Here is a 57,671-nt window from a genome sequence, read left to right as displayed (position 1 = left end):
CTTATTGTTACTCTCCCGTCAGCTACAATGGCTATATCATCCCAAATTAGCTCACTTAATTTTAACGGGGGGCATGATGATTTTAGCCATTCCGACGATTGTCTTAGCAGTTGGCTTATTCCTTTGGTTGCAAGATATTGATTTTTCAGCAGGGCATTTGTTTGTTGTGGTATCTGTTTGTAACGCCTTGGCTGCCTTGCCATTTGTTATCAAAATTCTCAATACACCAATGAATCAATCGATGCAATATTATGAAAAACTCTGTTTATCGCTGAATATTACAGGCTGGCAGCGTTTTCGTTTAATTGAATATCCGCTACTAAAAGCACCGTTGAAATATGCCTTGGCGCTTGCGACAACTTTATCACTCGGCGATTTTACAGCGATAGCCTTATTTGGTAGCCCTGATTTTACTTCTTTGCCTCATTTGCTTTATCAACAAATCGGGCAATATCGAAGCCAAGAAGCGGCAGTGACGGCATTGATTTTATTGGGCTTATGTTTAGGTTTATTTATGTTCATTGAAGGGCAGAAGGAACAACATGATTAAATTAAATAATGTAGTCTTCAATTATCAATCCATGCCAATGGTATTTGATTTACATATTCAAGCCCAGGAAAAAATCGCCATCATTGGTGAAAGTGGTGCAGGAAAAAGTACCTTGCTGAATTTAATTGCCGGCTTTGAATATGCTGATAGTGGCGAGATTTGGCTCAGTGGTGAAAACCATACTAAAACGGCACCTTTTGAACGCCCTGTTTCCATGCTATTTCAGGAAAATAATCTCTTTACTCATCTTTCCGTAGAAGATAATGTCGCCTTAGGTTTAAAACCGAATTTAGCCTTAAATGCAGAAGAAAAAGCACTTGTAGAACAAGCTGCTAGAGCAGTTAATTTACAGGATTTTTTAACGAGAAAACCGACCGCACTTTCAGGTGGACAAAAACAGCGAGTGGCATTAGCGCGCTGTTTGCTACGAGATAAACCCATTTTATTATTGGATGAGCCTTTTTCCGCACTTGATCCTAAATTACGCATTGAAATGCAGGATTTAATGGATCAATTATGTGAAGAGAAAAAACTCACCATGTTACTGGTGACACATCAACCCAAAGAAATTGAACGGCATATTGATCGAGTGATTGAAATTCATCAAGGAAAAGTGATCTGATCTCTTTTTATCATATTGCAGAGTAATATGCTCAACTTAATAAAAGCTATATAGCTTAAACGAGGAAAATATAATGACCACAACAAATGTAGTACAGCTTTCATCTATTACGCCCCATCCCTCAGTAGAGTATTGGTCTGTTTGTAAAGTAGAAGCGTTATTTGAAACACCTTTTTTAGAATTAGTCTATCGTGCGGCTCAAGTGCATCGAGAGCATTTTAACCCAGGTGCGATACAGTTATCGACGTTGATGTCGATTAAAACGGGTGGATGCCCTGAAGACTGTGGTTATTGCCCACAATCTGCCCGTTATCAAACAGGCGTACAAAATCAGCAGATCTTGGATATTGATGAAATTGTCGAAAAAGCCAAAATTGCTAAAGCACGTGGTGCAGGACGTTTTTGTATGGGCGCGGCATGGCGTGGTCCTAAGCCTAAAGATATGGAAAAAGTCACGGCGATTATTCGTGCGGTAAAAGATATTGGCTTAGAAACTTGCGGTACTTTTGGCTTACTACAAGATGGTATGGCGGAAGAGTTAAAAGATGCAGGATTGGATTATTACAATCACAATCTAGATACTGCTCCAGAGAATTATCACAATGTCATTGGTACACGCCGTTTTGATGATCGTTTAAGTACATTAGGAAAAGTGCGTCATGCCGGTTTAAAAGTTTGCTGTGGTGGTATTGTGGGTATGAATGAAACCCGTAAAGAGCGAGCAGGCCTTATTGCAAGTTTGGCAAATCTTGATCCTCAGCCTGAGTCAGTGCCGATTAACCAATTAGTGAAAGTAGAAGGCACACCAATGGCAGAGGCGGCTGATTTAGATTGGACAGAGTTTGTTCGCACCATTGCGGTTGCGCGTATTACCATGCCGAAAAGTTATGTTCGCCTTTCTGCAGGTCGTCAAGGCATGAGTGAAGAAATGCAAGCGATGTGCTTTATGGCTGGAGCAAATTCCATTTTCTATGGTGATAAGTTATTAGTGACAGGCAACCCAGAAGAAGATGGCGATCAACTTCTTATGGCAAAATTGGATCTAGAGCCAGAAACAGAAGAAAACAGAAAACCACTCGACAGAAATTAGTCATAAAAAAGTGCGGTGAAATCTACCGCACTTTTTGTTAAGGCTTACTTAACTTGTTCGGTTAAGCAAGGTTGAATTTTATTTAGCATTTCTTTTAAAATACGTGCTGGTGCAGCCACGATATTGCCTGAGCGTAAATAGCCGTGACCCGCATTGAAATCACATACTAAACCGCCCGCTTCACGCACGATTAAATCACCCGCTGCGCAATCCCAAGGTTTTAAGCCCATTTCGAAATAACCGTCAACGCGACCAGAAGCCACATAGCAAAGGTCTAATGCGGCAGAACCTGTACGACGGAAATCTGCTGCTTCATCAATTAAGTTATTCATGATGGCAAATTGAGTTGGCATCAAGCTTGGTTGTTTGAATGGGAAACCGGTGGCTAAAATCGCCCCGTTAAGTTCATTTTGACTATCTACACGTAAACGCACTTCATTTAATTTTGCGCCTTCACCACGCACGGCCGTGAATAATTCATTACGAATAGGATCGTAAACCACACCCACTTCGGTACGGTTTTTTACACGGATAGCAATAGAAACGGAGAAATGTGGCAAACCTTTTACGAAGTTGGTTGTGCCATCTAGTGGATCAATTACCCATTGAATATCACTGTCTTTGCCTTCTAATGCACCACGTTCTTCACTGATAATTGTGTGATCAGGATAAGATTTTTGAATGATTTCAATGATCTCAGCTTCAGCGGCTTTATCGACGCTGGTCACATAATCATTAATACCTTTTTTACTTGTTTGGATGTCATCACGGCGCTCATAGTTTTTAGCAATTACGTTGCCCGCTCTTCGTGCCGCACGAATAGCGATATTTAACATTGGATTCATATTTCCACCAGATTTTAAAGAACAGATAAATAGGTCGCCTATTATAAGGGAGTTTTAGTAAATAGCCAGTTGAAAATGTTTAATTCACGGTTTTTCCCGTTTTTTAAAGGAAATTTGCGATCAGTATCGCAAAAATAAAGTAGCAAATTTGGCTTTCTTCTAAAGGACTTTTAAAGTGCGGTCAAAAAGAAGGCATTTTATGTATAAAGGGATAACTTTATTAGAAACCTTGATTGTATTATTTATTTTAAGCTTAACGTTGGCGTTTACATTGCCTAAATGGCAGAAAAACGATCCCAAATATTTTCTCGAAAAAGAGCAACAACGGCTTTATTTTTTCTTACGCAATATTCAAGCGAGGGCAGAAAATTCATCAGCGATTTGGTTTATTTTGGCTAATCAAGATAGAGCGAATCAACGTTGGTGTATTACTGCTCAAGTAAAAAACGATCATTTTTGTGATTGTTTTCATCCCCAGAATTGTCCTAAAAACCTTTATGCGCATTTTTACTATCCTTATTTTGAAGGAAAAACGATGCTGATAGGCCCTAAATTATATCCGTCAGAAGTGGCGGTGAAATTTAATGGGGCCAGAAATACCATGGAAACAAATTGTTTTATGTTACAGGCGGAAGAACATCGTACATTGTTTTCTTTTTTCAACGTGGGCAGTATCAAATTAAAGCCTGATCAAGCGGCGAGTGCATGTACAAGATGAAACCATTAAAAGGCGAAACATTGGTGAGTTTGTTGATTTCACTTGGCTTATCCGCTTTATTATTGCTATTGGTTGCACAATTTTATGCCCAAACTCAACAGCAAAATCAGCGTTTAATGTTACAACTCAAACTACAAACGGAATTACAACGTACAATTCAACTCATCGGGAAAGATCTGCGTCGCGTAGGTTTTCGAGCCGCAAACCAAAAACTCATCGAGGATAATCTGGCTTTATTTGAATTGGATGAAAACGGCACTGCAATAACCATTGCTCAAGCTGATAATGCTCCATCAAATAGCTGTGTTTTATTTTTTTATGATTTGAATAGTAATGGCTGTATTGGTGAAAAATACACAAAAAACACTTGCGTAAATGGCGTTAAAAATGTGGCAAAAAATATCGAAAAAGAGCTATTTGGTTACAAACTTAACGACAAAATGATCGAAACTAAACAAACCTATAAAAATTCGGTAAATGCAGATTGTCGCTCAGAAGAGTGTCAGAGAGCCTTAGCACAATCTACTTGTAACGCTGGTGGTGGATGGACTGATTTATTGGATGAAAAAGAGTTTGAGATTTCTCAATTACGTTTTGATTGGTTAAAGGCAGGGAAAGGGATTGAAATCAAACTCGCGGGAAATCTTGCAACACATAAGCATATTCAATATGAAACTTCGCTTGTGGTGCCTTTATTAAATCAAGAAGAATGATCATGAAAAAAGGGATGGTGACACTGACGGCACTGATTTTACTTTCAGGCTTATTGGCGCTGATCTTATTATTTGATGAACAGATCTTTGCATTTTTTCGAGCTCAAATGAGTCAGCGAAAATATTATGTAGAACAAGGCCTGGCGTTACAGAAAATCAGTCAGCAGCAACAAAAACATATTTGCCAAAACTTGCCTTTAAATGGTGCTGAAAAAGTGAAACAAGTCTTTTTCGAGTCTAATGGGGCAGAGGATAAAGTGGCCTATTCTGTTTGGTGTAAACGAGCAGAGTTATTTAAGAAATCGCCGACAAAAGGCATGAATGAAAATATGCTGCGAGATTTTATTTCCAGCGAAAAACAAGCTGATTTTCAACCGCACTTTGTGAAAGTAGATACTACTTTAACTGCTCAAAAAACACTACAAGTGTATTGGATAACGCAAAACCAATTAGAGGTTAAAGGGAATGTGAGTGGCATTTTGTTAGCAGAAGGGGATTTAACTTTAACCGGCAAAGGGCGAATAAGTGGTGCAGTGATTACAGGTGGTTCGCTTAAGTTAGAGGAGGGCGTGACGGTGGCTTACGGTAAAGCCGTGGTGACCAAACTCGTACAAGAATATAGCCAATGGCGTTTGGTGGATAAAAGTTGGAGTGATTTAAGTGCGCAAGATCAAAGTGAATAAAGGCATGTCGTTAATGTCACTTTTATTAGCATTATCGATTTTCAGCGGGTTATTTTTGATCTTTAACCGATGGACGAGTGAGCAACGGAAAAGTGCGGTCAGAATTTTTCAAGAATTTCAGGCAATTCAAATTGCTGAGAATCAGGCTCAACGTCAGTTTTTAGGCTTGTCTTGTGAAAATAGCGTACAACAAAATGGCATTCAATTTGCAATTCAATGCAGTCATCATCAAGTGAATATACGCTATCCTCAAGGTGAATTTTTATTGAAAACCGAGTAAAATAACGCATTGTTTTTGCTTTCAAAAGGGCGTTACTTTGTTCGTTACTTATTATTCAAACCAACCGGAAATTCAAAAGGATATTTTAGTTTCGCTGTTGGAAAATTTACCTCAACATGATCCGTTTCAATCTGACATTGTGTTAGTGCAAAGCCCTGGTATGGCACAATGGTTACAAATGGAAATTGCTAAAAAACGCGGCGTTGCAGCGAATTTCCAATTCCCCATGCCTTCCAGTTTTATTTGGAAACTTTACGCTGATAATTTGCCGAATGTTTCCACGCAAAACCCTTTTGAAAAAGATTCAACGTTATGGCGATTAATGCGATTAATCCCTACTTTTTTACAGCAAAAAGAATTTGAACCATTAAAAAAATATTTAGCGTCCTCACCGGCATCAGAACAGCAAAAACTTTATCAATTAAGCCTAAAAGTTGCCGATTTATTTGACCAATACCTCGTCTATCGTCCCGAATGGATTGCCGCATGGGAAGAAAATAACGATGAAAAAATCTTGGCTCAAATTAATCAGCAAAAGCAGGGCCTTTCGGCGTTAAATCCTACCTTTCTTTCTCAAATTAAAGGCAATATTCATTGGCAAGGGATTTTATGGCGAGCATTGGTGGATGATGTCCAACGTGATTTCGGTGGAAAAGCAAAGCATCGTGCTGCACTCAATCAACAATTTTTAGAGCTATGTCGTGATCCAAATGCGACACTCAACTTGCCGGAACGTATTTTTATTTTTGGTATTCCAGCATTGCCAACGGTTTATCTCAATATTTTCCAAGGTATTTCAGCTAAAACAGATGTACATTTATTCTTCAATAATCCATGTCAAGAATATTGGGGGGACTTGCGAGAACTGAGTAAATCCTATTTATTAGAAAGACAGCGTTTCGTGCAAGAAAGCAATGATGTGAAGCCTTTAATTTCAGCCGAGCAAGTGTCATGGGAACCTGCTGATCTTGATTACACCAATCAACAAGAAGAATTGTTCAGCGGGAATCCGCTTTTAGCCTCTTGGGGAAAAATGGGGCGGGATTTTCTCTATCAATTAGTGCGTGATGAAGAAAATATTCAAGCCATTTCCTGTGATTACTATGCAGAACTTTCCGAAAAAACATTGTTAGGGCAGATCCAAAATCAAATTTTGACGTTGAGTCATGGTACATTAAATGTTGCGAAAAATGACCGCTCTTTGGTGATGAAATCTTGTCATAGCGCGATGCGCGAAGTTGAAGTGCTACATGATTATTTGTTGGATTTATTCAATCAGAATCAGCATAAACCAAAAGAAGAACAGATTACACCAAAAGATGTGGTGGTCATGGTTGCCGATGTTAACCAATACACACCTTATATTCAGGCTGTCTTTGGTGCGAATAGTGCGGATGCACCCGTTATTCCGTTCTCAATTTCTGACAGTAAATTGTCTGAAAGTGATGTGATCGTGTCGAGCTATCTTTCCCTGTTAAATTTAAAAGAAAGCCAGTTTGGTGCGGAAGAAGTACTTGCTTTATTGGATATTCCGGCTATCCGTGAGCGTTTTAATATTGCGCTTGCCGATCTCGAGCAAATCCGTGAATGGGTGAAAGAGTCGGGCATTCGCTTTGGTTTGGAAAAATTGCAGAATACACTGAATTTTAACGCGTGGCAGGCAGGGCTTGAACGTATGACCTTAGGCTATGCGATGCGTGAAGAACAAGGTGTTTGGCAAGACAGTCTTGGACTTGATAGTAGCTATGGATTGAAAGGGCAGTTAGTCGGTGCGGTAAATCAATTTTTTACGGCCTTAAATAAATGGCATCAAGATTTGCAAAAGGCACACAATATTGAAAAATGGCGTGAAAAATTGACCGCACTTTTGACGGATTTCTTTGTGCAAAATGAAGAAACGGTGGATACTTTATTTTATATTCAAGATTGTATCAATGCCTTTGCCGATGATTTGCAGGCCGTCAATTTTGAAGAAACCTTGCAAGCGGATGTGATTGCGGAAGTGATGTCTGCGCGTTTAGAAGAAACACCAAATAGCCTTCGTTTCTTAGCGGGAAAAGTGAATTTCTGTACGCTTTTACCAATGCGTTCTATTCCTTTTAAAGTGGTGTGTTTGCTCGGAATGAATGAAGCGGATTACCCACGCAGTCATACCCCAAATAGTTTTGACTTAATGCAATATCATCATCAAAAAGGCGATCGTGTTCGTCGAGATGATGACCGTTACTTATTCCTTGAGGCTTTGCTCGCCGCAAGATCCCATTTTTATGTGAGTTATGTGGGCTGTTCGATTATTGATAATCAACCCAAAGAGCCTTCAGTATTGGTGAGCCAGTTGCTTGATTATATTAATCATTATTCAGACGATGGCTTAAGAATTGAACAGCATCCAATGACGGCGTTTAGTCCAAACAATTTCCAAAATGAAGGAAAAATTAACCGCTCTTTTGCGAAAAAATGGCTGCCGATTGCCCAATTCCAAGAAAGAAAATGTCATGAGTTTGTTGTGCCGATGGGGGAAAATCAAGCGCCAATAACGGAAATTGAGCTCGATCGGTTTGTGAGTTTTGTTGAAAATCCAGTGAAATTCTTTTTTGAAAAGCAGCTTGGTGTGTATTTCCGAGATGACGATGATCGCATTGAAGAAAGTGAAAACTTCACGTTAAATGGTTTGGAGCATCATCGCATTAGTAATGAATTATTGCATTTAGAGGAAGCGCAATTTAACGATTATTTCGCCAAACAGCGAGTGAAAGGCATCATGCCACGTGGCGAGTTTGCGGAAGTCTGTGCGCAATCCATTCGTGCTGATGTATTGGCTTTTAAAGAGAAAATTAAGGACTATTCTTCACCACATAGTGAGAGTGTCGATTTTGTGGTGGAAACGGCACAAGGCAATATTCGCTTGTTTGGCTATATGGAGCCATTATTTGGTGATGAAAATCAGATAATCGAATGGCGATTTGCAAAATATAAAGATCGTTATCGTATTCGCCCATGGCTTTATTATCTCATTCAACTGGTGACAAAAGAGAATGCACTGCCACCACGTATTATCGCTAAGGATAAGGATTTAACATTAAAAACAATAGAAAAATCGACCGCACTTGAGAAACTGAAAATGTATGTCGAGGCTTATTTACAAAGCCAGCAACAAATTCAGCTTATTCCAACGGAAAATATAGCGAAGTTTATTGAAAAAGATGAAAGTGCGGTCAATTTTGACAATGTTTTAACGAATATCGAATCTCTTGCGAAAGACGATAACTATAGTTATAGAAAAGCCGAGCCTTATTGGGCGAGGGTATTGGGTCAAACAGAACAATTTAAATCGCAGGATGGTCTTTTGCAGTTGGTGAAAGAAACCACATCCTGGTTTGGAGAAATGTTGTCTTAAAGCGGATCTTCAGATCGAAAAGATCCTGGATTTTTGATAAGATACTGACTTAAGAATCATTTTGAAAAGGAGCTAAAATGCGTTGTCCGTTTTGTTCAACTGAAGAAACTAAGGTGATTGACAGCCGTTTGGTTTCTGATGGGTATCAAGTGCGTCGTCGTCGGGAATGCGGGAATTGTCATGAACGCTTTACCACCTTTGAAACGGCCGAATTAGTGGTGCCAAAAATTATTAAAAATGATGGGTCACGCGAGCCGTTTAATGAAGATAAATTGCGTAGCGGTATTCAACATGCGTTAGAAAAACGCCCTGTAAGTTCGGATGATGTGGAAAAAGCCATTAGCCATATTATTATCCAATTACGTGCTACGGGGGAGCGCGAAGTGCCAAGTCATCTCGTGGGTAAATTAGCCATGAATGAGCTGAAAGAATTAGATAAAGTGGCGTATATCCGTTTTGCATCCGTTTACCTGAGCTTTGATAATATCAATGAATTCACCAAAGAAATTGAAAGCTTAAAGGATTAATATGAGTGACACCTTTTCCCCTGATGACGTGAAATTTATGCAACTGGCTCTTGAGCTTGCGGCAAAAGGGCAGTACACCACTACGCCGAATCCATCCGTAGGATGTGTGTTAGTTAAGAACGGTGAAATTGTCGGGAAAGGGTTTCATTTTAAAGCCGGTCAGCCTCATGCTGAACGTGTAGCGTTGGCAGATGCCGGTGAGAAGGCGAAAGGCGCAACTGCTTATGTGACACTTGAGCCTTGTTCTCATTATGGACGCACACCGCCTTGTGCATTAGGGTTAATTGAAGCGGGTGTCAGTCGAGTTGTCGCAGCTATGGCGGATCCTAATCCGCAAGTAGCAGGCAAGGGCCTGAAAATGCTAGCCGATGCAGGCATTCCAAGTGCGGTCAATTTATTGAATGAACAAGCAGAAGCCTTAAATAAAGGTTTTCTCAAACGTATGCGAACCGGCAAGCCTTATGTGCAGGTGAAATTAGCCATGAGTTTAGATGGACGAACAGCCATGGCGAGCGGTGAAAGCAAATGGATTACAGGTGATGCAGCTCGTGCGGATGTACAAAAAATGCGAGCCAAAGCGACCGCACTTTTATCAACAAGTGCTACGGTGTTAGCCGATGATCCAAGCTTGAACGTGCGTTGGAATCAATTTCCCGATGATTTAAAAGCAGAATATGCTGAAGATACTGTTCGTCAGCCCATTCGCATAATCTTAGATTCTAAAAATCGAGTTCAACCAAGCCATCAATTATTCCATACCCATTCGCCAGTTTGGCTTGTGGGTTCAATTCCACGAGATATGTCGGTATTCCCTGATTTCTGTGAGCAAATTTTACTGCCAGAAAACTATGATTTTGATCTATTGATGACAGAATTAGGCAAGCGACAAGTGAATTCCATTTGGGTTGAAGCTGGCGCCAATTTAGCGGGAAGCTTGATTGAACAACATGCTGTAGATGAATTAATTATTTATGTCGCCCCGAAACTCTTGGGAGATAAAGCTCGAGGATTATGTCAACTCCCGCATTTGGAAAAACTTGCTGATGCCCCATTGTGGCAACTGCAAGAATGTGAAAGAATTGGGGATGATTTAAAGCTCAGTTATTTACCTAACTTATTAATAAAAGAATAAAAAATGTTTAAAAAACTTTTCTACTCCGCCCTTTGGGGGCTTGCCGCGGCAGGTGTTATTTTATTTGCCGTTCCTAAGCTTAATAACAGCAGCCTTTTCTCTGCTGATGATATCGTTTCGTTCAATAGTGCTGTGAGAATTGCTTCTCCTGCTGTGGTGAATGTGTACAACCGATCTTTTTCTTCTGCCAGCATTAATGATAGCGATCAATTACAGGTAAATAACTTAGGTTCTGGCGTGATCATGACCAAAGACGGTTATATTCTTACCAATAAACACGTTATTCAAAATGCCGATCAAATTGTGGTAGCGTTGCAAAATGGCAATATTTATGAAGCCAATTTAATTGGCTCAGACAATTTGACAGATCTTGCGGTATTAAAAATTAAAGCAACCAATCTTTCCACGATTCCACAAAATAAAGAACGCCAAGTACGAGTTGGGGATATTGCTCTGGCTATTGGTAATCCGTATAACCTTGGTCAAAGTGTTTCCCAAGGGATTATCAGTGCGGTAGGACGTAGTGCCGTAGGCGATTCTTTAGGTCGTCAAAACTTTATTCAAACCGATGCATCAATTAACCGTGGTAACTCTGGTGGCGCATTGATTAACTCAGCGGGCGAATTAGTGGGGATCAGCACGTTAAGTATTGGTAAAACAGCCAATGAAATTGCTGAAGGGTTAAATTTTGCGATTCCAATTAGTATTGCTAATGACGTGTTATATAAAATTATCCGAGATGGCCGCGTGATTCGTGGTTACTTTGGGGTACAAAGTGAAATCACCGCTAACTCAAACGGTGGTATCGTGATTACCGGCGTGACAGCGAATAGTCCTGCCGCTAAAGCAGGCATCCAAGTCGGTGATGTGATTTTACGTTTAAATAAACAAGATAACTTATCTATTCGTGAAATGATGCAAATTATTAGTGATACTAAACCGAATACAGAAGTCATTGTTACTGTTTCTCGCTTAGGTAAAGTGATTGATCTCCCAGTGGTTATTGAAGAGTTGCCGTCTAACTAAGGATATATCGTGGAAGTTAAAACCAGTCACTTTTTTGCCTGTTTAGATCGTCTTCGCTTAATTCAACGTTGGTCATTGATGCGTAATATTGAAAAGGAAAACTTGGCAGAGCATAGTCTGCAAGTTGCCTTTGTGGCACAAGCCTTAGCCATTATTAAAAATCAATTTTTTGGTGGGGAAGTTAATCCTGAGCGTATCGCAGTGATGGCGATGTATCATGATACCTCTGAAATTTTTACTGGAGATTTGCCAACCCCAATTAAGTATTTCAATTCTGAAATCACTCATGCTTACAAAGACATTGAAGCGGCTGCAGAATTGCATTTAATTAGTTTGCTCCCGACTGAATTGCAAGAGAGTTTCGCGCCATACTTAGATAGTGAGCAATTTAGCCCAGAAGAAAAGCATTTAGTAAAACAAGCGGATTTGATTTGTGCCTATATTAAAGCCCAATTTGAATTAGAGCATGGTAACCATGAATTTAAAACAGCAAAAAAACGCTTAGAAAATTTAATGGAACAATGGCACAGTCAAGAAATGGATTATTTTTTGCAGGTCTTTTTGCCAAGTTTTGGACGATCGATTGATGAGATTGCGTTGTAATTTTAGGTGTTAAGCAAAGAAATATATAGCATAGTATATTTCACAAAGAGCCAAACGATATTACCAAGTGATTTTTGAAAATTCATTTTTTAATGATTGATGAAAACTTGAGATCTTTTTATCATTCACCTTCGTCTGTCCAATAAAAATTTCAATATCACTCTTAATGCTATCCATTATAGAATTATATTCCTCTATCAATTCTTGATAATTAGTTAACATTAAATTTTTATATAATATTGTGATTTTTTTAGTTAATTCGCCTTTACTTTCATGTCCAGTAAAAGGATCTAATATCTTTGGTACAAATGCTATATTCCAAGGAGCACAAAATGCATATGGATTTTTTGTATGACCAAATATATGGGACACTTGGTAATTCACTAAATTTGTTTTTTTCCCACTATTTTTATAATATTCAGTCAAGTCTTGTAATAATTTAGTTGGGTAGTGGTTGTTACTTGGATCAACTTTAACATCACATAAAAATATATTTTGATAAAGATTCTGATATAAAGCATTTCCTGAACCATTACGAGCATATGATCTAACATAAGCTTGTTGCCCTTTAGTCTTTATCTTTTGTACTAAATCTCTCCATTCTTTAGCTGCTTTTTCTTTTGGGATCAAGATAATTGAATCTTGAGCAAATTTTAAGAAAGAGTTTTCATCAATCTGAAAATACTCAAAAAATTCTAAATATCCATCTTTTATTTTATTTTTAAGCATTAAAAATTCCCTTAAAGAATGCTATTTATTTCAATGTTGCTAAGATAATTTGTTCTGGCTCCACATGTAACCACACTTCTTGTCCCACTTTCCAACCATCTTTACTATGAATACTCGCACAAAATTCAATTGAGCTGTCTTTTATTTGCAAAATCGCTTCTTCATTTTGCATAGAAAGAATGGTTGCTTGGAAAAGGTTGTTTTTTTCTTCTAATGGAGTCGCACTCACTTTCACCCAAGGCGCTTTAAACATCACCATCACTTCTTTTTCAGTAATGAGTTTTAGACGTTCAGCACTGCGTAGCGTGATCGAAACGTGTAATGGATGGGCTAAATCCTGAATATTGACTGCAACGATGCAACGGGAATCCACAATATGTTGGCTTAAAACTTTACCGAAAAATTGATTACGCGCGCTACTTTGTAAGGAGAATTTTGCTGTTGCTGAAAGCAAGCTGTTGAGTGGAATTGTCTCATCTTGCAGAATATGGAAGGCGTGCTCTTGTGTTTGTTCGAGCAAATCATAAAGCTGCAGTAAACGCTCAGCATAAGTGGTTAATGACGTACCGCCCCCATTTTTTCCACCAATATTACGTTCTAAAAGTGGTTTTGGGCTGATTTTATTCATCGCCTCAAGGTGATCCCACGCACTTTTATAGCTTACTTTGGCATTTTTGGCCGCTTGATTAATTGAGCCACATTCTTTAATTTCTTTTAAGAGGCGAACACGTTTTGGATCGATAAATAATTCTTGATGAAGTTTGATCGTCAGTAAAATTTCAGTTTGTTTCATCATCTCCTCCTAATACATAATTCTACTTATTTTACTTGATTTTTGTTTTTTTCTGTATGCTTATTTTAAAATTCAAGTTATAATTTTGCCGTAGTATATTTTTTTACATATAGTTTCATTTATATAGGAGATAAATAATGAAATTAACCAAATTTGCAACCGCACTTTTAATTGCAGGTATGGGCGTATCTTTCGCTGCATCTGCAAAAGTCACTGTATTTGCAGCAGCTTCAATGACTGATGCATTACAACAAATTGCGGATCAATACCAAACTGAAAAACCAAATAATACCGTGGTTTTCTCTTTTGCTTCGTCTTCTACTCTTGCTAAACAAGTTGAAGAAGGTGCACCAGCCGATTTATTTATTTCAGCTAGCAATAAATGGATGAAATATTTATCTGATAAAAACCTCACTGTAAAAGAAACTGAAAAAGTATTAGTGGGTAATGAATTAGTATTAATTGCACCGGCTAAAAGCAGTGTTAATTCAGTTGATGTTGCAAAAGGCGAATGGATTAAAGGCTTAAAAGATAGTTATTTATCTGTTGGTGATCCAGCTCACGTTCCTGCAGGACAATATGCAGAAGAGTCATTAACCAAATTAAATTTATGGGATCAAGTAAAAGATAAATTAGCGCGTGCAAAAGATGTGCGTGGTGCGTTAGCCCTAGTTGAACGCGCTGAAGCCCCTTATGGTATCGTGTATAGCACTGATGCAAAAGTGAGTAAAGACGTGAAAGCAGTAGGTGTATTCCCGAAAGATAGCTATAAACCGGTTGAATATCCAGTCGCGATTTTAAAAGATCATGACAATGCGGATACCCGTGATTTCCTTAACTACTTAGAATCGAGCGCAGCGAAAAAAATATTTGTTGAATATGGTTTCTCTGTGAAATAATGAGCTCAGACTTTATAAAGAAAGGACAGGAAACTGTCCTTTTTGTTATCTCTAAAGAAATTTCGTCATATCGATATATACACAAGGAAATATTTTGCTCTCTTGGTTTCAATTAAGCCCGATGGAATGGGATGCGATTCACTTAAGCATGAGTGTCGCATTGAGTTCTATGCTTTGGAGTTTGCCCTTCGCAATTTTTATCGCTTGGTTACTGGCTCGTAAGGAATTCTACGGTAAGTCACTGATTACAGGAGTTATTCATCTGCCTTTGGTGTTACCGCCAGTGGTAATTGGTTATTTATTATTAGTTGCCATGGGGCGTAATGGTTTCATTGGCAAGTATTTATATCAATGGTTTGGTGTATCCTTTGGCTTTAGTTGGAAGGGAGCGGTATTAGCTTCTGCAGTGGTGGCATTTCCATTGGTTGTGCGGGCAATTCGTCTTTCCTTAGAAAGCATTGATTTTAAATTAGAACAAGCTGCACAAACGCTTGGTGCTTCGCCTTGGCGAGTCTTTTTTACAATCACATTACCTCTTTCTCTCCCTGGTGTATTGGCGGGTTTAGTATTAGGTTTTGCTCGCTCTTTAGGGGAATTCGGGGCAACCATTACCTTCGTTTCCAATATTGCGGGGGAAACTCAAACCATTCCTTTAGCGATGTATTCATTTATCCAAACGCCAGGTGCGGAAGCTCAAACTGCACGACTTTGCTTGTTTGCGGTGATCCTTTCATTAATTTCCTTATTGCTTTCCGAAGCATTGAGCAAACGGATGCAGAAAAAATTGGGGCAGGGCGATGCTACACATTAATGTACAACAACAATTAGGTCGCCTGACCTTACGTGCGGATCTGCAATTGCCAACTCAAGGTGTGACGGCTATTTTTGGTTTGTCAGGTTCGGGGAAAACCTCATTAATTAATTTAGTGAGTGGCTTGACTCATCCTGATCAGGGATTTATTCGTTTAAATGACCGCACTTTGGTGGATGTGGAGAACGGTGAGAATCTCCCTGTGCATCAGCGCAAAATTGGTTATGTATTCCAAGATGCTCGTTTATTTCCGCATTACAACGTCAAAGGTAATTTGCGTTATGGCATGAAGCATGTCAGCCGTGAAGATTTTGACTATATCGTTCAGCTCCTTGGTATTGAGCCATTACTCAAACGCTATCCGCTGACTTTATCAGGCGGAGAAAAACAACGTGTGGCGATTGGGCGAGCCTTATTGACGGATCCTGATATTTTATTGATGGATGAACCGCTTTCTGCTTTAGATGTGCCTCGCAAACGTGAGCTTATGCAATATTTAGAAAGTCTATCCAAAGAAATTAATGTGCCGATTTTATATGTGACGCACAGTTTAGATGAATTATTACGTTTGGCCGATCGCGTGGTGCTGATGGAAAATGGCAAAGTGAAAGCCTATGACACCTTAGAAAATGTGTGGAACAGTCCGTTATTTGCCCCTTGGAAAGGCGAATCAGAGCAGAGTAGTGTGTTGGCGTTGCCCGTCTATTTACATAATCCAACCTATAAAATGACCGCACTTTCTTTAGGTGAACAACAGCTTTGGATTAACGAAGTGCATCATCAAGCGAATGAAAAAGTGCGTGTCTGTATTTATAGTTCCGATGTATCACTCACTCTCAGCAAGCCAGAACAAACGAGTATTCGTAATATCTTACGTGGACAAATTGTACAAATCGTTCCGCAAGAGAATCGCATTGATATTGCGGTGTTGGTGGAAGGGCATAAAGTTTGGGCAAGTGTCAGTAGATGGGCGTTTAATGAATTGCATTTCGCTCAAGGCATGGATGTTTATGTGCAAATAAAAGCGATTTCAGTCGTATAAAGTAAAAGTGCGGTCAATTTCAAAACAGTTTTAAAATTGACCGCACTTTTTGTTTAGGCTTACTTACCTAAGTTATCAAAGAATTTCTTCACACCGTCTAAAAAGCTTGAAGATTTCGGACTATGCGACTTTTGTCCTTTCAAACTTTCTTCCAGTTTTTCTAATAATTCTTTTTGTTCTTTATTTAAGTTCACCGGTGTTTCAATCACTACGCGACAAATGAGATCGCCTGCGTAGCCGCTACGTGTAGAGCTCACCCCTTTACCACGCATACGGAAGAGTTTGCCTGTTTGGGTTTCAGCAGGGATTTTGAGTTTCACTTTACCGTCTAAGGTTGGAACTTCAATCTCACCACCTAACGCAGCCATTGAGAAACTGATTGGCACTTCACAGTAGAGGTTATTGCCATCACGTTCAAAGATATGATGTTCTTTAACGTGAATAACCACATATAAATCACCTGCTGGTGCACCATTTTCGCCAGCTGCCCCTTCACCGCTTAAGCGTAATTGGTTGCCGGTATCCACACCTGCTGGAATTTTAACGGAAAGGTTTTTCTTCTTGTGAACACGACCTTCGCCATGGCAGCTTTTACATGGTTTTTCAATTTTCTTACCAGAACCATGACAAGTAGGACAAACCGCTTCAGTTACGAAGAAACCTTGTTGGCGACGAATACGACCTGAACCATGACAGCTTGGGCATGTCTCAACTTTTGATCCTTTTTCTGCGCCAGTACCATCGCAGCTATCACAGTGAGCAAGGGTATTAATCTGGATATCTTTGGTTGTACCTTTTACGGCTTCTTCTAACGTGATTTGGATGTCATAACGTAAATCTTCACCGCGAACAACACGCTGACGGCCTCGTCCGCCACCACCGAAGATATCGCCGAACATATCACCAAAAATATCACCGAAATCAGCACCGCTGAATCCGCCACCGAAGCCACCTCCTCCCATGCCGCCTTGTTCAAAGGCTGCATGGCCGTATTGATCGTAAGCGGCACGTTTTTCTTTATCACCTAGGATTTCATAGGCTTCTTGGATTTCTTTAAATTTTTCTTCTTTGGCTTTATCACCTTTGGTTCTATCAGGGTGATATTGCATGGCGAGTTTTTTGTAAGCACGTTTAATTGCTTTTTCGTCTGCGCCACGTTCAACACCAAGAACGTCGTAATAATCTTTCTTTGCCATAATGTTTTCGTTTTCCGTTTAAAAATATAAATTTAAAAAATTTTATTTTGTTATTGTATGGTATTGCGTTAACAATATACCTAAGAATAAAAATAATGTCGAAGTCAGAAATATCAAGGGTAAATTCGTTAATTTATGACTTATTTTGCTGCAGCGAATGCTTGCTCTAAGTCAGCTAAAATATCTTGAATATTTTCAATACCGCAAGAAAGGCGAATAAGTCCTGCAGAAATCCCCGCTTTTTCTAATTCAGCTTCAATTAATTGGCGGTGCGTTGAAGTCGCTGGATGTAATGCACAAGTACGAATATCGGCTACGTGTACTTCACGAGAGGTCATTTGCAATGCGTTTAACCATTTTGCCGCGGTTTCTTTGTCACCTTTAATCTCAAAGGAAATAACGCCACACAAACCGTTCGGTAAGTATTTTTGTTTGAGGGCATAATCTGGCGAACTTGGTAAGCCAGGATAATTCACTTTAACGACTTGCGGATGTTTTTCTAAAAACTCGGCTACAGCTTGTGCATTTTCATAATGACGTTGCATGCGAAGCGCGAGGGTTTCCATGCCTACATTCAATAAGAAACTATTTTGAGGAGCTGGTGTAGCACCTAAATCACGCATTAATTGCACGCGTGCTTTGACAATATAAGCTGCGGGGCCAAAGGTTTCTGTGTAAACCAAACCATGATAAGTTTGGTCTGGCGTGCTTAATTGCGGATATTTGCCGTTATTCCAATTAAAGTTACCGCCATCAGTAATTGAGCCACCTAAGGCAATAGCATGACCATCTAAATATTTAGATGTGCTGTGAATGACCACATTTGCACCAAATTCGATTGGACGACAAAAATAGGGGGTAGCAAAGGTATTATCAATTAATAATGGCGCTTCTGCAGCTTTTGCTAAGGCGGCGAATTTTTCAATATCCAACACGCGTAAAGCAGGGTTTGCAATGGTTTCAGCAAAAACGGCTTTTGTATTTGGACGAATCGCTTTTTTGAGTTCTTCAAGCGGTAAATCTTGATCCACAAAAGTCACTTCGATACCCATTTTTTTGAATGTATGGGCAAATAAATTGTAAGTACCGCCATACACATAAGAAGAGGAAATAAAATGATCGCCTGCTTCTAAAATATTCAACATCGCATAGAAAACCGCAGATTGACCAGAAGCCGTACACATTGTTGCCACGCCACCTTCAAGTGCCGTGATTTTTTCTTCCGCAGCATTTGTTGTTGGGTTTGCTAGGCGAGTATAGAAATAACCGGCTGCTTGTAAATCAAATAACTTGCCAATTTCTTCTGCAGAATCGTAAGTATAAGTGGTGCTTTGTACGATTGGTTGAACACGTGGCTCACCGTTTTTAGGGGTATAGCCAGCATGGAGGCATTTCGTTTCGAATTTCATTGTTTTTTCCTTTGTTGTGTTTGTTTTGGGGTAAAGTGCGGTCGTTTTTTATAAAATTTTACGCACTTTGAGCTTAGCAATGTGGTACAACAGCGATATAAATTTCTACCAAACCATCAGAGTGGTATTTTTCAAAATCCACCGAATAAGCCCGCTTAAGTAAACCTTGTTGTTCTTTTTTCCAGATTAGTTGCCATGTTTGATAAATTTCATCTACTTTGCAACGAAAAACTTCGTAGAAACTCAAATCTTCAATTTCAATCACCGGAATATCTGTCTCTAATATTACTTCACTTGCAATCGCAAAATCATAGTCTGCTAGGTGATTCGTAGCATAATTAAAATAGATGCCATAACAACAGTGACCTTGTGGTAGTTTATCAAGATTGTTTTGCCAAAGGGGTGAGATTATCTTATTTGCTATGTTGTTATTTAAGCGTTGTTGAACGATTGGGTAGAGTTTTAACGCCATTTATCCTCCAGGTTTATTTTTCCAGACTTCACTTTTTTAAATAAAGTCAGGAAAAACGACATTTAATGAATATGCCAAAAGGGCGTATCGCTACGCCCTTTGATTTAGGTTAAAGTGAAATTATTTGTTGTCTTTCACTTCTTCAAACTCAGCATCAACAACATCATCATTTGGTTTGCTGTTGCTTTGAGCTTGTTGTGCATCAGCTTGCTGTTGAGCCACTTGAACAAGTTTTTGAGCAACTTCTGCAAGCGCTTGAAGTTTAGCTTCGATAGCCGCTTTATCTTCACCTTTCGCAGCTGTTTCTAAATCGCTTAATGCACTTTCAATTGCTGCACGATCTTCAGCTGGAACTTTGTCACCGGCTTCTTCTAATTGTTTACGTGTGCTGTGTACAAGGTGATCTGCTTGGTTGCGAGCTTGTACTAATTCTTCAAATTTACGGTCTGCTTCAGCGTTTGCTTCTGCATCACGAACCATTTGTTGAATTTCTTCATCACTTAAACCTGAAGAGGCTTTGATGGTGATTTGTTGTTCTTTACCTGTACCTTTATCTTTCGCAGAAACATGGATAATACCGTCAGCGTCGATATCAAAGGTTACTTCAATTTGTGGCATACCGCGTGGAGCAGGGTTGATGCCTTCAAGGTTGAATTGGCCTAAAGATTTATTCGCTGATGCTTGTTTACGTTCACCTTGTAACACGTGAATGGTTACTGCACTTTGGTTATCTTCTGCTGTTGAGAATACTTGCGATTTTTTAGTTGGAATCGTCGTGTTTTTCTCAATTAAGGTAGTCATCACGCCACCCATGGTTTCGATACCTAAAGATAACGGCGTTACGTCTAACAATAATACATCAGTTACATCACCCGCTAATACACCACCTTGAACTGCTGCACCGATAGCAACGGCTTCATCAGGGTTCACATCTTTACGAGGTGCTTTACCGAAGAATTCTTCTACTTTTTGTTGTACTAATGGCATACGGGTCTGACCGCCCACTAAGATAACATCATCAATTTGTGATGCACTTAAGCCAGCATCGTTTAATGCAACTTTTACAGGTTCAAGTGATTTCGCCACTAAATCTTCTACTAAAGATTCTAATTTAGCACGAGTTAATTTAATGTTTAAATGTTTAGGACCTGTTGCATCTGCAGTGATGTAAGGTAAGTTCACATCAGTTTGTTGTGCAGAAGAAAGTTCAATTTTCGCTTTTTCACCTGCTTCTTTTAAACGTTGCATTGCAAGTGGGTCGTTACGTAAGTCAACGCCTTGTTCTTTTTTGAACTCATCCACTAAGTAGTTGATAACACGGTTATCGAAGTCTTCACCACCTAAGTGAGTATCACCATTGGTTGCTAATACTTCGAAGGTTTTTTCGCCACCTACTTCATCAATTTCGATGATAGATAAGTCGAATGTACCACCACCTAAGTCATAAACAGCGATAGTTTTGTTGCCTTGACCTTTATCTAAACCGTAAGCTAATGCTGCAGCTGTAGGTTCGTTGATAATACGTTTAACTTCTAAGCCTGCGATACGACCTGCATCTTTTGTTGCTTGACGTTGAGCGTCGTTAAAGTATGCAGGAACAGTGATTACTGCTTCAGTCACTGGCTCACCTAAGAAGTCTTCTGCAGTTTTCTTCATTTTTTTCAATACTTCTGCAGAAATTTGTGGCGGTGCAAGTTTGTCACCTTTTACATTTACCCATGCATCACCATTGTCTGCTTTGGTGATTTCAAATGGCATAATGTCGATATCACGTTTTACTTCAGCATCATCAAAACGACGACCAATTAAACGTTTGATTGCGAATAATGTATTTTTCGGGTTGGTCACCGCTTGGCGTTTTGCCGGTTGACCCACTAAAATTTCGTTATCATTTGTATAAGCGATAATTGACGGGGTAGTACGATCGCCTTCTGCGTTTTCAATTACGCGTGGTTTATCACCATCCATTACAGCGACACAAGAGTTTGTTGTACCTAAGTCAATACCAATAATTTTTCCCATGTTGTTACTCCTAATTAAATTTTAAATTCGTTGTAAACTATTACGATGAATAAGATGTGGATACTTTTTCGCATTTCAAGAGGCAAGATTTAAAATTTTTTCTTCCTTTTAAAGTGCGGTCATTTCCGTTCTTGTTTTACAAAATAAGTCCAGAGATGAGAAGTTCAAGGGGGGGGTATAAAATTATTTTTTAAAAATAAGAAAAAAGTTGTGATTTGTGATAAATTGCCAGCAATTTTAATCAACTATTAATTAACAAAGGAATCAAAATGAAAAAATCAACCGTAGCATTAAGTATCATTGTTGCCCTTGGTGTTGTAGGCCTCGGTGGTGCGTGGTTTACTGGCGAAAAAGCACAAACTGAATATTTACGTCAAATTGAGTTAGCAAACCAAAAATTCCAAAGTTTAGGTTTGTCAGATTCAGTGAATCTTGTTTATAAAAATAAGCAATTTGATCGCAGTTTCTTTACTTCTCAAGTGGAAGATGAAGTAGTTATTTCTTTACCAAAAGAAGGACAAGTATTTACCATTCCACTATCAACCAAGCTTTATCACGGTCCATTTCCGCTTAATCAGCTAGAAAAATTCAACTTTGTACCAACAATGTTTTCTGCACAAGGTGTGATTGCTAAAAATGAAACAACTCAGCCGCTATTTGATTTTCTTAAATCAGATAAGCCTGTTCAATATCAAGCTTCGACTAGCTATAGCTTAGCAACAAAAGGTAAAGTTGAATTAGCGGCAGGGGAAATGACGGATCCAAATTCTCCACAAAATAAGATCGCATGGTCAAATATCAACATTGGTTTTGATGTAGATAAAGATCGAGCAGGTAAATATGACATGACCTTAGACGAAGTGACTGCTGATTTAGGCCCTAGTAGTGCAGATGGGGAAAATAGCCAGTACGCTACTGCAGTTAAATCGGTAAAAATGAAGATGAAGGGCATGAAATTGGACGCTTCATTTAATCCAACAAAATGGGCTTATATTTATACAGGAAAAGGCTCTTCTTTAACTGAAAGCTTCGAAATGACGAGCACGGATTATGCTGGGAAAACAACGTCTATTATTGAAAAAGGTTTAAAAGCAACATCTGATATTTCACTTAATGGTGATTTTGTAAACTTAAAAAGTGAGAGTGCAGTAGATTCATTTGTTTTAGATGGAAAAGAGTTAGGGAAGTTAACTAACAATAGTGAATTAAATCATATTGAAGCAAACGCAGCAAATGCCTTGATTGAAGCTGTTTTCACGGTATTTAAGTCTGTTAGAGATGATAAAAATGTGAATGATGAAGTGGTATCTGAAATCTTAAGTTCATGGGTTGAAGAGCATGGTATGGCTATTTTTAATAATCAGCCTCAACTTAAACTCAACCCAGTATCAATTTCAGACAATCAAGGTAAAGTGTCATTAGATCTCAATGTGGCATTAGCGAAAGATCCAAAATTTGATTTAATGAAAGGAAATTTATATAAACAATTTACGGATTTTGCTGTGCATATTCATGTAGATAAAGCGACAGCAGAAAAAATCATGACACAATTTGCTCCAGAAGAAGATAAAGCTTTGATTAAAGAGAAAATTGAAGAGCAAGCCAAACAAGCAGCAGCACAAAATATTGTGGTGAATAACGATAAAAATGTGACACTTGCCTTAGTACTTGAAAAAGGCGAACTTAAGCTTAATGGTCAAGTGATTCCTGAAGAGCAGGTGCAAGGCGTGCTGTTTATGTTAATCATGAGCGCGGCAATGCAGGGTAAGTAATTTACGAGTAAATAAACAGAAAGGAGATAAAGTAATTTATCTCCTTTTTATTTGGTTAACTTAAACGTGCTTTTAAATATCCTTCATAATCGGGGATATCAATATTGATTTCTTGATCAAATAAGCTTGATGTTAAAAGAAAATCAGCAGTGCTTTGATTAATTGCTACAGGAATATTCCAAACAGTTGCAATACGCATAAGGGCTTTTACATCTGGATCATGTGGTGCCGCGTTCATCGGATCCCAAAAGAAAATCATCATATCAATTTTTTTCTCAGCAATCAGTCCGCCAAGTTGCTGATCGCCGCCCATAGGGCCACTTAATAGCGAGGCTATTTTGAGTCCCGTTTCTCTTTCTAATAGATGGCCAGTTGTACCCGTCGCATAAAGTTGATGGGGAGCGAGTGCTTCTTTGTGTTTCTTTACCCAATTGAGCAGATTTTGTTTACAGCTGTCATGTGCAACGAGCGCTATTCGTTTATGAGAAAAGATTGGGCGAGTTGTCGTGTTCATATTTTGTCCTCTAAAAAGCTCAAAAGCATGCGAACACTTTAGATCAAAGCGGGTAGAGAATGCAATATATAAAGTATGCTTTAATTTAAACTCAAAAATCCTTTAAAAATGACCGCACTTTTAATGAAGAGTATTGCAATAACACGAAGAAATGCATGAGAACAGTGAAAATCTACTATCTTTCTTGCAAAAAATCTTCTAAAATTTACAAGATTTGTTAAATGTTTGTAACATTGATTAACAAGCTTGATTTTCGTGTTTGGTCATGACCAAACTTCATTTTCACTCAGTAAAATAAGGAAAGACTATGTCAGATACCTTAGTAAACGATATTGACCCAATTGAAACACAAGATTGGTTGTCAGCTGTTGATTCATTAATTCGTGCAGAAGGCGCAGAGCGTGCGCATTACATCATCAATCAAGTGATTGATCAGGCACGTAATGGTGGTGTGAACATTGCAAAAGGTGGCGTAACAACCCCTTATGTTAATACCATCCCTGTTTCTGAACAGCCTGCATACCCAGGTGATAAAGCTATTGAGCGTCGTATTCGTAGTGCTGTACGTTGGAATGCGATCATGGCGGTATTACGTGGCCAGAAAAAAGATCTTGAATTAGGTGGTCATATTTCAACTTATCAATCTGCAGCAAGCATGTATGAAGTCTGTTTTAACCACTTCTTCAAAGCTGCTACAGATAAAAACGGCGGTGACTTAGTCTTCTTCCAAGGCCACGCGGCACCAGGTATGTATGCTCGTGCATTCATTGAAGGTCGTATTACTGAAGATCAAATGAATAATTTCCGTCAGGAATGTGAACCAGGTAAAGGTCTTTCTTCTTACCCACACCCGAAATTAATGCCTGAATTCTGGCAATTCTCCACAGTATCGATGGGTTTAGGTCCAGTAAATGCAATCCGTACAGCTCGTTTCTTAAAATACTTAGATAATCGTGGTTTAAAAGACACTAAAGATCAAAAAGTGTATGCTTTCCTTGGTGACGGTGAGATGGACGAAATCGAAGCAAAAGGTGATTTAACATTCGCAGCACGTGAAGGCTTAGATAACTTAATCTTTGTAGTAAGCTGTAACTTGCAACGTTTAGATGGTCCTGTAACGGGTAACGGTAAAATCGTTCAAGAATTAGAAGGTTTATTTGCTGGTGCTGGTTGGGAAGTCATTAAAGTTATGTGGGGTAGTGGCTGGGATAAATTATTTGCAAAAGATACTACTGGCAAATTAACCCAATTAATGATGGAAGTACTTGACGGTGACTATTTAACCTTCAAGTCTAAGAATGGTGCATACGTTCGTGAACACTTCTTCGGTCGTTATCCAGAAACCGCTGCATTAGTAGCAGATATGACAGATGATGAAATCTGGGCATTAAGACGAGGTGGTCACGATTCAGAAAAACTTTATGCTGCATTCCATAAAGCGCAAACTGCTGGTAAACCTGTTGTGATCTTAGCGCACATGGTTAAAGGTTATAAAATTCCTGAAGCAGAAAGTAAAAACACTGCGCACCAATCTAAAAAAATGTCTCTCGAAAGCTTAAAATCTTTCCGTGATCATTTCCAATTGGATATTAAAGATGAAGATATTCCTAACTATCCATACATCACCTTCCCAGAAGGTTCAGAAGAGTACAATTATCTTCACGGCAGACGTAAAGCGTTAAACGGTTACTTACCAAAACGTTTACCAAAATTCACCACTGAATTTAAAGTGCCAGCATTAGAAGAATTTGCCCCATTATTGGAAGAACAAGCTCGTCCAATTTCAACCACAATGGCATTTGTACGTTTCTTAAATACCTTATTGAAAGATAAAAATATTGGTAAACAAATTGTGCCAATTATCGCTGACGAAGCGCGTACTTTCGGTATGGAAGGTTTATTCCGTCAAATCGGTATTTACAACCCACATGGTCAAAACTATGTGCCTTCAGACCGTGACTTAGTGGCGTACTACCGTGAAGCGAAAGATGGTCAAGTATTACAAGAAGGTATCAATGAATTAGGTGCTGCATCATCTTGGTTAGCGGCAGCGAACTCATACTCTGTAAATAACCTTCCGATGATTCCATTCTTCATCTACTACTCAATGTTTGGTTTCCAACGTGTGGGTGACTTAATGTGGGCAGCAGGTGACCAATTAGCACGTGGTTTCATGATCGGTGGTACTTCTGGCCGTACAACATTAAATGGTGAAGGTTTACAACACGAAGATGGTCATAGCCATATTCAATCTCTTGTTATTCCTAACTGTGTATCTTATGACCCAGCTTACGTTTATGAAGTGGCAGTTATCCTACAAGACGGTATCAACCGTATGTACGGTGAAAAACAAGAAGATGTGTTCTACTACATCACCACATTAAATGAAACTTACGAACAACCAGCAATGCCAAAAGGTGCAGAAGAAGGTATTCGTAAAGGTCTTTATAAATTTGAAACCGTTGAATCGAAAGGCAACAAAGGTCATGTTCAATTATTAGGTTCTGGTGCAATCTTCCGTCACGTTCGTGAAGCAGCACAAATTCTTGCAAATGAATATGGCGTAAGCTCAGATGTATATAGTGTGCCTTCATTCACTGAAGTAGCTCGTGAAGGTGCGGATGCAGTACGTTGGAATATGTTACACCCAACAGAAACACCACGCGTACCTTACATTGCACAAGTCATGAACGATGCACCAGCTGTAGCGGCTACTGACTACATGAAATTGTTCGCAGAACAAGTTCGTGCATTCATTCCAGCACAAAGCTATCACGTATTAGGTACTGATGGTTTCGGTCGTTCAGACAGCCGTGAAAACTTACGTGAACACTTTGAAGTGGATGCGCGTTATGTTGTGGTTGCAGCATTACATGAGCTTGCAAAACAAGGCAAATTTGATGCGAAAGTGGTGGCTGATGCAATCGCGAAATTTGGTTTAAAAACTGAAATTTTAAATCCGCTTTACGCTTAATAAACAATATCCTGTGCGCTAAAACGCACAGGAGCATCTACAAATAAAGTGCGGTTGATTTTAACTGCGTTTTTTAAAGGTAAGATAACATGTCAAAACAAATTCAAATTCCTGATATCGGTAGTGATGAAGTTACCGTAACAGAAGTGATGGTGAAAGTAGGTGATACCATTACCGCTGATCAAAGTATTATTAATGTTGAAGGTGATAAAGCTTCAATGGAAGTACCTGCACCAGAAGCCGGTGTGGTAAAAGAAGTATTAGTAAAAGTGGGTGATAAAGTCACAACTGGCACACCAATGCTTGTATTAGAGTCAGCGGATGCGGCAGCGCCTGCTCCAGCAGCACCTGCGCCGGCAGCCGCACCAGCAGCTGCAAGTGTAGTTGAAGTCAATGTACCCGATATCGGTTCAGACGAAGTAAACGTGACAGATATTATGGTGAAAGTCGGTGATACTGTTGAAGTTGACCAATCAATCATCAATGTTGAAGGTGATAAGGCGTCAATGGAAGTGCCTGCTCCTGTTGCTGGTGTCGTAAAAGAAATTTTAATCAATGTGGGCGATAAAGTTGTTACTGGCAAATTAATCATGAAATTTGAAGTGGCAGGTGTAGCACCAGCCGCAGCGCCTGCTCAACAAGCTTCGGCACCTGCAGCAGCACCGACAGCTTCAGCGATTAAAGAAGTGAATGTGCCTGATATCGGTGGCGATGAAGTTAACGTAACTGAAATCATGGTTGCCGTTGGTGACAGCGTTTCTGAAGAGCAATCTTTAATCACCGTTGAAGGCGATAAAGCCTCAATGGAAGTGCCAGCTCCATTCGCGGGTGTGGTAAAAGAAATTTTAGTGAAATCAGGTGATAAAGTTTCAACTGGTTCATTAATTATGAAATTTGAAGTGGCGGGTGCAGCACCTGCTCCTGCAGCGGCTCCAGCTGCAGTAGCTCCTGCTCCTCAAGCAGCACCTGCAGCAGCGCCGGCAGCACAATCAGGTAATGTATCTGGCTTAAGCCAAGAACAAGTTGTCGCAAGCGCAGGCTATGCGCATGCAACTCCAGTGATTCGTCGTTTAGCGCGTGAATACGGCATTAACCTTGATCGCGTAAAAGGCACCGGTCGTAAAGGTCGCGTAGTAAAAGAAGATATCCAAGCTTATGTGAAAACCGCTGTTAAAGCGTTTGAAACAGGCACTGTATCTTCTGCAGCAGCGGGTAATGGTGTGGCAAACGGTGCGGGCTTAGGTTTATTACCATGGCCGAAAGTTGACTTCAGCAAATTTGGTGAAGTGGAAGAAGTTGAATTAAGCCGTATCAACAAAATCTCTGGTGCAAACTTACATCGTAACTGGGTAATGATTCCACATGTTACTCACTTCGATCGCACAGATATCACAGATTTAGAAGCATTCCGTAAAGAACAGAACAAGATTGTTGAAAAACAAAAATTGGATGTAAAAATTACACCAGTTGTGTTCATTATGAAAGCAGTAGCGAAAGCATTAGAAGCGTTCCCACGTTTCAATAGCTCTATTTCTGAAGACGGTCAAAAATTAACACTTAAAAAATACATCAACATTGGCGTAGCGGTAGATACACCAAACGGTCTTGTTGTACCTGTATTTAAAAACGTGAACAAAAAAGGTATTATCGAACTCTCTCGTGAATTAATGGAAATCTCCAAAAAAGCACGTGACGGTAAACTTTCAGGTTCTGATATGCAAGGTGGTTGTTTCACCATTTCAAGCTTAGGCGGTATTGGTACAACTCACTTTACACCAATTGTAAATGCACCTGAAGTGGCTATCTTAGGTGTGTCTAAATCAGAAATGCAACCAGTTTGGAATGGTAAAGAATTTGAGCCACGCTTAATGCTTCCATTATCATTATCTTTTGACCACCGCGTGATCGATGGTGCTGATGGTGCTCGTTTCTTAAGCTATATCAATGGCGTATTAGCTGACTTACGTCGCTTAGTGATGTAATTAACACGGTAAGATGTGAGTGATTAGGCTCATATCTTACAGAAAGGATCGCAAGTGCGGTCAAAAATTTGAACGTTTTTACGAGGTAAAAATGAGTAAAGAAATTAAAACCCAAGTTGTGGTACTTGGTGCTGGTCCTGCAGGTTATTCAGCGGCATTCCGTTGTGCGGACTTAGGTTTAGAAACAGTACTTGTTGAACGTTATTCAACATTAGGTGGGGTATGTTTAAACGTAGGTTGTATCCCTTCTAAAGCATTACTTCACGTAGCGAAAGTAATTGAAGAAGCGAAACATGCAAGCAAAAATGGTGTGTATTTCGCAGAGCCTCGCATTGATTTAGATGAAGTGCGTGCAGGTAAAGAAGCGGTTGTGGCGAAATTAACTGGTGGTCTTGCAGGCATGGCTAAACAACGTAAAGTCACCGTTGTTGAAGGCTTAGCGGCATTTACCGATCCACATACATTAGTAGCACGTGATCGTGATGGTAAACCAACCACAATTAAATTTGATAATGCGATTATCGCAGCAGGTTCTCGCCCAATTCAATTACCATTCATTCCACATGAAGATCCACGCGTTTGGGATTCAACGGATGCACTTAAATTAAAAGAAGTACCGAAAAAACTTTTAATCATGGGCGGTGGTATCATCGGTTTAGAGATGGGTACCGTATATGATGCATTAGGTTCTGAAGTTGAAGTGGTTGAAATGTTTGACCAAGTAATTCCAGCGGCAGATAAAGATGTGGTAGGTATTTATACCAAACAAGTTGAGAAAAAATTCAAGTTAATGCTTGAAACTAAAGTGACTGCAGTTGAAGCAAAAGATGATGGTATCTATGTTTCAATGGAAGGTAAAGCATGCAACGATACTAAACGTTATGATGCAGTATTAGTCGCAATCGGTCGTACGCCAAATGGTAAATTAATCGATGCTGGTAAAGCAGGTGTTGAAGTGGATGAGCGTGGTTTCATTCATGTTGATAAACAAATGCGTACTAATGTGCCTCATATCTTTGCAATCGGTGATATCGTTGGCCAACCAATGTTAGCACATAAAGGTGTTCATGAAGGTCACGTTGCGGCGGAAGTGATCGCAGGGAAAAAACATTACTTCGATCCAAAAGTCATTCCTTCTATTGCTTATACTGAACCAGAAGTGGCTTGGGTAGGTAAAACTGAGAAAGAATGTAAACAAGAAGGTTTAAACTACGAAGTGGCTAAATTCCCTTGGGCTGCTTCAGGTCGTGCGATTGCTTCAGAATGTGCTGAAGGTATGACCAAATTAATCTTCGATAAAGATACTCACCGTGTACTTGGTGGGGCAATCGTTGGGTCTAACGGTGGTGAATTATTAGGTGAAATCGGTCTTGCGATCGAAATGGGTTGTGATGCAGAAGATATCGCATTAACGATTCATGCTCACCCGACACTTCATGAATCTGTAGGTCTTGCGGCTGAAGTATTTGAAGGTTCAATTACCGATCTTCCAAATGCAAAAGCGAAGAAAAAATAATCAATTCTAATCCTTTTAAGGGCTACTCATTGAGTAGTCCTTATTTTTTTTGAGATCTCACTCACAAAATTGCATAAAAATTCAATAAAAACTGGCGGGCATAATGACTTTTTGATAAAATCCGACCAGTTTTGTTTTTATATTTTTTTATTATTTAAAAGCTATGTTAAAGAAGATTTTGATTATTGTAGGTTTGGCTGTTTTGACAACAGCCTGCTCTAACAACTCGGGGCAGGCACAAAACGGCATGATTAGTGAAAGTGATGATGCTGAGTTAACGGGTTTGATTGCTGGTTTAGATGGGAAAAAAGGGGGCGTTTACCCTAAATTAAGAACTAACCGTCCTAAATCAGGTTTAATTGGTGATAAAGCGCTTGCTCAAGTTTATAACGAATGGGTTGGTACTCGTTACAGAATGGGGGGCACTTCAAAACATGGTATTGATTGCTCTGCATTTATGCAAACTGCTTTTCTCGATGCTTACGGCATGGAACTTCCACGTTCAACCTCAGAACAACGCTATTTAGGTCGCCAAATCCAAAAACATGAATTACGTAAAGGTGATTTAGTGTTCTTCCGTCGCAACAATCATGTTGGCGTTTATATTGGTAATAACCAATTTATGCATGCAAGTACAAGCCAAGGTGTAACAATTAGTTCATTAGATGAAGATTACTGGTCAAGAACTTATACACAATCTCGTCGTGTGATGTAATGACAATTTTATTTCAACAAGAAGTGCGGTTAATTTTAACCGCACTTTTTCTTTATTTAGAATTTAGATTATTTGATGATTGGCTTAAGCCGCAAATTTCATTAAGTCTCTTCTTGGTTTCATTTGATGGATAGTATTCGTCACCGTGCCAACTAATGGAAGGTTTGTCCATTGTGTTGTTTTAATATTTTCCACTTTAGAATCTAATGCCATGAATACAAATTCATTACCGCTTACACCAGCAAATTCATAAATATGGAATTCGTCTTGTTTTTCTAATACGACAAGATCACCAATGAAAAGGCTATCATTTTTTTCAACCACTAACATATCGCCCATTTCAATTCCCCAAGCAAGCATATTCGGATTGCTAACACGAATAAAACAAGTTTGTTGTGGACGTTTGATGCAATAAAGGTTGAGATCTAATTTTTTATTAAATGTCGATTTGCTTTCAACATCATTGAAAAATGGCATAGGATGATAAGAAAACGTCATATCATTTTGTGCAACTGTATTTGCGTAGTTCATCATCTTGTGTTCCTTTTAGTTTGTGTGTTTTTAATCAGTGGTTGTTTATACAGTTGTAATATACTGGTATTAGATACAGTATGTCAATAGGGCATAGAAAAAATTTTTTTATAGGCGAAAATTTTAGAAAAAATTCATTCCTTACTGAAAAAGTTCAATTTTTTAACAAAATAATAAAGAAAAAATTTTCTTTTAAATAAAATTTGAGCTATCTTTATCTTGTTTCGGTGGATCGTAACGATCTGAAGTTCAACTTAATCTTCATTTAAAACTATTATGAATACAACACGTTTATTTCATTTTTTGTTCCAAGGTAATTTGGTAAAACGAATTGCCGTTGGTTTGGTACTCGGGATCCTTGTTGCCTTGGTGAATGAGAGTGTAAAAAATTCAGCAGGTATTGATCTTGCATCTAGCTTTGGAGTGCTCGGTCAAATCTTTGTTAAAGCATTGCGTGCTGTTGCACCAATTTTGATTTTCTTCCTTGTTATGGCTGCGCTCGCTAATAAGAAAGTGGGCTCTAAAAGTAACATGAAAGAAATTGTCGAGCTTTATCTTTTGGGTACGTTCTTAGCGGCTGTGGCTGCAGTAATTGCAAGTATGGCATTCCCATCAGATGTGGCTCTTGCAGTAAAAGAGGATGCGAGTTCAGCACCTCAATCTGTTGGTCAAGTCATGTTAACGTTAGTATTGAATGTGGTGGATAACCCATTAAATGCAATTTTCAAAGCAAACTTTATCGGTGTTTTAGCGTGGTCTATCGGTTTAGGTTTAGCCCTTCGTTATGCATCAGATGCAACTAAACAGGTTGTGGCTGATTTTGCAGAAGGCATTTCTAAAATTGTTCACGTGATTATTTCATTTGCACCTTTCGGTGTATTCGGTTTAGTGGCTGAAACATTATCTGACAAAGGCTTATCTGCGTTAGGTGGATATGTTCACTTATTATTCGTGTTAATCGGTACAATGTTATTCACTGCATTTGTGCTTAATCCAATTCTTGTTTATTGGAAAATCCGTCGTAATCCATACCCATTAGTTTGGACTTGTGTGCGCGAAAGTGGTGTAACGGCATTCTTTACACGTAGTTCTGCAGCAAACATTCCTGTAAATATTGAATTAGCAAAACGCTTAAATCTTGATGAAGAAACCTATTCTGTGGCAATTCCATTAGGTGCAAACATCAACATGGCGGGTGCGGCAATTACCATTACTGTATTAACGTTAGCGGCTGTTCATACATTAGGCATCGAAGTATCTTTCGTCAGTGCTGTATTATTAAGTATTGTTGCAGCGCTTTGTGCATGTGGAGCTTCTGGTGTGGCTGGTGGTTCATTATTATTAATTCCATTAGCTTGTAGCTTATTCGGTATTTCTGATGACATCGCGGCACAAATGATCGGTGTAGGTTTCGTGATTGGTATCTTACAAGATTCAACAGAAACCGCGCTAAACTCTTCAACTGACGTATTATTTACTGCGGCAGTATGTATGGAAGAAGAGCGTAAAAACGGTTAATTAAGTTAATCTGACAAGGCGGGCAAATTGCTCGCCTTTTGTTTTTAAGGGAAAGAGAATGACACTTTTAATTCAGCAAGCAAAATTTGAACTTCATCAAAAACAAACCTTAAACTTACCGCACTTTGCGATTGAGCCACGACAATATTGGGTTGTGGTAGGCAGTAATGGGAGTGGAAAATCAGCGTTTGCTTTAGCTTTGCAAAATGAATTGCCTTTACAGGAAGGGGAGTATCATAATACTTTCAAACGTGTTCAATCCTTTTCTTTTGAAAAACAACGAGGAATTCTTGAGTCTACATTAAAGAATTTAAACAACGATGATACCGATCCGGATTTTTTTGGTCAAACGGCGAGAGAAACCATTTTAAATGGTAGCTCTGAGCTCACTTTTTGTGAGCAAATTGCAGAGAAATTAGGGATTACTTATCTCTTAGATCGTTTCTTTATCAAACTTTCCACTGGGGAAACTCGAAAAGTCTTATTGGCACAAGCATTATTACAAAAGCCCGATCTATTAATTTTAGATGAACCTTTTGAAGGGCTAGATCAGCAATCTGTGCAAGATTGGATGGCGATGCTGAACGAACTGAAAAAAGAATGTGCAATCGTTCTAATTGTTAATCGCCTAGCGGATATTCCAGCCCAAGCGACCCATTTAGCTATGTTGGAAAATTTAGAAGTAGTACTAGAAGGTGAACGCCAATCTATTGAGCAACAAAGTATTTATCAACAATTAGTTTATGCGGAGCAATCTGTTGATGTGGCTTTGCCAGAACCAGCGTCACCATTACTAAAACTACCTGAAAACCAACCGCACTTTGAACTTAAAAATGTTACAGTTCAGTATGGCGATAAAGTGATTTTGGATCATTTAAATTGGGTTGTTCAGCCAAATCAAAATTGGTGGATTAAAGGACCAAATGGAGCAGGGAAGTCAACCTTACTTTCGTTAATTACAGGTGATCATCCTCAAGCCTTTGCGAATCATGTGGTGATTTTTGGTAAACAACGTGGTTCAGGCGAAACCATTTGGGATATCAAACAAAAAATTGGTTACGTAAGCAGCCAACTGCATTTAGATTATCGTGTGAATTGTTCCGTGCTAGATGTGATCATTTCAGGTTTTTTTGACAGTATTGGGATTTATCAACAAGTGCCAGAGGCAATTCGTTTGAAAGCCATGCAATGGTTAGCTCGTTTAAATCTGACTCATTTAGCAAAAAAGCCATTTCGTTCACTTTCTTGGGGACAGCAACGTTTGCTTTTAATTACACGTGCAATGGTGAAATATCCGCCTGTTTTGATTTTAGATGAACCTTTTCAAGGGCTTGATGGATTAAATCGCAAGCTAGTAAAACATTTTATTGAGCAACTGGTCAATAATAGTAAAACCCAACTTTTATTTGTCTCTCATCAAGATTTAGATGCCCCGAATTGCATTACACATCTTTTTGAATTTATAAGAGAAAACGATAAATATATTTATATACAAAGTGCGGTCTAATTTGTTAGACTTTTCTTATATTTCCTCACATTAAGGAGTAATCTATGGAAGGCTTATCCGTTGCCGCAATCGTCTTTATTGTATTAATTGTCGTCGTACTTTTTTCAGCACTAAAAACTGTACCGCAAGGTTATAACTGGACTATTGAGCGTTTTGGGCGTTATACCCACACTTTAATGCCTGGCTTAAACTTTGTCGTACCATTTGTGGATCGTGTTGGTCGTAAGATCAATATGATGGAACAGGTATTAGATATTCCATCACAAGAAGTCATTTCTAAGGATAACGCCAACGTATCTATTGATGCGGTCTGTTTTGTTCAGGTGATTGATGCCCGTAGCGCGGCTTATGAGGTGAATCATTTAGAGCAGGCGATTATCAATTTAACTATGACTAACATTCGTACCGTATTAGGTTCGATGGAATTGGATGAAATGCTTTCCCAACGTGACTCTATTAATGGTCGCTTGCTGGCAATTGTGGATGAAGCGACCAATCCTTGGGGAATTAAAGTTACTCGTATTGAAATTCGCGATGTGCGTCCACCACGTGAGTTGATTGATTCAATGAACGCGCAAATGAAAGCAGAACGTAATAAACGTGCGGAAGTCTTAGAAGCAGAAGGGATCCGTCAGGCGGAAATTTTACGTGCAGAAGGGGAAAAACAAGCCCGTATTCTGAAAGCGGAAGGGGAGCGTCAAGAAGCCTTCTTACAAGCAGAAGCACGTGAGCGTGCAGCGGAAGCAGAAGCAAAAGCAACCCAAATGGTGTCAGAAGCGATTGCTAGCGGTGATACCAAAGCGATCAATTATTTTATCGCACAAAAATACACAGAAGCTTTAAAACAAATTGGTGGCTCACCGAACAGCAAAGTGGTCATGATGCCGCTTGAAGCAGGCAATTTAATTGGCTCGGTAGCGGGTATTGCCGAACTGTTAAAAGGCGATAAAAAAGCGTAATTTCTTAAAGTGCGGTTAAAAATGACCGCACTTTTTCTCTCAAGGAGTTGATATGGCAGATTGGTTAACAACTTGGTCGGTGTGGCATTGGTTGGTATTAGGTTTTGTATTGTTAATCGCTGAAACCCTTGTACCCGGTGTATTTTTATTGTGGTGGGGCTTGGCTGCAATTGTGACGGCAGGCGTAATGGCGTTAGTACCGAGTTTATCCTTAACCGCGTTAGCCGTTTTTTATGCGATTTTAGCGATTATTCTCTCGCTGCTTTGGTGGAAATACCAACATAGCAAAGATAATCAGGATCAATCACGTACAACCTTAAACCAACGGGATCATACTTTGTTAGGTAAAAAAGGCACAGTATTAGAAATCGGTTCTAACGGGATTGGTCGTGGTGCTTTTGGCGATACCACATGGCGTATTCAAGGCGAGCATTTGACAGTGAATGATCTTGTGGTGGTAGAATGCGTTGATGGTATTACATTGTTAGTTAAAAAGGTAACAGAATGAATCATTTGATTATTTTTGCGCATCCCAATAGCCAAAAAAGTTTTGGTCGAGCCATCGTGGATCGCATTGTAAAAGCAAGCCAACAGCTTGGTGTTGAAACCCATTTGCGTGATCTTTACACCATGAAATTTAACCCGATTATTTCCTTTGAAGAATTACAATCGGCCAATAAGGGGATTATCCCGGCGGAAATTCAGCAGGAACATGATTTTATCCGCCAAGCAGATTTGATTACGATGGTTTATCCTTTATGGTGGATGGGTTTTCCCGCCATGTTGAAAGGCTATTTGGATCGTGTATTAAGCCATGGTTTTGCTTATAAAACAGAAAATGGCGAATCCAAAGGTCTGCTTCAAGATAAAGCGATGCAACAATTTATTACCATAGGGAGTAGCGTAGCAAAATATCAAGAATACGGCGTGGATAAATCCCTCAATCATTGTTTAATCAATGGTTTATTTAATTATTGCGGTATCGAGAATGTGGATTACACTTTATTTGGCGATGTTCATATTATCGATGATGCTACTCGCCAAGCGATGCTTGATGAAGCAGCTGAAAAAACAACGGAAAAATTGACCGCACTTTTAGCTCAATCTTGAGCACAATCATAGGAAAGCAACAGATGTCAGAAACTCAAGTGAATAATTTTTCTTTAATAAGCCGTCTATTCGGCAATTTATTTTATCGCAGCCCTACGGATCCAATTTTGAGTGGGGTATTTGATTGGCTGCAACAACAAGGTTTAAGTCAAGTGTGGGCACTTTCTACGGATAAAGAAAGCGAAGCGACCATTGATAATTTACAGATGAAAATTGATTTAACGTTGCTTGATCAAGAATATCAAAAATTGTTTGGTCCAAACGGTAACGTGCCGACAGCTATTTCAAGTTATGATATGGATGTGCAACGTTTTGTGGATTTCCGTAATACTCGTAATGTGCCTGAGGCAGAGAATGTGGATCATTTCGCCTTGTTATTGCTTACAGCTTCTTGGTTAGAAGACAACACGGAATCGCTATCCGCTCAACAAGATTTATTTGGTGATTTCTTATTACCTTGTGCAGCGAAATTCTTAACCCAAGTGGAAACTTATGCCACACTTCCTTTCTATCGTTCATTAGCGTATTTAACCCGTGAAATCTTGGCTGCAATGGCTGATGAATTAGAAGAAGGCGAGTAGTTTTCATCAATAGAATAGATCCCTAAAAGAGATTTTTAGAGAGCAATAAAAAAGCCCCGCGAATCAAAACGCGGGGCTTTTATTTAATGGAAGATCAATTATTCTTCAGAAGTCACATCTTCAGTGCCTTCGTCTTCATCATCCACATCACAAACACGTTCAAGACTAACTACGTGTTCATCTTCTGCGGTACGAATTAAACGAACCCCTTGGGTGTTACGGCCAACGATGCTCACTTCACTTACACGAGTACGCACTAAGGTACCCGCATCAGTAATAAGCATAATTTGGTCGGTTTCTTCCACTTGTGTCGCCGCAACGACTTTACCGTTACGTTCGCTCACTTTAATCGAAATCACCCCTTTGGTATTACGGGATTTGGTTGGGTATTCGCTTAATTGGGTACGTTTACCGTAACCGTTTTGCGTCGCCGTAAGGATTGCGCCGTCATTTTTCGGTACAACTAAGGAAACCACTTTATCGATGTTGAGATCGAGGGTTTCTTCCGCATTATCATCAGAAACCTCTTCAATTTCGACCGCACTTTCATCGTCAGCGATGTCATTAGTAAGGGCAAGTTTAATACCGCGTACACCGGTTGCTAAACGACCCATTGCACGGACTGCACTTTCAGCGAAACGCACTACGCGACCTTGAGAAGAGAACAACATGATTTCGTTAGAACCGTCGGTGATATCCACACCGATTAATTCATCTTCATCACGTAAGTTCAAGGCGATGATACCGCTTGAACGTGGACGGCTGAATTCGGTTAGCGCAATTTTCTTCACAATACCGCCGGCCGTTGCCATGATGACGAATTTATCTTCTTCATAAGCAGAGATTGGCAAGATTGCGGTGATACGCTCATTTTCTTGTAACGGTAGAATATTTACAATTGGACGACCACGCGCGCCACGGCTTGCTTGTGGTAACTGATAGACTTTCAACCAATATAAGCGACCACGGCTCGAGAAGCAGAGAATCGTATCGTGAGTATTCGCCACTAAGAGTTTTTCGATAAAGTCTTCATCTTTCATCTTCGTTGCAGATTTACCTTTACCACCACGACGTTGTGCTTCGTAGTCGGTAAGCGGTTGATATTTCACATAACCTTCGTGAGAAAGGGTCACTACAACATCTTCTTGAGCGATTAAATCTTCTAAATCAATATCACCGGAAGCTGCGGTAATTTCGGTACGACGTTCATCGGCGAATTGTGCACGTACTTGTTCAAGTTCTTCACGAATCACTTCCATCAAGCGCTCAGGGCTGTTGATGATGCGAAGAAGTTCTGCAATTTTAACCAATAACTCTTTGTATTCATTGATCACTTCTTCGGTAGCAAGACCGGTTAAACGATGTAAGCGAAGTTCTAAGATTGCATCAACTTGTTCCGGAGAAAGGTAGTAATCCGAACCTTTAATACCAAATTCAGCCGCTAATTCAGCCGGACGTGCCGCTGCATCAAGTAAACCTAAAATGTCGTTATTCAATTTCCAAGGACGAGAAATTAATTTTTCTGCCGCTTCTTTACGCTCTTTCGATTGACGGATGATATCGATAATTTCATCAATATTTGAGGTTGCAACCGCTAAACCTTCTAAAATATGGGTACGCTCGCGGGCTTTACGCAATTCAAATAAAGAACGGCGAATCACCACTTCGCGACGGTGCATCACAAAGGCTTCAATGATTTGTTTTAAATTGAATAAACGTGGTTGACCGTGATCTAAAGCCACCATGTTGATCCCGAAAGTCACCTGCATTTGGGTAAGCGCATAGAGGTGATTTAATACTACTTCGCCTACGGCATCACGTTTGATGTCGATTTCAATGCGGATCCCTTCTTTGTTCGAAAGGTCGATAATATTGCTGATGCCTTCGATTTTTTTATCTTTGATGAGCTCAGCAATTTTTTCCACTAATTTGGCTTTGTTCACTTGATAAGGCAATTCGGTCACAATGATTTGCTCTTTGCCTTTATCCGTGGTTTCTACACTAGCACGAGCGCGAACATACACTTTGCCGCGACCAGTGCGATAAGCTTCTTCAATCCCTTTACGGCCATTAATTAATGCCGCTGTTGGGAAATCTGGGCCAGGGATATATTGCATTAATTCATCAATGGTGATGTTTTCGTTATCAATATAAGCCAAGCAACCATCTAAAACTTCATTTAAGTTGTGTGGTGGAATGTTTGTTGCCATCCCCACCGCAATACCGGAAGAACCGTTTGCTAAAAGCGCTGGAATACGGGTTGGTAATACATCCGGAATCATTAATTCGCCATCATAGTTTGGCGAGAAATTTACGGTTTCTTTATCCAAGTCAGTTAATAGCGCTTGGGTAATTTTTTGCATACGAACTTCGGTATAACGCATTGCCGCTGGCGCGTCACCGTCGATTGAACCGAAGTTACCTTGCCCATCTACCAACATGTAGCGCAATGAGAACGGCTGTGCCATACGCACAATGGTGTCATACACCGCAGAATCACCGTGCGGGTGATATTTACCGATTACATCACCGACTACACGGGCAGATTTTACGTATTTTTTGCCGGCAGTGATGCCAGATTGATCCATGGAGAAAAGCACACGTCGATGCACCGGTTTTAAACCGTCACGCACATCAGGCAAAGCACGCCCAACAATCACCGACATGGCGTAGTCAAGGTAAGAAGATTTTAGTTCTTCTTCAATATTGACTGGGGTAATAGAGGAATGGATTGAATCCGTCATTTTTATTCCTTTTTTGATCAAAAAATTGCGACGGATTATAGCATAAATTTAAGCGTTTTTGTGTGAAAAGTGCGGTTGATTTTAAAGCAGTTTTTTAATGCAGAAATAAATAAGGCAGACATTAAGTCCGCCTTATAATTGAGAGAAAATCGACTATTTCCAATTTTCTCGTTTGGCTTTTTGTAATTTCGCATAAGCACCAAGTAAAGCTTGGTGTTCTTTAAAGTTTTCAAGCGTTTCATCGCTGGCTGGCAAGTTATAGAACGGGTTACCTTTTTCTGCCACTGCAGCCCAAGCTTGTTGAACGGCTTCTTTGCCATACATTTTTTCAAATACAGTACGATATTGTTGTGGATCGCGAGTATTGTCTAAATGTAATTCAATGATGCTGATTAAGGCACGATAGTAATTTGCACGCTCTGGTGTAAATACCGAGCTGTTCATATTCATCGTCCAGTTAGCCCAATCTAAGGCTAATTCTAATTCACCTAATGCTAAGTAAAGCATGGATTTCAGTTCACCAACACGTAATGTTGTCCAACCGCTTGCTTTTGGTGCCACGATACCGATAAATTCGCGAACGCGTGTGGCATCGTCAATATCTTGCTCATCTAATTCTGCTAACAACTCTTCGTAAGTTTCAGCATCATGATGATGGTGTGGTAGATCCAATAAGATCTCACGCCAGTCCATCCCCATGTTGTTATTGGCATAAATGAGGTCATCAGCAGGATAGATATCAGACATGCCTGGTACGATAATACGGCAAGCGTAAACGTCTAAATGGTTGTAATCCATGATATAGACTTCTTTTTCTTCCGCATTAAAGATAGCCATCAAGTTTTCATATTCTTCTTGCGTTGAACCAGAAAAATCCCAATCTACAAACTCATAATCTGGCGTATTTTTGAATAAATCCCAAGAAATTAAACCGCTAGAATCAATAAAGTGTGTTTCAAGGTTAGCATGCTCCGCCACATCATCATTATTGAATGATGGAGGAGAGAATACATCGAGATCTTTTAAGCTGCGACCTTGTAAAAGCTCCGTTACCGTACGCTCTAATGCCACTTGGAAGTTCGGATGTGCACCAAAAGAGGCAAAGCACGTGCCATTATTTGGGTTGAGCAATACCACGCAAATGACAGGATATTTGCCACCTAATGAGGCATCGAAAGCATAAATTGGGAAGCCTTCCTCCTCTAATTTTGCAATAGAAGCTTGAATAGATGGATAACGATCCATCACGGATTTTGGAATTTCAGGAAGACTGATTGCTTCTGCAATAATGCGATTTTTTACATAGCGCTCAAAAACTTCTGACAGCCCTTGCACTCGTGCTTCATTTTTTGTGTTACCAGCAGACATCCCATTAGAGACATACAAATTCGCAATGATACTTTGTGGAATATAGACGGTTTCTTGATCGGATTGGCGCACATAAGGCATCGCGACAATACCGCGATCGTAATTACCGGATTGCAGATCCACAAGCAATTCTGGGGTTAGTTCTTGATTTGGATCGAAATAATCCCATAAGTAATCATCTAAAATCCCTTCTGGTAAAAGGGCGTCATCTTCAATAGGAAACCATTTTTCAGTTGGGTAATGGACAAAATCGCCATTGGCAATCTCTTGCCCTAAATAGAAATCGGCAAAGAAATAGTTGGTGGAAAGACGTTCGAAATATTCACCTAATGCAGACGCTAACGCTGCTTTTTTGCTTGCACCTTTTCCGTTAGAAAAACATTGTGGGCAATCTTTATCACGAATGTGTACCGACCATACATTTGGCACAGGATTAAGCCAAGAGGCTTCTTCAATATTGAAACCAAGTGCGGTCAATTTTTGTTGAAATGTTGAAATACTGTCTTCAAGTGCGGCATCTTTGCCGGGAATAAATGTTTGTTCGGTCATAATTGTTCCTGTTATAAAAAGCCCCAGCATCATAGGGGAGTTTAGAGAGCTAATCAAGCATAAAATTTATGCACTTCTGCTCTTGTTTTCCTTGATTTTTAAGGGTAAATTAGCTTGGCGCAGAAAGGCATTTTCTGCGTGGGTAAAATTATAAACAAATCAACCAATTGGGAGATATCATGGCTCAAGGATTTTATGAATTAAAAGTGGCTAAAGACGGACAATTTATGTTCAACTTGAAAGCAGCAAACGGACAAGTGATTTTAACTAGCGAACTTTATAAAACTAAAGCATCAGCTGAAAACGGTATTGCTTCAGTGCAAAAAAATGGCGTGGATGCGAAAAACTTTGAATATCGCGTAGCGAAAAATGATAAACCTTATTTCGTATTAAAAGCAGCTAACCACCAAGAAATTGGCCGTAGCCAATATTATTCTTCTCAAGCTGCAGCAGAAAAAGGCGTTGAGTCAGTTATCAATAACGCATCTTCTGCAGTAATCAAAGAAGTAACAGAATAATCATTCTGTTCTTATTTCTTTAAATGCACCTGCCGGCTCTAAAAACGCCGGCATTTTTGACCGCGCTTTCTCCGGATTCAGTGTTAATGGATAGGTTCGTTTTTGAGCAACGATTACTGTGAGCGGAGAGCAGAGCGTGCTCTTTTCTTGTTTTATAGATAGTCTTTCTTCTGCAATCACATCAAAATTTAATAACGATAACCAGTCAATGACTCTCCAAGTAGCATATTGTCGGAATTTGAAGTCACCTAACTTCGGTTTGAAAAACAATGGACTGATTGGATCAAATAACGTGATAAAAATCCAGCCGTCATCCTTTAAAACACGATGAGCTTCACGCAATATTTGGTGAGGATCTTGCGCAAAATTTAAGGTGTTTGCCAACAAGCAGGCATCCATTTCTTTTTCAATAAAAGGCAAGGCTAATGGCGATGCTTGGAGTAAGCTATCACTTTCATTTAAAAGTTCGGAAGGAAAATACGCTGTTTTTTCAGCTAATACAATTTGGTGACGTAAAGGCAAGTCAAAGGCGATTTCACCACTTAAAGCACCGATTTTCAGAATTTGATAGCCTAAAATTTTTGGTGTCCATTGGGCAAAATAATCGGTTAATACGTTACAATAGGCTTCACCTTGCGGTAACGCTTGCCAACTTTCAGGTGAAAGAAGAGGTTTGTGCCATTTGGCTTTCCAATTCAATGTTAATCCTATTTTCATAAGGTAATTTATGCTAGTTCCTATTCCTGCGCTCAATGATAACTATATTTGGCTTTATAGACGAGAAAATTTCCCCTTAATTGTGATCGATATCCCAGAAATAACCCGTTTAATTCCGTATTTAGAATCCCATAAGTTAGACGTAGAAGCGGTGTTATTAACCCATAATCACGATGATCATGTGCAAGGTGTCGAGACATTTAAGCAATATTATCCCAATGTGCCAGTTTTCGGTCCAACAGAATGCGCAGACAAAGGGGCAACCAATATCGTGGATAGTGGCGTGATTAATACGGCACATTATCATATTGAAGTTTTGCCAAGTGGTGGTCATACGGCAGGGCATGTCAGCTATTTAGTGGATGGGCATCTATTTTGTGGCGATGCGTTATTTTCTGCAGGTTGTGGTCGCGTATTTACGGGAAATTTTGCTCAAATGTTTGAATCTATGCAGCGTTTTAACCAATTACCGAATGAAACCGTGGTTTGCTCCGCTCATGAATATACGCTGGGTAATTTAGCTTTTGCGGAAACCGTATTGACGGATAAAAGTGCGGTTGAAAATCAACGTGTTTTAGTGGAACGTCATCGAGCAGAAGGTAAACCGAGTTTGCCGACAACAATTGAATTAGAGAAACAAATTAATCCGTTTTTACAAGCAAAAAATTTAGACGAATTTACACAATGGCGTTTAGCTAAAGATAAGTTTTAACTCGTTTTAGTTATTTGTTTGAGTTTTTTCTCTTGAAATTTGCTCAATTCTCAACAATTCATTAAAATAGCGAAACTTTTACTTTCTACTTAAGCCGCATATTCATAAAAGTGCGGTTGTTTTTATTAGGTTTTTATGACCCTTCTTGTTTTAGGCATTAATCATAAAACAGCTTCTGTCGCTGTTCGTGAGAAAGTCGCTTTTTCTGAAGAAAAGCGGCAGCTTGCCTTACAACAAATTCACCAGCAAGATTTGGCTGAAAGTGCGGTTATTCTTTCTACTTGTAACCGTACAGAGATTTATCTTCACCATCGTCAAATTTCACCCCAAGAGTGTAAGCAATGGCAAACGAACTGTATAAATTGGTTTGCTAATATTCATCAGCTTTCTGTCGATGAATTAAATAAAAGTATTTACACACATCAAAATCAACAAGCAGCAAATCATTTAATGCGCGTGGCCTGTGGTTTGGATTCATTAATTTTGGGTGAGCCGCAAATTTTGGGACAGGTGAAACAAGCTTTCCAAATCAGTGAAGATTATTATCAATCGGCTAATATTCCGCTTTCGAGCACGCTTTCTCGTTTATTCCAAAAAACCTTTGCAACAGCAAAACGAGTGCGTACTGAAACCAATATTGGTGAAAGTGCCGTATCGGTGGCTTATGCGGCTTGTAGCTTGGCACGTCAAATTTTTGAATCTTTACGTGAACTACAAATTTTACTTGTTGGGGCAGGAGAAACCATTGAATTGGTGAGTCGTCATTTATTACGCCATGGTGTAAAAAAATTGATGATTGCTAACCGCACTTTATCTCGAGCAGAGCAGCTGGTGGAAAAATTAGCGTCTAATACACCGATTGATGTGTATTCGCTTGATGAATTGCAAACCCCGCTAAATCAAGCCGATATCGTTATCAGTTCTACAGGCAGTCCGACTATTTTAATCACTAAAGCGATGGCTGAAATTGCGGAGAAAGCACGCCAATTTAGACCGACTTTAATGGTTGATATCGCCGTGCCGCGCGATATTGATGAAAATGTCTCGGAATTAGAAAGTGTATATCATTACACCGTAGATGATTTGCAAGATATTATCCAACGCAATCTTTCTCAACGTGAGCAAGCATCAGAGCAAGCACAAGATATCATCACGCAAGAATGTAATGCCTTCTTTGAGTGGTTGAAAGTTCAACAATTCTCCAATTTAATTCGTCATTATCGTGATGAGGCAGAGAATACTCGCCAAGAATTACTCGAAAAAGCGTTACACCAAATTCAACAAGGTGAGAATGCTGAAAAAATTCTACAAGAATTAAGTTATAAATTAACAAATAAACTTATTCATGCTCCAACCCAAACCATGCAATCCATGATGAGATCGGGTAATGCAGAAGGGTTGCATGCCTTTTCAAATGCGTTGCATTTAACCCATCCTTTAAATGAAAAAAACGATTAAATTTTTGACCGCACTTTTCGGTAGTGCATCGTTACTGATGAGTGTGCCAGCCTTAGCGGAATACCGAACTTTTGATGATGGCAATATTACTTACGGAATTTTTCAAGCAAAGCCCGAAGAAGTACAGCTACATTGGAAAGATGCCGAAGGTAAAGATTATCAAAGTTTAACGCGTCTCAAAAATGCCTTAGAGCCTAGCTATAACGTGAAAATGATCATGAATGCAGGCATTTATAGTATGAATAATACGCCCGCTGGATTGTGGATTGAGCATGGAAAAGAGCTCAATGCGTTAAATACAAAATCAGGCAAAGGTAACTTTCATGTACAACCCAATGGTGTGTTTGCCATTGCAAAAAATAAGCCCTACATTTTAACCACATCCGCTTATCAGAAAACTAAACTCAAGCCGGATTTTGCGCTGCAATCAGGCCCGATGTTGATTATTCATGGCAAAATAAATCCGCAATTTAGAGCAAGCCTAGAAAGCTATCATAAGCGTAATGCAGTGTGTTTGACGAAGCAAAATGAATTGCTATTTTTGATGACGATAAGAGGTGAGCCTAATCTTTATACCTTGAGTCAAGGTTTGCTTAAAATTGGTTGTCAGGATGCCTTATATCTTGATGGAACCATTTCTAATTGGTACATTCCAGGGCAATTTAGCTCTTTGCATTGGAAGCATTTTGTGGGAATGATCTCCGTTCTTGATGTGAACAAAAAATAGCAAAAGCGTTTTATTTATAATCAACTAAATCAAAAAATCCGTTTTTTGCAAAAAAATGATTGACGAGAATAGGTCAAATCAGGATAATACGCCCCGCAAAGCCGATAAGGTAAAGCAAATGATGGCTACATAGCTCAGTTGGTTAGAGCACAACACTCATAATGTTGGGGTCGCAAGTTCGAATCTCGCTGTAGCCACCAAATTTGCGGGACTGGCGAAATTGGTAGACGCACCAGATTTAGGTTCTGGCGCCGAGAGGTGTGTGGGTTCAAGTCCCTCGTCCCGCACCATTTATCAGCTTGCAGTCAAATAGTAGTTGGGGTATCGCCAAGCGGTAAGGCACCGGGTTTTGATCTCGGCATCCCTAGGTTCGAATCCTAGTACCCCAGCCATACTATCTAAATAAAATCTTCTTTATTTCCAATCAAAGAGTTTCTGTTGGGGTATCGCCAAGCGGTAAGGCACCGGGTTTTGATCTCGGCATCCCTAGGTTCGAATCCTAGTACCCCAGCCATCTTATTTCTCTATTTATTTTATATAAAAATGCGATTAAATTTAACTGCACTTAGTCCTATCTGTCAGTTGTTATTTGCTACAATTTTAATGTCTTTATATAAAAGAAAAGCCACCTTGCGGTGACCTTTCTTTCATATTGATTATTTTAATTCTACTAAAGTTAAATTACATTGAGCTGTTGATGCTGAAGGTAATGCCTCATAATCTTTACCCGCTTGGGGGGTGAATACAAGTTTTTTGCCTAGGCAATGTTCAGGTCCTACGAACTTACCATTGACTATATAATTAATATTATGGGGTGTAATAATTTCACTTTGTAGAGTGATTTCTGCATCTGATGGGATTATAAATTCCTTAAAAAAAGTGCCAGAACCTATTTCATTGAATTGGCTAGGATTCATACTTGCACTAGAGCTTGGCATGCCAATAGATTCATTCCCTTTAAGATAGAGTAATGAGCTGAAGGATTGCCCAAGGCTTCCTCCAACATTCACTTTTTCTGTTTTTCCATTTTGTTTTACTTCCATCATTGTGTAGCGACCATTTTGTCCATATAGACGGATACGAGCATCAGTTTGTGGGTTATAAGCTTTTCCTGCATTTGATAGTTCAGTGTTTACACAACCTGAAAGTAGTAATGCTGCTGTACTGATAAGCATCAATTTTTTCATGATTTTTCCTTTTGTTAATGATAGGAAATGGTGAATTAATGTTCCCTTGTCTTAAAGAAGGTCACATCAGGATAACGTTCTTGTGCAAGATTTAAGTTAACCATAGTTGGTGCAATGTAAGTAAGATTATCTCCACCATCTAATGCTAGATTTTGCTCATTTTTGCGCTTGAACTCTTCAAATTTTTTGTTATCTGTACATTCCACCCAACGAGCCGTTGCGACGTTGACAGTTTCGTAAATGGCTTCAACGTTATATTCAGATTTCAAACGCGAAACAACCACGTCAAACTGTAATACACCGACCGCGCCAACAATCAAATCATTATTGTTTAATGGACGGAATACCTGAACAGCACCTTCTTCAGAAAGTTGTACTAAGCCTTTCAACAATTGTTTTTGTTTAAGCGGATCTTTTAAACGAATGCGACGGAATAATTCAGGTGCAAAGTTTGGAATACCGGTAAATTTAAGCTCTTCGCCTTGCGTAAAGGTATCACCAATTTGAATCGTACCGTGATTGTGCAAACCGATAATATCACCCGCATAAGCTTCATCGGCATGAGAGCGATCTCCTGCCATAAAGGTGAGTGCGTCAGAAATGACTACATCTTTACCGATACGCACGTGTTTAAGTTTCATCCCTTTTTCGTATTTACCAGAAACTACGCGTAGGAAAGCCACACGGTCGCGGTGTTTTGGATCCATATTGGCTTGGATTTTAAACACGAAACCAGTGAATTTTTCTTCTTCTGCTGAAACCTTGCGGGTATCTGCTTGACGAGCTTGTGGTGCAGGTGCCCATTCAGTTAAACCATCTAAGAAATGATCAACACCGAAGTTACCTAATGCCGTACCGAAAAAGACAGGTGTCAATTCACCACTTAGGAATAAATCCAAATCAAATTCATTACTTGCACCTTTTACAAGCTCTAATTCATCACGCAGTTGTTGGGCTAAGTCATCACCTACGGCGGCATCTAATTCAGGACTATTCAAGCCTTTCACAATGCGTACTTCTTGAATGGTCGAGCCTTGCCCACTTTGGTAAAGATAGGTTTCATCTTTATATAAATGATAAACCCCTTTAAACAATTTGCCGCAACCAATCGGCCAAGTAATCGGCGCACAATGGATTTTTAATACGCTTTCCACTTCATCTAATAATTCCATTGGATCGCGAATATCACGGTCAAGTTTATTCATGAAAGTGATAATTGGCGTATCGCGTAAACGGGTCACTTCCATTAATTTAATGGTACGTTCCTCAACCCCTTTTGCTGAGTCGATAACCATCAAGCAACTATCCACGGCCGTTAAAGTGCGGTAGGTATCTTCCGAGAAATCCTCATGCCCCGGCGTATCCAATAAATTTACTAAGCATTCATTGTAAGGGAATTGCATGACGGAAGTCGTAATGGAAATACCTCGTTGTTTTTCCATTTCCATCCAGTCAGATTTTGCATGCTGTGCAGAGCCTTTACCTTTGACTGAGCCTGCTTTTTGAATGGCATTTCCGTATAACAATACTTTTTCGGTGATGGTGGTTTTACCCGCATCAGGGTGGGAAATAATCGCAAATGTGCGACGTTTATTCACTTCTTCTAATGGATAACTCATTTGTCTTGTTTCTTCTGTTTTAAATAATGCTGTATTGTCGCTGATTTTCAGATTGAGCTCAAATTAAATTGTTTTTCTTTTATTATCTATTGATTATTTTTAGGTATAACTCTGTAATTTCTTTTCTTTAAAATTTTAATAAAAAAAAGCAAACGTTTGCGCTAAAAGTGCGGTACAATATCCACCGATTTTTTATTCTTATAATTAAAGGTGCAAGCAATGACACAACTTAGTCTAAAAAAAATCTATTCAGGAAAAGTGCGTGATCTTTATGAGATCGATGATAAACGGATGTTAATGGTCGCCAGTGACCGTTTGTCCGCATTTGATGTAATTTTAGATGATCCTATCCCACGTAAAGGTGAAATCCTGACTCAAATTTCTAATTTCTGGTTCAATAAGTTAGCCCATATTATGCCGAATCATTTTACGGGTGATTCAGTTTATGATGTGCTACCAAAAGATGAAGCTGATTTAGTAAAAGATCGCGCAGTGGTTTGCAAACGTTTGAATCCAATTAAGATTGAGTCTATCGTACGTGGTTATTTAACGGGAAGTGGACTAAAAGATTATAAGCAAACAGGTACCATTTGTGGTTTAAAATTACCGGAAGGATTAGTTGAGGCAAGTAAATTACCTGAACCGATTTTTACGCCATCAAGTAAAGAAGAAGTGGGTAATCACGATATCAATATCAGCTATGAACAATGTGAAAAAGCAATTGGTGCAGAGTTAGCGGCACAAGTGAGAGAAAAAGCGATTGCACTTTATGCTGAGGCAGCAAAATATGCGCTGACTAAAGGTATTATTATTTGTGATACCAAATTTGAATTTGGTTTAGATGAAAATGGTACGCTCACTTTAATGGATGAGGTATTAACACCGGATTCTAGCCGTTTTTGGTCAGTTGATACTTATAAAGAAGGCACAAATCCACCGTCATTTGATAAGCAATTTGTACGAGATTGGTTAGAACAAAGTGGTTGGAATAAACAACCACCAGCACCGAAAGTACCAAAAGAAGTGATTGAAAAAACAGTGGCTAAATATCAAGAGGCTTTGGATTTATTAACAAAATAACATTAACAAACTCCCTGCTATGCTTTAGAATAGCAGGGATTTTTATGGATAAAATATTGTGAATAAAAGAGTATGAAATCTGTTGCGATAGTTGGTTTAGGTTGGTTAGGCTTACCGCTGGCGCTGCACTTAAAAGAACTTGGTTGGTGTGTAAAAGGCTCAAAACAATCCCCTGATGATGCTCAGAAATTGCATCAGCTAGGTATTGAAACTTATCCTTTTTCGCTTTCTGACGAAATGAAACGTTTACCAGACCATATTCGCCCTCTTTTTAATGTAGATGCTCTCATTCTCACCCTACCACCTAGCAGTTTTTCTCCTCAACAGTATTGTGAATATCTTGCTTTTTTAACTAATCAAGCCAAGAAACAAGGTGTACAACATATACTTTTTACCAGTTCAACTTCTGTTTTTCCTAATATTTGGGGGCAATTTGATGAAAGTGCTCAACTTTTAGCTGAAACAGAAATGGGTAAAACACTGATACAAGCCGAGCAGTGTTTATTCCAATCAGAAGTATCTCATTGTGATGTTCTTCGACTTGCAGGATTAATTGGTAAACAACGCCATCCGGTTAAATTCTTAGCAGGAAAACGCAATTTAAAACAGGGCAATTCGCCTGTTAATTTGGTGCACCTTGAGGATTGCATTCAAGCTATTACAGTCTTACTCATGAATCCAAATGGATTGCGAACTTACCATCTTTGCGCGCCAATTCATCCTACTCGAGCAGAATATTACACAAAAGCAGCGGTATTTTATGATTTATCCATACCACAATTTGAGTGTAGTGATTCGGATCCGAAACGAATCATTATGGCAGATAAAATTTGTCGAGATTTAGGCTTCGCTTATCGTTATCCAAATCCCGATGATATGTTAGAAAAGCGCAGTGATTTTTGACCGCACTTTTTAAAGACTCACTCACCATAACCACAATGAAGGAAATAAAATATGTCAAATACGATTCTGCAACATTTACCTAAAGGCCAAAAAGTGGGCATTGCCTTTTCTGGCGGGCTAGATACCAGTGCAGCATTACTTTGGATGCGCCAAAAAGGTGCGGTGCCTTATGCTTATACTGCAAACTTAGGCCAGCCAGATGAAGATGATTACGAAGCTATTCCGAAAAAAGCGATGGAATATGGTGCGGAAAATGCACGCTTAATTGATTGTCGTGCGCAGTTAGCTTATGAAGGGATTGTTGCTGTTCAATGTGGTGCATTCCATATTACAACTGGAGGTGCAACCTATTTTAACACCACACCACTTGGTCGTGCGGTAACAGGAACCATGCTTGTTGCAACGATGAAAGAGGATGATGTGAATATCTGGGGGGATGGCTCAACTTTTAAAGGTAATGATATTGAACGTTTTTATCGTTATGGTTTATTAACCAACCCAAATTTAAAAATTTACAAACCATGGCTAGATCAACAATTCATCGATGAGTTGGGCGGTCGCTTTGAAATGTCACAATTCTTAATCGCAAATGGTTTTGACTACAAAATGTCAGTAGAAAAAGCGTATTCAACTGACTCTAATATGTTAGGTGCGACACACGAAGCGAAAGATTTAGAAGAATTAAGCACTGGTATTAAAATTGTAAAGCCAATTATGGGGGTGGCATTCTGGGATGAAAATGTTCAAGTGAAACCAGAAGTGGTTACTGTTCGTTTTGAAGAAGGTGTACCGGTTGCATTAAATGGCAAAACATTTGATAACGTAGTAGAGCTTTTCTTAGAAGCAAATCGTATTGGTGGTCGTCATGGTTTAGGTATGTCAGACCAAATTGAAAACCGTATTATTGAAGCAAAATCACGTGGTATTTATGAAGCACCGGGAATGGCATTATTCCACATTGCTTATGAGCGTTTAGTCACCGGTATTCACAATGAAGATACTATTGAACAATATCGTATCAATGGTTTACGTTTAGGCCGTTTGTTATACCAAGGTCGTTGGTTTGATCCACAAGCATTGATGTTACGTGAAACTGCACAACGTTGGGTTGCTCGTGCGATTACAGGGGAAGTGACATTAGAACTTCGTCGTGGTAATGACTATTCCATCTTAAATACTGAATCACCAAACTTAACTTATGCGGCAGAACGTTTAAGTATGGAAAAAGTGGAAAATGCACCATTTAATCCAATTGATCGTATTGGCCAATTAACCATGCGTAACTTAGACGTAGCAGATACACGCGGCAAATTAAGTATTTACTCTCAAGTAGGTCTATTAACTGCAGGGAAAGATTCAGTTTTACCGCAATTAGGTAAAAAATAATTTTCTCCTTTAAATATAAGAAGTGCGGTCGATTTTGACCGGACTTTTAGTAGACATAATAAAAAAACCTTAGGTTTTAACCTAAGGTTTTTGCTTTTTAGCAAGCATTATTTTTTCTCTTCACATTTGTTGATATCGCTACATTTGCCGTAGAGATATAAACTGTGTGCTTTTAATTTGATGCCATGTTGTTCACTGATTTCTTTTTGACGTTGTTCAATAATGTTATCAGTAAACTCAAATACTTTGCCACAATCTTCACAGATAATGTGATCGTGGTGTTCTGTTGGAGCAAGCTCAAAAACAGATTTGTTGCCTTCAAAATTATGGCGAATCAAGATATGCGCTTCATCAAATTGGTTAAGCACGCGATATACAGTTGCAAGGCCAATATCACTGCCTTGCTCTAACAAGATTTTATATACTTCTTCAGCTGAGAAATGTTCATGTTTATGCTCTTGCATTAATGCAAGGATAGTGAGCCGAGGTTCAGTAATTTTTAATCCAGCTTTTTTGAGTAATTTGATGTTTTCTTCAGACATAATGTTCCCTTAAATTTGCTAAATTAGAGATGGTTAAGCTAATTCTGCTAAACACATTTCATCGTAGATTTGTTTTGTCCATTTCTCTACGCGTTCTGCAGTAAGTTCAGGTTGACGATCTTCATCAATACATAAACCGATAAAGTTTCCATCATCTAACAATGCCTTTGAGGATTCAAAGGTATAACCATCCGTTGGCCAGTTCCCTACAATAATCGCACCGCGTGGTTCAACAATATCTCGTACTGTGCCGATCGCATCACAGAAATAATCGGCGTAGTCTTCCTGATCGCCACAGCCAAAGATACCGACTAATTTGTCAGTAAAATCAATTTCTTCTAAGGTTGGGAAGAAATCATCCCAGTCAGCTTGTGCTTCACCGTAATACCAAGTTGGAATACCGAAAAGTAAAAAATCATAACCTTCGATATCTTCTTTAGAGCTTTTTGCAATGTCACGAATATCAACGAGTTCGTTGCCTAATTGCTTTTGAATCATTTTTGCAATGTTTTCTGTATTACCTGTGTCACTACCGTAAAATAAACCGACAACTGCCATTGTTCTTTCCTTTTGAAATAAAATTAGGTGAGTAGAAAAAAAGATGAGGGATCAAAGCCCCACAATTTGTGCGAACTATAACATAAATGAATTCTCATTTGAATAGAATAATTCTCATTTAAAGCGATTAATTCTTATTTAGAAACCTATCAATAGCACGTATCACAAAATCAGGTTTTTCGGCATGAACCCAGTGCCCACAACCATTGATTGTAAAGGAGGTCGCATTCGGGAATTGTTTTAGAATGGTTTCGGTATATTCAGGTTTAATATAAGATGAAAGGCCACCTTTGATGAAGAGTGTAGGCGTATTAGCGAAGACCTCTTGCCAATCCATTAGCTCCGCATAATGTTCAAAAAGTGCGGTCAAATTGAAACGAAAATATTCGCTTGAAGACGGTTCAAAAGATTTCAGCATAAATTGCACCACACTCGGATCGGCAATTTCAGTTTCTAAAATAGGCTTAGCTTGTTGACGCGTTTGTGGCTGCGCTTTTTTCACGGCAAATAAACCACGGAACACATCATCATGTCCAGCACTGCTATTTGCGACTGGGGCAATATCAATGACGACCAATTTTCCCACGCGCTGTGGTTGAAGAGCGGTCATTTTCATGGCCGTTTTTCCGCCCATTGAATGACCAATTAAAATAACCTTATCTAATTGAAGGTGATCGATAAGTTGCCATACATCATCCGCCATGACATCGTAATTCATTGTTTCTGAATGAAAACTATGCCCATGATTGCGTAAATCTACGCGCAAAATATTATAGTGATCGCTAAATGCACGCGCGATGACGCCAAGATTATTCATATCCCCAAACAAGCCATGAATGAAAACTAAAGTAGGCGAATTAATTGATTGTTTTGCTTGGTGAAATTGATGGTTTAATAATTGGGAAGATGACATATATTTTGCGTGAGAATTTGGTTAGAAATCGTTATAATGGACGAAAATTTTAGCAAACGGAGAGAAAAAAATGAAGATAATTGAAGTCGATGAAGAATTATATCAATACATTGCGGCACAAACTCAATCTATTGGAGAAAGTGCGTCTGATATTCTTCGCCGTTTGTTGAATTTACCCACTCACGCAACAAGCTCGGTTGATTTCTTTGAATCATTGGCATCAGATGAAACGCCAAAAAGTGCGGTGCATTCTGAGCCTGTTTTAACGGAAAAAACAACCGAAGCATCTCAACCAAAAGTTGAACCTGTCGAACCGCCAAAAGCAGTGAAAAAACAATCGGATGAAGCCATCAATCACATTGTTGATAAAGTGCGTGCACTCTTGAATTCTACTGAATTTAAAGACGAGCCAAAAGCGGTTGTGCGTTTTTTAAGTATATTACGTACGCTTTATCGTACCAATCCAGAAAGCTTTGCACAGGCAACCGAAAGCTTGCAAGGCCGTACTCGCGTGTATTTTGCTCGTGATGAAGGGACGTTGCTTGTGGCAGGTAATCATACTAAACCAAAACAAATTCCAGATACACCATATTGGGTGATTACCAATACCAATAGTGGCCGTAAAATGTTGATGTTAGAAGGGGCGATGCAGTCTATGCATTTGCCGGAATATTTAATCGACGAAGTTCGCCCTTATTTCGTTAGCAACTAAGTCAATGCAAAAATTCCCTTGGCAAGCATTTGCCCAAAATTCAGCGTATGCAAATCAGGTCGCGTTGCGAAATTCGCAGGGCGATCCTTTTACTTGGGCAGAACTTGCTGAGAAAATTAATCAGGTAGAAGCCTTTCTTTTACAACAAGGTGTGACAGCGCAAAGTGCGGTTGCGTTTTGTGGTAAAAATTCAGAACAGATCTTATTTCTTTATTTAGCCGTTATTCAGCTAGGCGCAAAAATTTTAGGTATCAACCCTGCATTTCCTCAAGAAAAAAGAGAAGAATTGTGCCAAGTGTATGGGGTGGATTTTTGTTATCAAACCGAAGATATTCATTATTTAGCTATTAAAGCATTACCCGAACATAACGCTGACTTTACAAAAGCGGCAACGATGACATTAACATCGGGCTCGACTGGTTTGCCTAAAGCGGTGGTGCATAATGTGTCTGCTCATTTAGCTAATGCGGAAGGCGTTTTTGCCTTAATGAATTTTGGTAAAGATCAATCATGGCTACTTTCTTTGCCGCTTTATCATGTTTCCGGACAAGGTATTGTGTGGCGCTGGCTTTACGCAGGTGCCACTTTAGTTTTACCGAAAGAAGATTTTTATCAATCTATTGGTGAGGTTTCTCATGTTTCTCTCGTGCCAACGCAATTACAACGTTGGTTTGATTATTTGGTCGAACATCCACAACCTATCCAAACTCAAGCGGTATTATTAGGTGGTACACAAATCCCCGTAAAATTAACCCAAGCGTTAAGTGAATTAGGGATTCGAAGTTATTCAGGTTATGGTATGACCGAAATGGCTTCTACTGCATTCGCTAAACAATCGGATGGAAAAATCGGTGTGGGGCAGCCTTTGCTTGGTCGAGAGTTCAAGTTAGTGAATGAAGAAGTTTGGCTAAAAGGTGCGGGACTTGCCATGGGATATTGGCGTAATGGGTGTGTTGATCCGCTTACTAATGCTGAAGGTTGGTTCGAAACCAAAGATAAAGGTCAATGGTTCGATAACGAATTAGTCATTCAAGGCCGATTGGATAATATGTTTATTTCTGGCGGAGAAAATATTCAGCCGGAAGAAATTGAAAAAGTGATTGCACAATCAGATTTAGTGAAGCAAGTCTTTGTTTTGCCTAAATATGATGAGGAATTTGGCCATCGTCCTGTCGCGATTGTTGAATTTCATACATCCTTTAATGAAAGTGCGGTTGAATCTCTCAACGTTTTTTTACAAGGGCGATTGGAACGATTTAAGCAACCCGTTGCCTACTATGAACTCCCGCAGGATTTAATCCAAGGGGCAATAAAGATTTCTCGCAAAGCACTCGCCGATTGGCTGTCGCAACAATAGGAAAGTTAGTTTAATGAAAAAAATCTCTCGTGTTTTGACCGCACTTGGTCTTTCATTTGTTTTTACTCTGGCGCTTTCTCAGCCTGTTTGGGCAGAGAATAATAATGCGGATTTACCGACGGAAAAAACACTAAAAAGTGAATTAGCCGAGGCACAAAAATTACCAGATGGTGATGAAAAAACAAATAACGTCGCGACAATCCAGGCTTCGCTTGATTTCTTGCAACAAATTCAAACACAGCAAAAAAATAATAACGATTTGCAAGATACGCTTATTGATGCAGATTCTGAAATTCAGAAGAATAGTGCTGATCTTCAAAATCTTAAAAAACAGCTAAGTACGCCAAGTAACACCGATTATGCTTCACAAAGTTTAGCCAATCTACAGGCTCAGGTTGAGAAACTGACTAATCAACAACAAGATGCGCAATCTGCCTTAAGTGCGGTGAATACACAACTAGCAGGGCAGAGCTCAGTGTCTGAACGTGCTCAAACAGCCTTAACAGACAATGTTAAACGTACGCAAGAATTGAATCAGAAATTAGCTGATCCAACGACAAGTGCACTGTTAAAACAACAAATTCAGCTGGAATTGCAACTGATTGAGCTAAAAAATATCTATAATCAAGTGCTATTAAAAAATAGCGATCAATTGACAGTGCTTTATCAAAGCCGATATGAACTATTAAATACTCGTGTTCAAGCATTGCAGCAACAAATTGCAGCCATTCAAGAAGCGATTAATCAAAAGAATTTGGCTAAAACACAAAACCAAGTTGAGCAAGCACAGCAACAAAGCCAAAGCATTGAGCAAAATCCGCTGATCCAGAAAGAGTTAGATTTAAATTCGCAACTTAGCCAATATTTACTTGAGCAAACAGAGAAAACCAATACATTAACGCAAGATGAACTACGCATGCGAAATGTCTTGGATAACTTAACGCAGACACAACGTACCATTGATGAGCAAATCAGTGCGTTACAAGGCACGTTGGTACTTTCTCGCATTATTCAGCAACAAAAACAAAAATTACCGACCAATTTAAATATTCAAGGTCTTTCAAAACAAATTGCAGATTTACGTGTACAGATCTTTGATATCACGCAAAAACGTAATGAGCTTTATGATATTGATGCCTACATCAGTAAAATAGAGCAGGATGAAAACAAATCGTTTACACCGGCGGAAAAAGCACAATTAACGAATTTATTGACAGAACGTCGAAAAGTGGCTTCTGATTTGATTAAGTCATTGAATAATCAGTTAAATTTGGCGATTTCCTTAGAGTTAACCCAACAACAGATTACTCAAATCAGTGATCAAATTCAGTCTAAACTCGATCAACAAAGTTTCTGGGTAAAAAGTAATAATCCAATTAATTT

53 protein-coding genes and 4 tRNA genes (2 of these 57 cut by a window edge) are annotated in these 57,671 nt (G+C 39.2%); 40 read left to right on the top strand and 17 right to left on the bottom strand.

The features are described from left to right. The 3 genes from thiP to bioB form a co-directional block, all read left to right on the top strand. Positions 1–550: the end of a thiamine/thiamine pyrophosphate ABC transporter permease ThiP gene (gene thiP, locus AC979_RS09960; RefSeq protein WP_049366110.1), read on the top strand. 1,055 nt of this gene lie to the left of the window's left edge; 550 of the gene's 1,605 nt are visible here — the last part of the coding sequence; its start codon lies beyond the left edge, outside the window; the stop codon is at positions 548–550. After that, a complete protein-coding gene (gene thiQ, locus AC979_RS09955) occupies positions 543–1,172 on the top strand; it encodes a thiamine ABC transporter ATP-binding protein (RefSeq protein ID WP_049366108.1) in 630 nt (209 codons plus the stop codon). Before thiP ends, thiQ begins: the two co-directional genes overlap by 8 nt. Positions 1,173–1,245: 73 nt before the next feature. Next, a complete protein-coding gene (gene bioB / locus AC979_RS09950) occupies positions 1,246–2,262 on the top strand; it encodes a biotin synthase BioB (RefSeq protein ID WP_049366106.1) in 1,017 nt (338 codons plus the stop codon). 44 nt (positions 2,263–2,306) lie between these two features. Here bioB and suhB read toward each other — a convergent pair whose 3' ends face one another. After that, positions 2,307–3,107: an inositol-1-monophosphatase gene (gene suhB, locus AC979_RS09945; protein ID WP_005695663.1), complete on the bottom strand. Its 801-nt coding sequence runs from the start codon at positions 3,105–3,107 to the stop codon at positions 2,307–2,309. A gap of 199 nt (positions 3,108–3,306) precedes the next feature. Between suhB and AC979_RS09940 the strand changes: the two genes are divergently transcribed. The 9 genes from AC979_RS09940 to yfbR all read left to right on the top strand — a co-directional run bounded on the left by AC979_RS09940 (position 3,307) and on the right by yfbR (position 12,186). Continuing rightward, positions 3,307–3,825, top strand: a complete 519-nt coding sequence (locus tag AC979_RS09940; protein WP_049366104.1) for a hypothetical protein — start codon at positions 3,307–3,309, stop codon at positions 3,823–3,825. Beyond that, entirely contained in the window at positions 3,822–4,538 is a 717-nt protein-coding gene (locus tag AC979_RS09935; RefSeq protein ID WP_080970278.1) for a type II secretion system protein J, read from the top strand. Before AC979_RS09940 ends, AC979_RS09935 begins: the two co-directional genes overlap by 4 nt. Continuing rightward, complete coding sequence (locus AC979_RS09930) at positions 4,535–5,221, top strand: DUF2572 family protein (protein ID WP_049374041.1); 687 nt, start codon at positions 4,535–4,537, stop codon at positions 5,219–5,221. The genes AC979_RS09935 and AC979_RS09930 overlap by 4 nt, the downstream gene beginning before the upstream one ends. A 13-nt stretch (positions 5,222–5,234) precedes the next feature. After that, positions 5,235–5,501, top strand: a complete 267-nt coding sequence (locus AC979_RS09925; protein ID WP_014065666.1) for a DUF5374 domain-containing protein — start codon at positions 5,235–5,237, stop codon at positions 5,499–5,501. A gap of 37 nt (positions 5,502–5,538) precedes the next feature. Next, positions 5,539–8,898 carry an exodeoxyribonuclease V subunit gamma gene (gene recC / locus AC979_RS09920; RefSeq protein ID WP_049374040.1) on the top strand — a complete coding sequence of 1,120 codons (3,360 nt, stop codon included), beginning with the start codon at positions 5,539–5,541 and terminating at the stop codon, positions 8,896–8,898. Positions 8,899–8,975: 77 nt separating this feature from the next. Beyond that, positions 8,976–9,425, top strand: coding sequence for a transcriptional regulator NrdR (gene nrdR / locus AC979_RS09915; RefSeq protein WP_005695670.1), 450 nt, complete (start codon positions 8,976–8,978; stop codon positions 9,423–9,425). 1 nt (position 9,426) lies between these two features. Then, positions 9,427–10,557 carry a bifunctional diaminohydroxyphosphoribosylaminopyrimidine deaminase/5-amino-6-(5-phosphoribosylamino)uracil reductase RibD gene (ribD, locus tag AC979_RS09910; RefSeq protein WP_049374039.1) on the top strand — a complete coding sequence of 377 codons (1,131 nt, stop codon included), beginning with the start codon at positions 9,427–9,429 and terminating at the stop codon, positions 10,555–10,557. Between the two features lie 3 nt (positions 10,558–10,560). Further along, positions 10,561–11,583 carry an outer membrane-stress sensor serine endopeptidase DegS gene (degS, locus tag AC979_RS09905; RefSeq protein ID WP_049374038.1) on the top strand — a complete coding sequence of 341 codons (1,023 nt, stop codon included), beginning with the start codon at positions 10,561–10,563 and terminating at the stop codon, positions 11,581–11,583. Between the two features lie 6 nt (positions 11,584–11,589). Further along, positions 11,590–12,186: a 5'-deoxynucleotidase gene (gene yfbR / locus AC979_RS09900; RefSeq protein WP_049374037.1), complete on the top strand. Its 597-nt coding sequence runs from the start codon at positions 11,590–11,592 to the stop codon at positions 12,184–12,186. A gap of 60 nt (positions 12,187–12,246) precedes the next feature. Here the strand turns inward: yfbR and AC979_RS09895 are convergent, their stop codons facing one another. Next, positions 12,247–12,915 (bottom strand): hypothetical protein, encoded by a 669-nt coding sequence (locus tag AC979_RS09895; RefSeq protein ID WP_049374036.1) that lies wholly within the window; start codon positions 12,913–12,915, stop codon positions 12,247–12,249. Between the two features lie 25 nt (positions 12,916–12,940). Further along, positions 12,941–13,708, bottom strand: a complete 768-nt coding sequence (locus AC979_RS09890; RefSeq protein WP_049374035.1) for a TOBE domain-containing protein — start codon at positions 13,706–13,708, stop codon at positions 12,941–12,943. A 137-nt stretch (positions 13,709–13,845) separates the two neighbouring features. Here AC979_RS09890 and modA point away from each other — a divergent pair, with 137 nt between their 5' ends. The 3 genes from modA (at position 13,846) to modC (ending at position 16,460) form a co-directional block, all read left to right on the top strand. Further along, positions 13,846–14,607, top strand: a complete 762-nt coding sequence (gene modA, locus AC979_RS09885) for a molybdate ABC transporter substrate-binding protein (protein ID WP_049374034.1) — start codon at positions 13,846–13,848, stop codon at positions 14,605–14,607. 94 nt (positions 14,608–14,701) lie between these two features. Beyond that, positions 14,702–15,418, top strand: a complete 717-nt coding sequence (gene modB / locus AC979_RS09880) for a molybdate ABC transporter permease subunit (RefSeq protein ID WP_275042249.1) — start codon at positions 14,702–14,704, stop codon at positions 15,416–15,418. After that, positions 15,405–16,460 carry a molybdenum ABC transporter ATP-binding protein ModC gene (gene modC, locus AC979_RS09875; protein WP_049374032.1) on the top strand — a complete coding sequence of 352 codons (1,056 nt, stop codon included), beginning with the start codon at positions 15,405–15,407 and terminating at the stop codon, positions 16,458–16,460. The genes modB and modC overlap by 14 nt, the downstream gene beginning before the upstream one ends. A gap of 59 nt (positions 16,461–16,519) precedes the next feature. Here modC and dnaJ read toward each other — a convergent pair whose 3' ends face one another. The 4 genes from dnaJ to dnaK all read right to left on the bottom strand — a co-directional run bounded on the left by dnaJ (position 16,520) and on the right by dnaK (position 21,559). Then, the gene (dnaJ, locus tag AC979_RS09870; protein WP_049370241.1) at positions 16,520–17,656 is read right to left on the bottom strand and encodes a molecular chaperone DnaJ; all 1,137 of its coding nucleotides are present in this window, start codon (positions 17,654–17,656) and stop codon (positions 16,520–16,522) included. A 140-nt stretch (positions 17,657–17,796) separates the two neighbouring features. Then, positions 17,797–19,065 (bottom strand): O-acetylhomoserine aminocarboxypropyltransferase/cysteine synthase family protein, encoded by a 1,269-nt coding sequence (locus AC979_RS09865; RefSeq protein WP_049374031.1) that lies wholly within the window; start codon positions 19,063–19,065, stop codon positions 17,797–17,799. A gap of 73 nt (positions 19,066–19,138) precedes the next feature. After that, positions 19,139–19,537: a GyrI-like domain-containing protein gene (locus AC979_RS09860; protein ID WP_049374030.1), complete on the bottom strand. Its 399-nt coding sequence runs from the start codon at positions 19,535–19,537 to the stop codon at positions 19,139–19,141. Between the two features lie 120 nt (positions 19,538–19,657). Next, positions 19,658–21,559 (bottom strand): molecular chaperone DnaK, encoded by a 1,902-nt coding sequence (dnaK, locus tag AC979_RS09855; protein ID WP_049374029.1) that lies wholly within the window; start codon positions 21,557–21,559, stop codon positions 19,658–19,660. 269 nt (positions 21,560–21,828) lie between these two features. On the opposite strand from dnaK, the gene AC979_RS09850 reads away from it, so the two are divergent. Next, complete coding sequence (locus AC979_RS09850; protein ID WP_049374028.1) at positions 21,829–23,331, top strand: YdgA family protein; 1,503 nt, start codon at positions 21,829–21,831, stop codon at positions 23,329–23,331. A gap of 55 nt (positions 23,332–23,386) precedes the next feature. Here AC979_RS09850 and mgsA read toward each other — a convergent pair whose 3' ends face one another. After that, entirely contained in the window at positions 23,387–23,845 is a 459-nt protein-coding gene (gene mgsA, locus AC979_RS09845) for a methylglyoxal synthase (RefSeq protein ID WP_049366078.1), read from the bottom strand. A gap of 307 nt (positions 23,846–24,152) precedes the next feature. Between mgsA and aceE the strand changes: the two genes are divergently transcribed. From aceE to AC979_RS09825, 4 genes are all read left to right on the top strand, one after another. Next, complete coding sequence (gene aceE, locus AC979_RS09840; RefSeq protein WP_049374027.1) at positions 24,153–26,819, top strand: pyruvate dehydrogenase (acetyl-transferring), homodimeric type; 2,667 nt, start codon at positions 24,153–24,155, stop codon at positions 26,817–26,819. A gap of 89 nt (positions 26,820–26,908) precedes the next feature. Further along, complete coding sequence (gene aceF, locus AC979_RS09835) at positions 26,909–28,801, top strand: pyruvate dehydrogenase complex dihydrolipoyllysine-residue acetyltransferase (protein WP_049374026.1); 1,893 nt, start codon at positions 26,909–26,911, stop codon at positions 28,799–28,801. Between the two features lie 91 nt (positions 28,802–28,892). After that, positions 28,893–30,317 (top strand): dihydrolipoyl dehydrogenase, encoded by a 1,425-nt coding sequence (gene lpdA, locus AC979_RS09830; protein ID WP_049374025.1) that lies wholly within the window; start codon positions 28,893–28,895, stop codon positions 30,315–30,317. Positions 30,318–30,480: 163 nt separating this feature from the next. Continuing rightward, positions 30,481–31,032 (top strand): NlpC/P60 family protein, encoded by a 552-nt coding sequence (locus tag AC979_RS09825; RefSeq protein WP_005695690.1) that lies wholly within the window; start codon positions 30,481–30,483, stop codon positions 31,030–31,032. A gap of 84 nt (positions 31,033–31,116) precedes the next feature. Here the strand turns inward: AC979_RS09825 and AC979_RS09820 are convergent, their stop codons facing one another. Beyond that, positions 31,117–31,566, bottom strand: coding sequence for a LexA family protein (locus tag AC979_RS09820; RefSeq protein WP_080971343.1), 450 nt, complete (start codon positions 31,564–31,566; stop codon positions 31,117–31,119). Between the two features lie 273 nt (positions 31,567–31,839). Here AC979_RS09820 and sstT point away from each other — a divergent pair, with 273 nt between their 5' ends. Genes sstT through AC979_RS09790 form a run of 6 tightly spaced genes read left to right on the top strand, consistent with a single transcriptional unit; the run spans position 31,840 to position 37,238 of the window. Continuing rightward, positions 31,840–33,081, top strand: coding sequence for a serine/threonine transporter SstT (gene sstT, locus AC979_RS09815; protein ID WP_049374024.1), 1,242 nt, complete (start codon positions 31,840–31,842; stop codon positions 33,079–33,081). 58 nt (positions 33,082–33,139) lie between these two features. After that, on the top strand, positions 33,140–34,588 hold the full coding sequence (modF, locus tag AC979_RS09810) for a molybdate ABC transporter ATP-binding protein ModF (protein ID WP_049374023.1): 1,449 nt from the start codon (positions 33,140–33,142) through the stop codon (positions 34,586–34,588). A 44-nt stretch (positions 34,589–34,632) separates the two neighbouring features. Further along, positions 34,633–35,547 (top strand): SPFH domain-containing protein, encoded by a 915-nt coding sequence (locus AC979_RS09805; RefSeq protein ID WP_049374022.1) that lies wholly within the window; start codon positions 34,633–34,635, stop codon positions 35,545–35,547. Between the two features lie 52 nt (positions 35,548–35,599). Beyond that, positions 35,600–36,055 (top strand): NfeD family protein, encoded by a 456-nt coding sequence (locus AC979_RS09800; RefSeq protein WP_049374021.1) that lies wholly within the window; start codon positions 35,600–35,602, stop codon positions 36,053–36,055. Next, positions 36,052–36,657, top strand: coding sequence for an NAD(P)H-dependent oxidoreductase (locus AC979_RS09795; RefSeq protein WP_049374020.1), 606 nt, complete (start codon positions 36,052–36,054; stop codon positions 36,655–36,657). The genes AC979_RS09800 and AC979_RS09795 overlap by 4 nt, the downstream gene beginning before the upstream one ends. Positions 36,658–36,680: 23 nt before the next feature. Continuing rightward, complete coding sequence (locus AC979_RS09790) at positions 36,681–37,238, top strand: TorD/DmsD family molecular chaperone (RefSeq protein WP_049374019.1); 558 nt, start codon at positions 36,681–36,683, stop codon at positions 37,236–37,238. Between the two features lie 98 nt (positions 37,239–37,336). On the opposite strand, the gene gyrA is transcribed toward AC979_RS09790, so the two are convergent. Together gyrA and ycaO are read right to left on the bottom strand one after the other, a co-directional pair. After that, positions 37,337–39,982: a DNA topoisomerase (ATP-hydrolyzing) subunit A gene (gene gyrA / locus AC979_RS09785; RefSeq protein WP_049374018.1), complete on the bottom strand. Its 2,646-nt coding sequence runs from the start codon at positions 39,980–39,982 to the stop codon at positions 37,337–37,339. 153 nt (positions 39,983–40,135) lie between these two features. Beyond that, the gene (gene ycaO / locus AC979_RS09780; RefSeq protein WP_049374017.1) at positions 40,136–41,899 is read right to left on the bottom strand and encodes a 30S ribosomal protein S12 methylthiotransferase accessory factor YcaO; all 1,764 of its coding nucleotides are present in this window, start codon (positions 41,897–41,899) and stop codon (positions 40,136–40,138) included. A 179-nt stretch (positions 41,900–42,078) separates the two neighbouring features. On the opposite strand from ycaO, the gene AC979_RS09775 reads away from it, so the two are divergent. Further along, on the top strand, positions 42,079–42,417 hold the full coding sequence (locus AC979_RS09775) for a YegP family protein (protein ID WP_005695704.1): 339 nt from the start codon (positions 42,079–42,081) through the stop codon (positions 42,415–42,417). Here the strand turns inward: AC979_RS09775 and AC979_RS09770 are convergent, their stop codons facing one another. After that, positions 42,418–43,134, bottom strand: coding sequence for a class I SAM-dependent methyltransferase (locus AC979_RS09770; protein WP_049366057.1), 717 nt, complete (start codon positions 43,132–43,134; stop codon positions 42,418–42,420). A 10-nt stretch (positions 43,135–43,144) separates the two neighbouring features. Between AC979_RS09770 and gloB the strand changes: the two genes are divergently transcribed. From gloB to AC979_RS09735, 7 genes are all read left to right on the top strand, one after another. Continuing rightward, positions 43,145–43,846: a hydroxyacylglutathione hydrolase gene (gene gloB / locus AC979_RS09765; RefSeq protein ID WP_049366055.1), complete on the top strand. Its 702-nt coding sequence runs from the start codon at positions 43,145–43,147 to the stop codon at positions 43,844–43,846. Between the two features lie 135 nt (positions 43,847–43,981). Continuing rightward, positions 43,982–45,304 carry a glutamyl-tRNA reductase gene (hemA, locus tag AC979_RS09760; RefSeq protein WP_049366054.1) on the top strand — a complete coding sequence of 441 codons (1,323 nt, stop codon included), beginning with the start codon at positions 43,982–43,984 and terminating at the stop codon, positions 45,302–45,304. Next, positions 45,288–46,031, top strand: coding sequence for a phosphodiester glycosidase family protein (locus tag AC979_RS09755; protein ID WP_049366168.1), 744 nt, complete (start codon positions 45,288–45,290; stop codon positions 46,029–46,031). The genes hemA and AC979_RS09755 overlap by 17 nt, the downstream gene beginning before the upstream one ends. Positions 46,032–46,154: 123 nt before the next feature. Continuing rightward, a tRNA-Met gene (locus tag AC979_RS09750) sits at positions 46,155–46,231 on the top strand. 5 nt (positions 46,232–46,236) lie between these two features. Then, positions 46,237–46,321, top strand: a tRNA-Leu gene (locus tag AC979_RS09745). Positions 46,322–46,348: 27 nt separating this feature from the next. Next, positions 46,349–46,423 (top strand) — tRNA-Gln (locus AC979_RS09740). A 47-nt stretch (positions 46,424–46,470) separates the two neighbouring features. Further along, positions 46,471–46,545, top strand: a tRNA-Gln gene (locus tag AC979_RS09735). Positions 46,546–46,687: 142 nt separating this feature from the next. Here the strand turns inward: AC979_RS09735 and AC979_RS09730 are convergent. Both AC979_RS09730 and prfC read right to left on the bottom strand, forming a co-directional pair. Beyond that, positions 46,688–47,218, bottom strand: coding sequence for a hypothetical protein (locus AC979_RS09730; RefSeq protein WP_049374016.1), 531 nt, complete (start codon positions 47,216–47,218; stop codon positions 46,688–46,690). A 35-nt stretch (positions 47,219–47,253) separates the two neighbouring features. After that, the gene (gene prfC, locus AC979_RS09725; RefSeq protein WP_049366052.1) at positions 47,254–48,837 is read right to left on the bottom strand and encodes a peptide chain release factor 3; all 1,584 of its coding nucleotides are present in this window, start codon (positions 48,835–48,837) and stop codon (positions 47,254–47,256) included. Between the two features lie 219 nt (positions 48,838–49,056). On the opposite strand from prfC, the gene AC979_RS09720 reads away from it, so the two are divergent. The 3 genes from AC979_RS09720 (at position 49,057) to argG (ending at position 52,206) form a co-directional block, all read left to right on the top strand. Then, entirely contained in the window at positions 49,057–49,917 is an 861-nt protein-coding gene (locus AC979_RS09720; RefSeq protein ID WP_049374015.1) for a phosphoribosylaminoimidazolesuccinocarboxamide synthase, read from the top strand. A gap of 72 nt (positions 49,918–49,989) precedes the next feature. Next, a complete protein-coding gene (locus AC979_RS09715; RefSeq protein ID WP_049374014.1) occupies positions 49,990–50,820 on the top strand; it encodes an NAD-dependent dehydratase in 831 nt (276 codons plus the stop codon). A gap of 51 nt (positions 50,821–50,871) precedes the next feature. Next, complete coding sequence (gene argG, locus AC979_RS09710; protein ID WP_049374013.1) at positions 50,872–52,206, top strand: argininosuccinate synthase; 1,335 nt, start codon at positions 50,872–50,874, stop codon at positions 52,204–52,206. Positions 52,207–52,313: 107 nt separating this feature from the next. Here argG and fur read toward each other — a convergent pair whose 3' ends face one another. The 3 genes from fur to AC979_RS09695 form a co-directional block, all read right to left on the bottom strand. Then, positions 52,314–52,748, bottom strand: a complete 435-nt coding sequence (gene fur / locus AC979_RS09705; protein WP_049366031.1) for a ferric iron uptake transcriptional regulator — start codon at positions 52,746–52,748, stop codon at positions 52,314–52,316. Between the two features lie 33 nt (positions 52,749–52,781). Further along, complete coding sequence (gene fldA, locus AC979_RS09700; RefSeq protein WP_049362803.1) at positions 52,782–53,306, bottom strand: flavodoxin FldA; 525 nt, start codon at positions 53,304–53,306, stop codon at positions 52,782–52,784. A gap of 127 nt (positions 53,307–53,433) precedes the next feature. Further along, entirely contained in the window at positions 53,434–54,219 is a 786-nt protein-coding gene (locus AC979_RS09695; protein WP_049374012.1) for an alpha/beta fold hydrolase, read from the bottom strand. A 70-nt stretch (positions 54,220–54,289) separates the two neighbouring features. Here AC979_RS09695 and seqA point away from each other — a divergent pair, with 70 nt between their 5' ends. The 3 genes in view from seqA to mscK are tightly spaced (at most 13 nt apart) and all read left to right on the top strand, a layout consistent with a single transcriptional unit that may run on beyond the window. Then, entirely contained in the window at positions 54,290–54,931 is a 642-nt protein-coding gene (gene seqA, locus AC979_RS09690; RefSeq protein ID WP_049374011.1) for a replication initiation negative regulator SeqA, read from the top strand. A gap of 4 nt (positions 54,932–54,935) precedes the next feature. Then, complete coding sequence (gene menE, locus AC979_RS09685; RefSeq protein WP_049374010.1) at positions 54,936–56,288, top strand: o-succinylbenzoate--CoA ligase; 1,353 nt, start codon at positions 54,936–54,938, stop codon at positions 56,286–56,288. A gap of 13 nt (positions 56,289–56,301) precedes the next feature. Then, positions 56,302–57,671: the beginning of a mechanosensitive channel MscK gene (gene mscK, locus AC979_RS09680; protein ID WP_049374009.1), read on the top strand. The gene runs 1,975 nt beyond the window's last position; the window shows 1,370 of its 3,345 coding nt (coding positions 1–1,370); its start codon is at positions 56,302–56,304; the stop codon falls past the right edge of the window.

This window comes from Parahaemophilus parainfluenzae, from assembly GCF_001053575.1.
Lineage (GTDB): Bacteria > Pseudomonadota > Gammaproteobacteria > Enterobacterales > Pasteurellaceae > Haemophilus_D > Haemophilus_D parainfluenzae_S.
Note: the sequence above shows the minus strand (reverse complement) of the source record. Positions and strands in the feature narration are given on the sequence as shown.

What these genes read in the sequence shown, in the direction of transcription:
- seqA (WP_049374011.1), top strand. Translation starts at nt 54,290, where the DNA reads ATGAAGATAATTGAAGTCGATGAAGAATTATATCAATACATTGCGGCA.
- AC979_RS09805 (WP_049374022.1), top strand. Translation starts at nt 34,633, where the DNA reads ATGGAAGGCTTATCCGTTGCCGCAATCGTCTTTATTGTATTAATTGTC.
- aceE (WP_049374027.1), top strand. Translation starts at nt 24,153, where the DNA reads ATGTCAGATACCTTAGTAAACGATATTGACCCAATTGAAACACAAGAT.
- suhB (WP_005695663.1), bottom strand. Translation starts at nt 3,107, where the DNA reads ATGAATCCAATGTTAAATATCGCTATTCGTGCGGCACGAAGAGCGGGC.
- dnaK (WP_049374029.1), bottom strand. Translation starts at nt 21,559, where the DNA reads ATGGGAAAAATTATTGGTATTGACTTAGGTACAACAAACTCTTGTGTC.
- AC979_RS09720 (WP_049374015.1), top strand. Translation starts at nt 49,057, where the DNA reads ATGACACAACTTAGTCTAAAAAAAATCTATTCAGGAAAAGTGCGTGAT.
- modA (WP_049374034.1), top strand. Translation starts at nt 13,846, where the DNA reads ATGAAATTAACCAAATTTGCAACCGCACTTTTAATTGCAGGTATGGGC.
- AC979_RS09825 (WP_005695690.1), top strand. Translation starts at nt 30,481, where the DNA reads ATGTTAAAGAAGATTTTGATTATTGTAGGTTTGGCTGTTTTGACAACA.
- AC979_RS09935 (WP_080970278.1), top strand. Translation starts at nt 3,822, where the DNA reads ATGAAACCATTAAAAGGCGAAACATTGGTGAGTTTGTTGATTTCACTT.
- ycaO (WP_049374017.1), bottom strand. Translation starts at nt 41,899, where the DNA reads ATGACCGAACAAACATTTATTCCCGGCAAAGATGCCGCACTTGAAGAC.
- fur (WP_049366031.1), bottom strand. Translation starts at nt 52,748, where the DNA reads ATGTCTGAAGAAAACATCAAATTACTCAAAAAAGCTGGATTAAAAATT.
- argG (WP_049374013.1), top strand. Translation starts at nt 50,872, where the DNA reads ATGTCAAATACGATTCTGCAACATTTACCTAAAGGCCAAAAAGTGGGC.
- dnaJ (WP_049370241.1), bottom strand. Translation starts at nt 17,656, where the DNA reads ATGGCAAAGAAAGATTATTACGACGTTCTTGGTGTTGAACGTGGCGCA.
- gyrA (WP_049374018.1), bottom strand. Translation starts at nt 39,982, where the DNA reads ATGACGGATTCAATCCATTCCTCTATTACCCCAGTCAATATTGAAGAA.
- modC (WP_049374032.1), top strand. Translation starts at nt 15,405, where the DNA reads ATGCTACACATTAATGTACAACAACAATTAGGTCGCCTGACCTTACGT.
- AC979_RS09715 (WP_049374014.1), top strand. Translation starts at nt 49,990, where the DNA reads ATGAAATCTGTTGCGATAGTTGGTTTAGGTTGGTTAGGCTTACCGCTG.
- mgsA (WP_049366078.1), bottom strand. Translation starts at nt 23,845, where the DNA reads ATGAACACGACAACTCGCCCAATCTTTTCTCATAAACGAATAGCGCTC.
- AC979_RS09790 (WP_049374019.1), top strand. Translation starts at nt 36,681, where the DNA reads ATGTCAGAAACTCAAGTGAATAATTTTTCTTTAATAAGCCGTCTATTC.
- AC979_RS09895 (WP_049374036.1), bottom strand. Translation starts at nt 12,915, where the DNA reads ATGCTTAAAAATAAAATAAAAGATGGATATTTAGAATTTTTTGAGTAT.
- AC979_RS09800 (WP_049374021.1), top strand. Translation starts at nt 35,600, where the DNA reads ATGGCAGATTGGTTAACAACTTGGTCGGTGTGGCATTGGTTGGTATTA.
- AC979_RS09940 (WP_049366104.1), top strand. Translation starts at nt 3,307, where the DNA reads ATGTATAAAGGGATAACTTTATTAGAAACCTTGATTGTATTATTTATT.
- hemA (WP_049366054.1), top strand. Translation starts at nt 43,982, where the DNA reads ATGACCCTTCTTGTTTTAGGCATTAATCATAAAACAGCTTCTGTCGCT.
- AC979_RS09925 (WP_014065666.1), top strand. Translation starts at nt 5,235, where the DNA reads ATGTCACTTTTATTAGCATTATCGATTTTCAGCGGGTTATTTTTGATC.
- AC979_RS09860 (WP_049374030.1), bottom strand. Translation starts at nt 19,537, where the DNA reads ATGGCGTTAAAACTCTACCCAATCGTTCAACAACGCTTAAATAACAAC.
- AC979_RS09775 (WP_005695704.1), top strand. Translation starts at nt 42,079, where the DNA reads ATGGCTCAAGGATTTTATGAATTAAAAGTGGCTAAAGACGGACAATTT.
- sstT (WP_049374024.1), top strand. Translation starts at nt 31,840, where the DNA reads ATGAATACAACACGTTTATTTCATTTTTTGTTCCAAGGTAATTTGGTA.
- bioB (WP_049366106.1), top strand. Translation starts at nt 1,246, where the DNA reads ATGACCACAACAAATGTAGTACAGCTTTCATCTATTACGCCCCATCCC.
- nrdR (WP_005695670.1), top strand. Translation starts at nt 8,976, where the DNA reads ATGCGTTGTCCGTTTTGTTCAACTGAAGAAACTAAGGTGATTGACAGC.
- thiQ (WP_049366108.1), top strand. Translation starts at nt 543, where the DNA reads ATGATTAAATTAAATAATGTAGTCTTCAATTATCAATCCATGCCAATG.
- AC979_RS09890 (WP_049374035.1), bottom strand. Translation starts at nt 13,708, where the DNA reads ATGAAACAAACTGAAATTTTACTGACGATCAAACTTCATCAAGAATTA.
- menE (WP_049374010.1), top strand. Translation starts at nt 54,936, where the DNA reads ATGCAAAAATTCCCTTGGCAAGCATTTGCCCAAAATTCAGCGTATGCA.
- AC979_RS09865 (WP_049374031.1), bottom strand. Translation starts at nt 19,065, where the DNA reads ATGAAATTCGAAACGAAATGCCTCCATGCTGGCTATACCCCTAAAAAC.
- ribD (WP_049374039.1), top strand. Translation starts at nt 9,427, where the DNA reads ATGAGTGACACCTTTTCCCCTGATGACGTGAAATTTATGCAACTGGCT.
- fldA (WP_049362803.1), bottom strand. Translation starts at nt 53,306, where the DNA reads ATGGCAGTTGTCGGTTTATTTTACGGTAGTGACACAGGTAATACAGAA.
- AC979_RS09730 (WP_049374016.1), bottom strand. Translation starts at nt 47,218, where the DNA reads ATGAAAAAATTGATGCTTATCAGTACAGCAGCATTACTACTTTCAGGT.
- aceF (WP_049374026.1), top strand. Translation starts at nt 26,909, where the DNA reads ATGTCAAAACAAATTCAAATTCCTGATATCGGTAGTGATGAAGTTACC.
- modF (WP_049374023.1), top strand. Translation starts at nt 33,140, where the DNA reads ATGACACTTTTAATTCAGCAAGCAAAATTTGAACTTCATCAAAAACAA.
- AC979_RS09770 (WP_049366057.1), bottom strand. Translation starts at nt 43,134, where the DNA reads ATGAAAATAGGATTAACATTGAATTGGAAAGCCAAATGGCACAAACCT.
- gloB (WP_049366055.1), top strand. Translation starts at nt 43,145, where the DNA reads ATGCTAGTTCCTATTCCTGCGCTCAATGATAACTATATTTGGCTTTAT.
- AC979_RS09695 (WP_049374012.1), bottom strand. Translation starts at nt 54,219, where the DNA reads ATGTCATCTTCCCAATTATTAAACCATCAATTTCACCAAGCAAAACAA.
- AC979_RS09930 (WP_049374041.1), top strand. Translation starts at nt 4,535, where the DNA reads ATGATCATGAAAAAAGGGATGGTGACACTGACGGCACTGATTTTACTT.
- AC979_RS09795 (WP_049374020.1), top strand. Translation starts at nt 36,052, where the DNA reads ATGAATCATTTGATTATTTTTGCGCATCCCAATAGCCAAAAAAGTTTT.
- AC979_RS09850 (WP_049374028.1), top strand. Translation starts at nt 21,829, where the DNA reads ATGAAAAAATCAACCGTAGCATTAAGTATCATTGTTGCCCTTGGTGTT.
- prfC (WP_049366052.1), bottom strand. Translation starts at nt 48,837, where the DNA reads ATGAGTTATCCATTAGAAGAAGTGAATAAACGTCGCACATTTGCGATT.
- lpdA (WP_049374025.1), top strand. Translation starts at nt 28,893, where the DNA reads ATGAGTAAAGAAATTAAAACCCAAGTTGTGGTACTTGGTGCTGGTCCT.
- AC979_RS09820 (WP_080971343.1), bottom strand. Translation starts at nt 31,566, where the DNA reads ATGATGAACTACGCAAATACAGTTGCACAAAATGATATGACGTTTTCT.
- AC979_RS09755 (WP_049366168.1), top strand. Translation starts at nt 45,288, where the DNA reads ATGAAAAAAACGATTAAATTTTTGACCGCACTTTTCGGTAGTGCATCG.
- degS (WP_049374038.1), top strand. Translation starts at nt 10,561, where the DNA reads ATGTTTAAAAAACTTTTCTACTCCGCCCTTTGGGGGCTTGCCGCGGCA.